Raw genomic sequence first — 57,671 nt, 5'->3', positions numbered from 1 at the left:
TGAGGGCAAGCTGAGACCTATCATTGATGAGACATACCCCTTGAGTGAACAAGGACTGCGTGAAGCGCACGAAAAAAGCGAAACCCATCATACACGCGGGAAACTGGTCATTCGAGTAGAATAGTTGAGGATTAACCGCTGAATATTTCAAATTTAAAAACTTTACTGACGGAAGATGTCAGTAAAGTTTTTTTATACTAGGGGTATCGACTAGAAGGGAAGTGCACTATGCATACAAAAAAAGCATATCTTTATGTATTTGATACGATGTCAGACTGGGAGGTAGGTTATTTAATTGCTGAACTAAACTCGGGAAGGTATTTTAAGAAAGAGTTGGAGCCGATAGAGGTGATTGCTGTTGGCGTAGATAAAAGTCCGGTGACTACCATGGGGGGATTGGAAATATTACCTCGCATTTCAGTTGATGAGTGTAAGTTGGAAAGTACGGATGTGTTGATTCTTCCAGGCGGAAATACTTGGATGGAATCCATTCACGAGCCTATATTAAAAGAAGCTTCAATATCTTTGGAAAAAGGTCATGTTGTTGCGGCAATATGTGGTGCAACCGTTGGACTTGCGAGGGTGGGATTGCTAGACTCCAGAAGGCATACAAGCAACGATCTGGAATATTTGAAAATGATTTGTCCTCATTACATTGGAGAAAAATACTATGAAATGGTACCGGCCGTAACGGATGGCAATTTAGTTACTGCATCGGGCATAGCTCCGTTGGAATTTGCGATGCATGTATTGAAGGTGCTCGATGTATTTACACAGGAGACTTTAGATTCATGGTTCAATCTATATCAGACTCATGAAACAAAATACTTCTTCGAGTTAATGAATTCTATCAAATAGCTAACATTTCGATATGTTCGCATGGAGTGGAATAAGATATAATAGTAACAATTTATTCCATTCTATGTATGAGGTGATTCGGATGTCCAATGAGCTCATTCAAGCGATTCAATTATTAAAAGAAAAGAAGTGGGTGGATCTGACCCATACGTTTGGACCGGAATCTCCGCATTTCTCAGCTTTTGATGCTGCAGCATTCGATACGTTGTTTAATCACGATCAAGGTTTCTTTGCCCAGAGTTTCAGGTTTCCCGGTCAATATGGTACGCATCTGGATGCGCCAATTCACTTTGTGCGGGATACCCGGTATCTCGATGAACTGGGGTTGAAGGAGCTTGTGCTACCGCTGGTGGTCATTGATCAATCTGTGGCTGTAGAGAGCAATCCGGATTTCACGCTGGATGTTGAGCATATTCTTGAGTTTGAAAAAGAACATGGCGTTATTGAAGCTGGCAGCTTTGTAGCACTGCGTACCGATTGGAGCAAACGCTGGCCCAGTCATGAAGCATTCGACAACAAAGATGCTGAGGGACACAGTCATGCACCCGGATGGTCAGTCAGTGCGCTAATGTTTTTATTCGAGGAAAGAAAAATACAGGCGATCGGCCATGAGACCTTCGACACTGATTCAGCTGTAGACTATCAAAAGAACGGGGCACTTCTAGCAGAATATTATGTACTTGCCCAGGATACATATCAGGTAGAGCTGTTAACGAATCTGGATCAGGTACCAGCCAAAGGTGCGGTGATCTTCAATATCGTACCTAAGGCCGAAAAGGCGTCCGGCTTTCCAGTGCGCTCGTTTGCTATTTTACCGTAAAGCAAAGTTGAACATAGGTATATTGCAAAGGACTCACCACACAGTTCTTTCCGAATGATTCGCATAAGTAAATAACTAGGGAGGTGTATTCCTCCTCTAATTGTTGAGAAACCCAGGTCATTTCTACGACCTTGGGTTTTTCTTCTGTTCAGCTAGAACTGCTGATATGGAATACTCCTATGGGCATTTGGATCAATCTTGTGTTAACATGTGCACTAACTAACCCAATAGCTTGATTAAGAAGGGGATACCATGTCCATTCGAATAAAAATGTTGCTGTCCTTCACGGGTATGCTCGTCATAAGTCTGCTGTTCATCCTGCTTACAGCTAGTCTGTATACGATTGCTGCAACAGGCGATTTGCAGGGTTTTCGCGATATTTACAAAGTACATTATCAGGTGAATCCACTCACGCAACAGGGAGAATCGATCTTTCAAGAGATGAAGTTTCTGGCCAAAAATGATCCAGACGAGCTGCAGAACAAGGTTTTGCTGCGCGAGTACGACATGAAGCTTCGAGCCGAGAAGTCTGGGCTATACGTCAGACGGGAGAATAACCAGATTTTCGAATCGTTGACCTTCAATCAGCCAGAACTGAAGCAAGCACTGCCTGCCTATGATCTCAACAATTATCAGATTCGCAGCACCTTTAATATCAGTGAGCGATTCTATGCATATGCGAAATTTGATTTTCAATATTCAGATGGAGAAAGAGGAAGTATCTTCGTTATTCGTGAGAGAAGCCCATTTGCAGAGCTTACTCGCAAGCTGCTACCTGTGATGTCACTCCTGCTCATCGGCGTTCTCATTATCGCGAACCTGCTCTTATTCCGCTGGATCACTCGCAGCTTTATTAAGCCATTGAATCAACTGCGGAGCTCAGCCGAACATATTAAAGATGGGAATCTGTCCTTCAAGCTCCAACTTAGCTCCAATGATGAAGTTGGACAACTCAGCGAAGCGTTCGAGAGCATGCGGACTCAATTGCAGCGCTCCAATGAGTTGCGACAGCAAGACGAAGCGAATCGCAGAGAGCTCATCTCCAATATTTCGCATGACCTTCGCACACCGATCACCAATATTAAAGGTTATATTGAGGGGATTCGTGACGGAGTGGCCAACACTCCGGAAAAAATGGAATCATACGTTAATATCATTCACTCCAAAGCAGTTAGCATGGATAAGCTGGTGGATGAACTGTTTCTGTATTCAAAGCTCGACTTGAATCAGGAACCTTTTCTGTTTAAAGTGGTAGACCTTGTCGATTTCCTGGAAGACAGCATTGAAGAGCTCAGATACGATCTGGAGGACAAAGGGGTGGCCTTGGATTGGGATAATCGGGCATCTGGATCGGTCATGGCATCTGTTGATCTGGATAAATTAAAACGCACCGTTGTCAATGTAGTGGATAATGCCCTCAAATATATGGAGAATGAACAAAAACGATTCGGGATTACACTTCAAGCAGATGACGAATGGACTACGATAGCCTTTAAGGATAATGGCAGAGGAATACCGGAAGAGGCGCTGCCTTATATATTTGAACGCTTTTATCGGGCAGAGCAATCTCGCAATTCCTCAACAGGCGGAAGTGGATTGGGGCTGGCGATTGCCCGCCAAATCATTGATGAACACGGAGGCTTCATCTGGGCGAAAAGCAAACCCAATGACGGCACGGTCATTTATATCAAACTAAAACGGTTGAATGAAGAGGAGGAGATTAACGGTAATGACAAACATTTTGATTATTGAGGACGAAACAACGATTGCAGAATTGGAACGGGACTATTTCGAACTCAACGGATTTTCTGTAGAGCTCTGCCATAACGGAGATGAAGGGCTTAAACTGGCTCTGGAGGGAAGTTACAATCTAATTATTGTTGATCTGATGCTTCCTGGCCTGGATGGCTTCGAATGTTGCAGGCGCATTCGTGAGGTGAAAGAGGTGCCGATCCTTGTCGTCTCCGCGAAGAAGGAGGAGATCGATAAGATTAGAACGTTCAATTTGGGTGTTGATGATTTTATTACGAAGCCGTTCAGCCCAAGTGAGTTGGTTGCAAGAGCGAAAGCTCATTTGACCCGATATGAGAGACTACTTGGCAAAAGCAAACCAGCCGAACAAGATGAAATCCACATTCGTGGGCTTCATATCGATAAGGGAGCGCGCCGCGTTTTTGCTAATGGCGAAGAGGTAGCAATTACAACCAAGGAATTCGATCTACTCGTATTTCTTGCGAGTCATCCGAACCGTGTATTCAGCAAATCCGATCTGTTCGAGCGGATCTGGAGCATGGATTCCAGCGGAGATATTGCGACGGTTACCGTCCATATTCGCAAACTGCGTGGGAAGCTGGAGGCAGATCCCAAAAATCCGGAATATATTGAGACCGTCTGGGGTGCAGGCTACCGGTTCACCGTATAAGTTTCGAGAAAAATTAGATTCAGTTTATAGTTTGTTAATATTTTTGTCCTTGGGAGTTTCTTTTTGTCCTCTATTCTATAGATACAGGCAACTTCAACCTATAGAGGAGGAATTCAAATATGAATCCTATAACCCGAAAAATGGCTACATTTTTAACGATAACTGCATTAGGCACAGCAGTATTCCCGCTAACTACCAATTACGTACATGCAGCTACATACGTTACTAACGTTGCAGCTACAGCGACACAGCTTACCAACCAGCAGATTGAGGTCGCCATTAAGGAACTGAACAGCTTGGGGATCATGAACGGTTACGCCGATCAATCCATGGGTGAACATAGAGCTATTACCCGCGCGGAATTAGCATCACTGGTATTCAAAACGTTTAATCTAAAGGAGAAGAAAGGAGAAAGCGTTGAATTAACGGACGTTAATCCTGACGCGTGGTATGCACCGTATGCATCAAAGCTCGTTGAACTTGGCATCATGCAGGCGAATAACGGACAATTCAATCCACACAGTCAAGTGACGGATGCAGAACTCGAACAGGTCGTATCCAAAGCGATGCAGCGTGACGTGAAATCCGTTCACCATTGGATGAGCACGTTCTATTCCGAGAACGGTTCGACCACACGCGGGGAAGCAGCGGTACTGTTGCAAACGGCCCACCAGGCTATTCCTTCGGGGCAGGCTCAAATCCAGAGCGTTAGATCGCTCAATGCCATTACGTTAATTGTGACGTTCGACAAGCCTCTGACAGCAGCGGATGAAGTATTTGCCAAGGCACAAACCGATTTTGCGCTCAGTGGTGGGTTGACATTGACCAACATGCCTCGTCTAAAAACAGGGTCCATCGCAACCTACATCGTTCCAACGTCCGTTCAACATGCAGGTGAAGTATACAGTCTCACTTATAAAGGCCACGATGCTGGTTCCTTTGAAGGCAGTGGCACGAAACTAAACATGACGACGGCTAATCAAATAACGAATGATACGTTCGAGATTGAAGCACTGCAAGAGAACGGTGTAGTGGATTATGGCTATATCATTTCAGCATACAGCGGTGGTCGAGGGGCTAATGCGTTTGTGTTGAATGACCAAGAACAAGCAGGAGGCAAAACGTATCAAATTATCTCCTCCATGCAGGCAAGACAAGTCGTGATTACGCCAGAAGGTGGCGAGCCAATCGTTGCCAAATATGTTCCGTTCACGCAATCGACAGATGGCAAACAAGAACCGAAGTTCCGTTTGCCTGAAGGACAAACATTGCAATCCGGTGTGACATATACGGTTTCTTCTGACTGGGCGAACATCAATAACGCTTCATTCACCGCAAGGTCGTTTGATTCGTTGGAGGTTGCGAGTGCCCAAGCTGTGAGTGAAACTTCAGTTGAAGTTACGCTGGCGCAAGATCCTGGAGATGAACTGTTCTCAGGTCGAAGTGTAACATTAACATCACCTAACGGTGACGTTCTGACAGCGACATATAAATATTCAAGTCGGAAAGGCGCCACGGGCGTATTCGACCTTGTTAATGATGGCACGTTAATCTCAGGCACGACCTATACAATAAGTCCAGTTGGGGATTGGAGTGTCGCTTCTTCGGTAACAGTGACACTGTAGTAAGGGAGGCAGTATGAATAAGTCGCTGATGATAATTATCCTAATAAGCAGTATGTTCGTCGTTCAGGGCTGCGTGCCTGAAGTGAGAAACGACTCGAAGGTGGAGGAGAAGTTATCAACTTCCCCGGATGAGCTGTTGTTGAAGGCAGCAGAGGGAAGAGACACCGAAAGTATTGAAAAATGGATTCAAGAGGGCGCCAATATCAATGCTCAGGATCAGAGCGGAAGAACAGCTGTTATGATTGCAACGTACAACAATGATCTGGCATCAGCCACAATGTTAATTGAAGCGGGTGCAGATGTTAATGTACAGGATGATATGAAGAATAACCCGTTTTTGTACGCTGGCGCTGAAGGGTACTTGGATATTTTGAAGCTGACGATTGAGGCGGGAGCCGATCCAGCGATAACGAATCGATATGGAGGAACTGCACTGATTCCGGCTTCGGAGCATGGATACGTGGATGTGGTACGAGAACTGCTGACCCAAACGTCAGTGAATGTGGACCATATTAATCAATTGGGATGGACTGCACTGCTGGAAGCGATCATTCTGAACGATGGCAATAAAATACAGCAGCAGACGATTCAATTACTCATTGATCATGGAGCAGACGTAAACCTTTCGGATCATGATGGAGTGTCCCCACTCATTCATGCTAAGAATAAAGGCTTCAAGGAAATCGAAGCGATTTTGGTCCGGGCTGGTGCGAAATAAAGCATCGTTTTTATTTTGCATAATTCAACTTTCTTGCTCCAGGGTATAGAATGTGGACAAGAAGAAGTATCCTGATCTATACAACGTCTAGACGAATAGGCATTCATATAAATAATAAAGGAGGCGTAGTACGCCTCCTTTTTATGTGGTTACTTTTGATCCGAAGAGGGATCTTGATTGAATCGTTGTGAAATTTTCTTCTCTGTCTTCTTACGCCGAACCCAGCGCTTGAAGATACTTTCTTCTTTTCTTCCCTGAAGTGTTTCCTTCATGCCTTGGATCATAAATTCGGATCTTCGTCTGTCGTCCCGACTAATCTCGCGTAGTTCCTTAATAAATTTGTCGTCCATATCTGCCTCTCGCTCATTAAGTATATCTCTATTATACCGAACGTACGTTCTTTTATCAAGTTTTACCATAATCGAATTTTTTGGGATGATTTTAGTGAGAAAGAGCACAGGATTCAGCCCTCTCCATATGTGAAAATGGAGTAGAACGTTCAGTAAAATCTGTTTCATGTCTGGAGGGTGAGGGATGAGAACTAGTGATGATGGAATGAAGCGTGAATGTGTACCTGAAAGATCGTGGGCGCTCATTATGATGCAGGGGTTTCTGGCCATTGGTGCGATCATTGGAGGGGGAGCACTCATTATCGATCCATCGGGAGATCTTGTCAAAATGCCGGATTCATTGTTGGAACATTCCCCGTTTGGCAGTTTTCTGATCCCGGGGATTATACTATTGTTGGTTCTTGGTGTTATGCCAATGATCATTGCCATTTCACTCCTTCGTCGCATTCACTGGGAAATAGGTGAAAAGCTGAATCTCTACTCCAATCAATACTGGGGATGGACGTTCTCTTTATATACGGGATTTGCTCTGATCATCTGGATTATGATACAGGTATACTGGATCCAGCATGTATCCGTCATCCATCTGGTCTATTTTGCCTGGGGAGTGGTGATCCAGATCGTCACTCTGTTGCCTGACGTACAACGAAGGTATCAGGCAGACTGCTCATCATAATATATTCTTTCTATAAAACAAAACGGCTGTCATCCGGATCTTGGAGTGATCCAGTTGACAGCCGTTTATCTTTGTTGTTACTTGGAAGCCTGGTAGGCGCTCAAAAATTCTTTCACTTTTGCCGGATCGGACTTCAATTCATTCCCGGTCTGCACGAGTGGACTTACTGTAGAGTATGCCTTAAGTTTGTTGTTTTTGTAGAACTGCAAAATGTCATCCTGATTGATGGAGTAGAGCACGGATTTTCTCAGATCACTGCTCTTGGCAACTTCCCGATTGGCTGTGTTGAACAACAGATAGGAAACCGCATTGCTCGGAATGCTCTGCAATTGCAATTTGCTGTCATTTTTGATGATGTCATACTTTGTTTCGGATACTCCGTAGTACAGGTGGATTTCACTGCTGCGAAGAGCAGACAACGCACTGTCAGCATCGGCGATGAAACGAACATTCACCTGAGAGATTTTGGGTGCATATTCGGAGCCTTTACGGTAGCCGGGATTCTGATAGAATACACCTTCGTAATCATTTTTATATGCCAAGATATATGGGCCGCTGGCATACAGGGTGTTGTTGTACGCAGCACCTTCAGTCACGGTATTCTGATCGCCGTAAGGAATGTCTTTATTCACGTCAAACGAAGCTACATCATACGTATTGATGCTCTCAACCTGCTTTTTGGACACAATGCCAGCAGATTGGTGAGCCAGATAGTTCAATACTTGCGGGAAAGGTTCCGTGGTTGTAAGTTTCACAACTTGATATTTCCCGGCAGCGTTATCGGCTTTGTTTTTGTCCGCGACCAGTTCCGTAATTTTGGTGCCAAGCCCTTGTTCCAATGCTTCTTTAACCGTACCGCTGCCACTGGATTGCTGAATTGATTCCAAGGCGCCCAGATCGGTTACCAACTCGGCTTCCTTGATATGTTCGTGCAGGCTGTATGTCCGGTGATCCGGTACGGAATCTTTGTTTTTGGCGCGATCGAGAGAGAAGATGACGTCATCTGCACCGACACGTTCTCCCGTATCTACCGCTTTTTTATTATCAATCTTGGCAAAGTTGATATCGTCTCTGAGAATGAAGTAATACTCCGAGTTACCCTCAGCAATGCTGAAATTGTGGGAGAGGGAACCCTCTGGTGTAAGTTGATCGTCATCTGTCAGGTTAACGAGACGTACATACATGTTGGTGTTCAGTTGGTTGATGGAACCGTCATTTCCTTTGATCGGGTCAAGGGAAGTCAGGACGGAAGCAGTTTGTGTCAGAATTAATGGTTCTTTTGTATTTTTGGAGCTGTCTTTGAATTCAATCGGTTCCCATGCCATGGCGCGGGATTTGGACAAGCGAACGGTGTCTACATTGAGAATGTCTTTGTTCACAGCCTGACTTTTCAGGGAAATGTACAACGGAGCGATATAGGCCTGATCGGTTACCAAGCGATCCTCCAATTGTTTATACGTATCCTTGTATTCGTCCGGAGTCTGAGTAGCAGCCTGGTCAATAAGCTTATCGATTTCTTCATCAGCCAGAATGCTGTAGTCTCCGCCTGTTTTGAAAAGTGAACGAACTGCATAGTCCGGATTCCCGGTTACCGTTGTCCAGCTGGACAGCGCAATATCATAATTGCCTGCATCCTGCTGGGATTTGTAGCTGCCGTAATCCGGCTGCAGGTTCAGCTTAACATTGAAGCCATTCTTGGTGAGTTGGTCCCGGATAATGTTCACGTCATTTTCGGAAGAGCTCTGAGCCAGTAATTCGATGTCTACCGGTTTTTGGTTTTGCGTGTTTTCTGTTGTATCCGATGGTGAGGATTCTGACTGGGATTCCGTCTTGGTCTTCACACTGCAACCGGAGACCACAAGGACAAAAGTTAATAGTAGTGCTATCAGCATACGTTTTTTCATGAAAATACCTCCAGATAAGTTCATAATCATTGGAAATCAAATTGAGTTTGAGTTGAATATTGTAGCAGTGGTTAAGCCTTTTCGAGCTTCGGATCAAGCGCGTCGCGTAGTCCGTCACCCAGAAAGTTGAACGAGAGCACGAGCAGAATGATCGCAAGACCTGGATAGATGGCCAGATACGAATGGGTTTCCAGATACGTGCTGCCCAGCTTCAGAATATTGCCCCACTCGGGGATATGCGGCTCCACGCCGAGCCCCAAATAACTCAGACTGCTGGTGGCAATGACCGCTCCGCCAATCGTAAGTGTAGACTTGATAATCATGGGTGCGAGCGAGTTCGGAATAATATGTTTGAAAATAATGGAGCGATTGTTGTAACCCAGTGCACGTGCAGCTTCAACAAATTCAAAAGTAGATACATAGAGCACACTAGCCCTCATCGTTCGTGCATAAGTTGGGATCGAACCCAAGCTGAGTGCCAGAATAAGATTGACTGTGTTGGCCCCGAACGCCGCAATGATGGCGATAGCGAGCAGAATACCCGGAATAGCATAGAGAATATCCAGCAGTCGCATGATGATATTGTCTGTGTGTCTCCCATAGAATCCCGAGAAGGCTCCGAGAATACCGCCTATCAGTACTGGAATCAGGGTTGACATGAAGCCTACGATTAATGATATACGGGCGCCAAATACAATCCGGGAAAATAAACATCGTCCAAAGTCATCCGTTCCCAAGGGATAGGCGAGCGATGGGGACTGAAGCAAGGCCGAGTAGTTATTTTCTACAGCCATGCTGTAATCAAAAGTAAAGAAGCTGCAAATCGATATCGAGAACAGGAAAATGATAAAAAACAAACCGGACATTGCCGTGACATTCGGAGCAAGACGCTCCCACAGATCATTCCAGAAGTTGGATTTTTGTTTACCCTGTCTGCGGATTCGTCCAATGATGGAGATACCCAGCAGCAGTGCAAATACATTTCCTGTGACCGAAGTCAGAATCAGGATCACGCTCACGCCCAGCATCCAGCGTGGGATGGTCGAGGCTGACGTATACCGGGATACGATAAACAGCACCACCAGATCGATGACAAGCACAAGTACGAGCACAGCCATAGCTGGCAAAAACGTATCCGCAACATATGCTTTAAACATATTGAGTGCCGAGACCCCAATAACGAACAGCTGGGTCAGCAGCATATACACCGCAAATGTATACTCAATGCTTTTTGTTTTCTTGATCAGATGAAAAGCGGCCGTCACGATAAAGATATTGCCTGAAATGATACCCAACAGCTGGACCCAGGCGAGTCGGCGAGTCAGAACAGAGATTGTCCCCTTCTGAATCAGGTCTCTCCGAATCCGAAGCGTCAGTACACTCTGGACCAGCGTGAAGAATAGGTAGATTCCAAGCGCAGTCAGCAGAAATGGTCTGAACTCCTGAAGGCTCCAGTCATAACTGTTGAACAACAGTAACACTGACAAGAGAAGGGAAGTGACCCAGGCGAAGCTCGCCTGACTGTACTCCTGTGAAGACTTAAGCCGAAAACGTATTTCTTGTGTAAGTGAACCCGATTTTGTCATAGTGCACCTGCTTTAATATTGTTTCATCTTGGAACGAACCCTGGGATCGACAAAAGCGTACAACAGATCTACCACAACATTGATGATGGAGATTGTAATCGCTGTGTATATGACCCCGCCCATAATGCTCGGAATATCAGGGATAAACTGTTTATCCACAATGTAGCTGCCAAGTCCGCTGATATTAAATACTTTCTCCGTTACAGCCGCCCCGCCAAGCATGCCTCCGAATTGAAGACCTACAACGGTTACGATTGGAATTAGCGCATTGCGCACAGCATGTTTCAGCAGAACCTGTCGTTCACTTAATCCTTTGGCACGAGCAGTCATCACGTAATCCTCATGAATAACTTCCAGTGTGGAAGACCGAGTCATACGGGCCACCGCAGCGGTTAATCCCGTTCCCAGAACAATCGTTGGCATAATAATAGATAGCCAGTTCTGTGGATTGAAGGTAGCCGGAAGCCACTGAAGCTTGATCGAAAAATTCAGGATGAAAATCAGTCCTTGCCAGAAATTCGGAATCGATAATCCAATCAATGCAATAAACATGAATGTGTAATCAAACAGTGAATTAGGCTTGATCGCCGAGATGATGCCGATTGGCAATGCAATGACTAGGGCAAGCAGCAAGGAGATAACGGCCAGTGTTAACGTGATTGGAAACTTTCTGGCGATCGTAGCCGTGACATCTTCATTCCCTGAAAAAGACTTGCCGAGATCAAATAGCGCTATGCCCTTGATATTGTTCCAGAGCTGGACAAGATAGGGCTGATCGAGGCCATACACATGGTTAAAAGCTGCGATCTGTTCCTGTGTCGCTGTCTCTCCGAGAATGTTGGCCGCCGGATTGAATGGAGACAGGTACAAGATGGTGAATACAAGTGTTGCTACGCCCAAAATGACGAATACCGTCATCAGAATTCTTTCGAATATGTACTTTAGATAAGGATTGCCATACAAAAACATCATGGCGTACATCAGACAGCCCGGAATAACTGATATCGCAAGGAACCAAGGTTTATCAATCATCGATTGGAATGTATCAGCCATCGTCAGTCGCTGTTTTCCCTGTTCCTGAAGCTTGCTGAACGTTCGTTCCTTTAACTCCTTCTGAACGGATTCCTCCAGCCATTCCTCGGTCTGACGCTTAAACTCTGCCTCACTAACTTGCTGCCGAAAGAAACGGTGTTTACGCCTCAACTGTTCTTCAACGTCCATTCGAAGTTTATCCCGGTAAGAAGTGGAGAGCATATCGCGCTCAACAGCTTGTTGAACCACGGCCCAGTCATCCCTTTTTCGTCTTGATTGCCAGATCAGAAGCACAACCAAATTAACGGGCAGTCCAAGAATAAATAGAACATATCGATAGGAGGGATGAAGCAGCATTTTGCCATAATTAAATCCCAGTGTGTAAACAAGCTGTGACATTTTGCTGCCTTTTGCAAGATTCAAACCATGCGAGCCTCCTTTCATCTCATTTTAAATTGCATTATTCCGATTGATATAGTATATATTATTTAGAGTCTATTTAATTGTCAAGGTATGGAAGAGTATACATATGAGCACATGTGAAAATATGGATGAGGGCTGGTGATCACATGCAACCTTTGTTGAAAGTAAATGAGTTGTCCGTTTCTTTTCATTCCGGAGAAAGTGAATTTCAGGCGGTGAAAGAAGTCAGTTTTGAAGTGCGGAAAGGCGAAACGCTTGGCATTGTAGGGGAATCCGGCAGTGGGAAGAGTGTTACGGCACGTTCCATTATGCGGCTGCTTGCCTCGCCTCCTTCGCAGATGAAAAAGGGTGAGATTCTGTTTAAAGGGGTAGACCTTGTCCATAAAACGCAAAAAGAGATGGAGAGTATCCGTGGCCGTGACATCGGCATGATCTTTCAGGACCCTATGAGCTCGCTTAATCCGACTGTGAAAATCGGAAAACAGATCACCGAAAGTCTGATTAAACATCAGAAGCTTTCCAGAGGGGAAGCGAAGAAGCAGGCGATTGCCATGCTGGAGCTCGTTGGTATCACCCGGAGTGAAATACGTTTCAATCAGTACCCACATGAATTCTCCGGAGGTATGCGTCAGCGGGTGATGATCGCTATTGCTCTTGCTTGCCGTCCTGAATTGCTGATTGCGGATGAACCTACAACTGCGCTTGATGTTACTATCCAGGCCCAAATCTTAAATTTGATGAAAGATATGCAGGCACAGCTGGGAACTTCTATTATTCTGATTACCCATGATCTCGGAGTAGTGGCAGGCATGTGTGATCGGGTCGTGGTCATGAAAGACGGGCAGATTGTGGAATCCGGCACAACTACAGAGATTTTTGCAAATCCGAAGCATCCGTACACGTCCAGGCTGTTGAATGCATTACCTCGACTGGATGAGAAGAAAAAGCCGAAACTCGTCTCGTTGGTGCCACGCGATCTGGAAGATGATCAGCCTTTACTGGAAGTGAAGTCCCTCAAACAACATTTTAATTTGGGGAAAGGCAACACTTTAAAAGCTGTGAACGATATCAGTTTCGAGATTCGCCAAGGGGAGACGCTTGGGGTCGTAGGCGAATCGGGCAGCGGGAAATCGACTACAGGCAGAGCCATTCTACGACTGCATGAACCTACAGGTGGGGATGTGCTGTTTAAAGGAGTGCCGCTCAACCGCCTCTCTGCCTCAGAGATGAAAACGATGAGGCGGCATATGCAAATTATTTTCCAGGATCCGTATGCCTCGCTTAATCCGAAATTTAGAATTATGGACATTATTGGGGAAGCCTTGGATATTCACCATCTTGCCGGCAGCCCCGCTGAGCGGGAAAAACGTGTGGAGGAATTGCTGGAGATGGTGGGTCTCGATCCGGCTCATGCCCAGAGATACCCTCATGAATTTTCGGGTGGTCAGCGGCAGCGGATTGGAATCGCTCGTGCGCTGGCCGTGGAACCTGAATTTATTGTATGTGACGAGCCTTTGTCTGCGTTGGATGTGTCCATTCAGGCTCAGATCGTACAGCTGCTTGAAGAATTGCAGCAGCGACTCGGTCTGACATACCTGTTCATTGCACATGATTTGTCCATGGTTAAACATATCAGTGATCGTGTAGCTGTCATGTATAATGGGAAGATTGTGGAGTTAGCAGAAAGTGAAGAACTATATTCGAACCCTCAGCATGCGTACACAAAGGCCTTGTTATCGGCTATTCCGGTTCCGGACCCGGCTGTGGAAGCGAAGAAAAAACGTCATGCTGTAAACGAAGCCCCAAGAGAGACGGTAGAAGTGGAAGATCGCTATAATCTGGAGCAGTCCCGATGGGTGGAAGTCAAAGAGGGACATTGGGTGGCCATTTCCGGATAAGGTGAAACATTCATTTTTACTCGAAAAAGAACCCCGGCAATGATCTGTGGAAGGTCATTGCGCGGGGTTCTATTCATGCACATCAGGCACTGTGACAGTGAGTGTATTATTTGAACTGAACGGATTTCTTGATGTTGTCGATCTCGGCCTTTGTAGTATCATCCAAATAGGTGAAGATGAAGTTGAATGCATAACCTTCAATAATGGTGCTGTAGTAATCTTGCGTAATGGTTGAACCATTGCCCGCATCCATCGTAATTTGCATCAGATCCATCTCTTTGCCACCGATGGTTTCGGTTGTGAATTCCTTGTATTCATAAGGGAACTGGCTGTCCTCCATGAATTTCTTCGTTGCTTTCAGATAATCTTTACCGGTACGAATTCCTTGCAGCAGGCTTACTTTTTCAGCAATCGCCATGGCGGAAGGGCCAACTTGACTTCCGTCCAATGGATATTGTGAAGCCATCAACAGGTTCAGTGTTTTGGCCTGAGATAGCTCAATTTGTTTTTTCTTCGTTTCATCGTCTCCAGCAATAACTTCGGAGGAAGCGTTAGTCAGCTCGTTCATGCCTGCGGCATCCTGGAACTCCCAAGCTTCGGGGAATTTCAACGAAACACCGAAATAGTCATTGTTGTAAGAGCCTTTTTCCGTAGTTCCCAATTCAACGTCTTTGGAGTTATCTGTTTCCTTGGACTCGGAAGTGGATGCTTCGGAGCTCTCCGTGTTCTCCGTATCTTCTGTCTTGGCTGTGTCTGTATCTGTGCCGGCAGTGGTTTCTGTTGCAGTGGATTCTTTCGATTTGGCGTTGTTATCCGCTTTGTCGCCGCAGGCTGCAGCAACCAACAGAATCATAATTAACATGGCAAACAATGAAGCTTTTTTTGGATTAGACATATTACCCTCCTGAAAATGTGTGTGTGTTCTTGTTCTCTCTCTAATTCATGTGTACCTAAAAATCTTAGCACAGATGTTCGTGTTGACCACCTATAGGAATCTATAGGTGTACCTTTATAGATAAGACAGACGGCTGGCAATTGAAACAGCTTCCGTGCTGGATTGTACACCTAATTTGTTAAAAATCACTTTTTTATGGTGATTTACGGTGCATTCCTTTATTTTCAATTTCAAAGCAATGGCTTTAACTGTCAGTCCGTTAGAGATCATTTTCAGAATGGTTAACTGTCGCTTGGTGAATTCAATCGATGGCTGATCCGTTACCGACGAGGCAAGGTTAGATTGATACCGATTTTGCATATGGGCCGGGATCAGCTTGGCGATTGCAATCAGCTCACTCTGGATGTCTGCATTAATGGTGGAGACGTCTAGGTAGCCAACATGTTGAAGACCGACCGACAAAGGTGCAGCGTAGCAATGCCAGTTCTGAAAAAGTGGATTCTCATGCTGCTCAGGGGACAGCTGAACAGGCCCATGTTTATCCATAGATTTGGATATGGCATTGACGCCACAGCTTCTAGCTGTAAAGATCATACCCGGGCGGATGGGTGACTGTTTCACCACTTGTTCCAGATCGGGGCTATAATCCATGGCAAGCAGAACTCCATGCGCGTCGGTGAGCAGAAAGAGATATGTGTTGGACAGGTTTTCTTTGATATCCGAGAGACTCTGCTGGAAGGCGTTAATCAGAAAATGATTGATTTTGCGAATCCTGTCCAGATTGGTTTTCGTTAAATATTGAATATTTGCCATACCGGGAGTATAATTTTCGCTCTCGGACCAGCTCTTCCGTAAGGAAGATGTTCTTGACATATGGTTACCTCCTTGTGATCAACCGATGGTTTCGATCACATGACCATCCTGATCGGTAATTTCAGTGCGGGCAATTCGAAAGAGAACGCCGGGTAGTGAAGCAATTTCAAATGTTTGCTCGACTGGGCGAAGGTTTGCAACTAACTCCGATACGGTTTGTTCATGCACAACTACCTTAATCTGGTTGCCATCCTCAGAAAATGAAGGTGTCCCCCCGGCTTCGAACGTAATGTTCACTCCTGATCCGATTAGGGACAGTGGAGCGCCTTTTGAAAAGCGGCTACGTAGTATTTTTCCGATAATTTGGGCTTGTTTTGCTCCGATCTGGAGTTCAGCGGGTACACTTTTTTGCAGTATTCTCTTGCGTGGAGATATCCAGGCCAGTTGTTGTATGAATAAAAATGCTGTACTGGAACCTTCCTCTTCAATCCCGCGCTCAACAGCCTGTATCACTGAGGGGATATCCAAATATGAATTTCTCATGAGATCCGTAACGTATTTTGGCATGAATTCAACAAAGGCTGCTAACAATCCGCGAGTGTTCCATGTTTGCATCGTTTCGAGTTCCAGACCGGTGATTCCCACCATCTGAATGAATTTCACCGTTCCATTGGGTGTGGAGATCTCTGTCAGATCAGGATCTTCAATAAAAGAAAGTGCGGTTAGTAATGTATCTGAGCCGAGACAAATGGGGCCATTTGCATCCATGTAATCTCCTGCATGAAACACGTTCCCGCTAGTAAAAACATATCGTCCAACGTTCTGTAATAGATTCAGAGCCCAAGACGGGGGTATGGACTCACCCTCACTCCGGGTAAGCCGAAACGTCATTTCAAATCCATAACCGCTATGCTCGAGATCCTCCGATTCCTTCTCATACAGTTCTGAAAAACCATAGGTAATGAAATGCCAGTGAGGTATGGGGGCATCCACTTTGTATACGCTAATTCCATTTAGCGGATCAGGTCCACCGAGCATATAAGGAATGGCTGTACCATAGTGAAGTGGTTCCTGATCTCCATATAACTTACCAACTGCTATATCAATGGCATCCCAACCGGATGTGTTTGCTTCTTCAGTCATTGTTGTGTTCCTCCTTGGCTATTCATTTTCCCGAAAAACATTTAAAATTAAGTCTACCTTTTTCCAAATCGGTTTCAAGCGGCTTAAGGATGAATTGCTTATCGTAGGACTTGGGGGTTACGATGTCTATTTCAGGGAGGGAATTTACATGAGTATGAAAGAGTTATATCTGGCGGAATTTAATCAGGGCAGTTGGGACTCATTTGTGCAACTCTTTGAAAAATCATATTTACATGTGGACCCAAAATGGGCTGAATGTGCAGAGCAGCGGGGGATTCCGGCAGATATTAGCAAGGTTATATTAGTTGAAATGGGTGAATATGCGCTAAGATGGATAGACATGAAAGTTCCTGCATTGGGCGACGAAAGTCCTGCCAGCTATCTCGAATACGGGGATACAAATGCCCTAAGAGCAGCGATTATGCGAATGCCTCGATAACGTCCAAAGGTGGTCAGCGAGTGCATAAAACGGAAAGTTGATTTTGCAAAATAGATATGTTACGCTTACATTACAAGAGAAAACAACCGAATACGCAATAACATCTTTTGATGGATTGTAACTGTGCAGACAGGCAAAACCTAAACTGATGGTGAAATGAAGGCTCTTTTTTTGCGAGCTATTTTACCTTGAGTTTAGGTTTTTCTTGTTTTTTGGCCTGAAATACAGCCGCTGTATTCGGGAAAAACCCAAATAAAATTCGAAAAGAGGTTGTTCGTTATGACCACGGCAAAAAAAGGATTCCCCGAAAACTTCCTGTGGGGAGGCGCTACAGCTGCCAACCAATTAGAAGGTGCATTCGATAAGGACGGCAAAGGTCTCTCTACTGCGGATATGATTGCGCATGTTCCCAAAGAGAAGCGTACAGGCGGACATGCCATGGAAATCTCCTCTACACGAATTGAAGAGATCCTCTCCGGCAAAATTGAAGAACGTTTCCCTAAACGTTTTGGTATTGATTTCTATCATCATTATAAAGAAGATATCGCATTATTTGCTGAAATGGGCTTCAAAGTGTTCCGTTTGTCCATTCACTGGGCACGTATTTTCCCGAATGGTTATGACCAAGAGCCGAACGAAGCTGGTTTGAAATTCTATGACGACGTCTTCGACGAACTATTGAAATACGGCATTGAACCGCTGGTAACCTTGTCTCACTATGAAACTCCGCTGGGTCTGACACAGAAATACAATGGTTGGGCAGGTCGTGAAGTGATTGGACACTATGTGAGATATGCAGAGACTGTGTTCAACCGTTATAAAAATAAAGTGAAATACTGGTTGACGTTTAACGAAATCAACGTGATGCTGTTTAGCCCATACACAGGCGGCGGTATCCTGATCGATAAAGTGGACAACCAACTGCAAACGACATATCAAGCGCTGCATCACCAATTTGTAGCTAGTGCACTGGTAACCAAGCTTGCCCATGAGATTATTCCTAGTTCCCAAGTGGGCTGTATGCTCGCTCGGATGGAAACGTACCCGGCGACTTGTAATCCGGTAGATGTTCGTCTGGCGCAACATGAGAATCAGATTAACCTCTTCTTCACGGATATGCATGCTCGTGGTCAATACCCGAACTACATGGCTCGTTATTTTGAAGAAAATAACATCGTAATTCAGAAAGAAGCAGGCGATGATGAGATCTTGCTCAATAATACCGTTGATTTCATTTCCTTCAGTTACTACATGTCCGTAACCAAATCTGCATCCGCAGACAAAGAAGAAACAACAGGTAACCTGACTGGCGGTGTGAAAAACCCTTATCTGGAAGCTTCCGACTGGGGCTGGGAGATCGATCCGATCGGTCTGCGCGTAACGTTGAATAACTTCTGGGATCGCTACCAGAAACCATTGTTCATCGTAGAAAATGGCCTGGGTGCATATGACCGTGTTGAAGAAGACGGTTCAATCCATGACTCCTATCGTGTGGATTACCTGAAGAAACACATCGAACAAATGAAAGAAGCGATCAAAGACGGTGTGGATCTGATTGGATTTACAGCATGGGGCCCGATTGACCTCGTGAGCATGTCCACGTCTGAAATGTCCAAACGTTATGGTTTCATCTACGTGGATTTGGACGACGAAGGTAATGGAACACTCAAACGTTCGAAGAAAGATTCATTTGACTGGTACAAAAACGTAATTGCCAGCAATGGTGAGCAACTATAATTTGATCTGATTCCTGTATCTTAAACCCGGATCGCTGTAAGTAATTAGGTTATTCGAGGATTGTTACCGCATAAAGCGGGCAAAACCCAACAGAAAGCAGGCTGATTTGAAGCCCTTTTAGTTGCGCATTGTCCGCTTTTTGATGTGTTCACGGGCATAGGGTCAACCGTTTTAACAAAGAATGAGTACAACGTAACCAGAGAGGAATGACAGATATGACGACACCATTTCCGAAGGATTTTCTATGGGGCGGCGCAGTCGCAGCCAATCAGCTCGAAGGAGCCTACAATACAGATGGCAAAGGCCTGTCTGTTCAGGATGTAATGCCCCATGGGATTACGACGCCAAGAACGGAAGGACCGACAGAGGATAACCTGAAATTGATCGGTATCGATTTCTACAACCGTTACAAAGAGGATGTTAAGTTGTTTGCTGAAATGGGCTTCAAAGTATTCCGTACATCCATTGCCTGGTCCCGTATTTTCCCTAAAGGTGATGAATTGGAGCCAAATGAAAAAGGTCTGCAGTTCTATGATGACCTGTTTGACGAGTGCCACAAATACGGGATTGAACCCCTCGTAACGATTTCTCATTATGAGACACCGCTGCATTTGTCCAAAACGTATGACGGCTGGGTTAACCGGAAAATGATTGATTTCTACGAGCGTTATGTAACCGTCTTGTTTAACCGTTTCAAAGGCAAAGTAAAATACTGGCTGACGTTTAATGAAATTAACTCCATTCTGGAAGAACCATTCATGAGTGGCGGCATCTTTACACCAAAAGCGGAACTGTCCAAACAGGATCTGTACCAAGCAATCCACCATGAGCTGGTGGCAAGTGCGCTGGCAGTAAAACTGGGTCATGAGATTATGCCTGAAGCGAAAATTGGCTGTATGGTACTCAGTATGCCAACCTATCCATTGACACCAAATCCGGATGATGTGGTAGCTGCAATGCATGCAGAACAGCGGAATGACATCTTTGCCGATATTCATGCACGTGGCTATTATCCGAAATACATCAATCGTTACTTCAAAGCGAATAATATCAACATCAAGTTTGAAGATGGCGATGCTGAAATTCTGAAACATACGGTGGACTTCATCTCGTTCAGTTACTATGTAAGTATTTGTGAGACAGGTGACCCACAGAAACGTGTTGAAGGCAAAGGGAATCTGTTTGCAGGTGTACAGAACCCTTACCTCAAAGCAAGTGAATGGGGCTGGCAGATTGACCCGCAAGGCCTGCGCGTAACGCTCAATAAATACTGGGATCGTTATCAAAAACCATTGTTTATTGTCGAAAATGGTTTGGGTGCAGCCGATGAGCTAGTCACTGACGAAAATGGCAATAAAACGGTGAATGATGATTACCGGATTCAGTACCTGAATGATCACTTGGTACAAGTAGGCGAAGCGATTGAAGACGGCGTTGAAGTCATGGGTTATACCTCATGGGGCTGCATCGATCTGGTGAGTGCATCCACAGCAGAGATGAAGAAACGCTATGGCTTCATCTATGTGGATCGTAACAATGACGGATCAGGTACCCTGGATCGTTACAAGAAAAAATCATTCCATTGGTACAAAGAAGTTATTGGTACAAACGGCGCAAGTCTAAAATCCGACAACCATTAATTTCTAGTTCCAAAGACATATGTGGGCAGCATCTTCTTGTGTCATATTCAAGCACATTAACCGCTTTCACAAAAACATTGTCAGATGGATAATTATATGGTAAGATAGGCCTAAGGCTAATGAATACTGGATTGTTACTGTTCAATCAGGCAAAACCAGAAGCGGGGCATGTGTTTCATGACCAGCTTTGGTTTTGCCTTTTACTACTTTGACGGTGCAAGGTGATGTGAAGAAATGAAAATTGAGAAGGTGCTGAACAACAATGTAGTTACTGTGATTGATCCAGGAGGAAACGAACTGGTCGTCATGGGACGGGGCATAGCCTTCAAAAAGCATACTGGTGAAACGATAGACGACAGTCTGGTCGAAAAAATATTCTCATTGGAAAGCAAGGAAGTATCGCAGAAACTGAAAACGCTTCTGTCAGATATTCCAGTTGAATATGTCGAATGCTCGGATGAAATTATCCGTTATGCAGAGACCGTATTAGGTGAGAAGTTGCATGAGAGCATCTACATTTCACTGACGGATCATATTCATTTTGCCATTGACCGGCATCGTCAAGGCTTGCAGATTCGTAACGCATTGTTCTGGGAGATCAAGCGCATGTACCGCAAGGAATATGCCATTGGGCTCAAGGCACTTCAGATTATTGAAGAAACATTGGGTGTCCTGCTTCCTGAAGACGAATGCGCATTCATCGCAATGCATCTGGTCAATGCCCAGATGAACGGTGAGATGAGAGAAACCATCAGCATTACGAATATCGTAAAAGATATACTCAACATTGTACGACGCAGCTTTGTCATTGAGCTGGATGAGGATTCGCTGAGTTATTATCGATTCCTGACACATTTGAAGTTCTTTGCTCAGCGCGTACTACACGGTACAGCAATTGAAGATAAGGAAGCAGATAATCCGCTTCATGACCTGGTGAGCAAACAATATCCTGAGGCACATGCTTGTGCTTGTAAGATTAACGACTATACTCGCAAGATCTATAGCCGGGTCTTATCCAAGGAAGAAATCCTATATCTGACCATTCATATTGAACGAGTTGTCAGAACTGAACAAACAATTGAATAATTGGGATTGTTACTGCAAAAAAGGCAAAACCTAAACGTTGAATAATGATAAGCTGAAACTGCTTTGTCATTATTCAGTGTTTAGGTTTTTTTTTACCTTCATTACACATAAAAGGAGCAAAACACAATGGATAAACAACAATTGTCCAAGGATATTCTGAAGCTTGTTGGTGGCGAAGAGAACATCGATCAAGTCACACACTGTATGACAAGACTCCGGTTTAACCTGAATGACAACAAAAAAGCGGACAAAGCGACGCTGAAAAATACACCTGGCGTTATGGGCGTTATGGAGAATGGCGGACAATTCCAGGTCATTATCGGGAACGATGTGCCTGTTGTGTATAATGCACTTGTAGGCAACATGTCCAAATCCCCGAATGCAGACGCTGGATCAACCAGTGCTTCGACTGGGGAGAAGAAAAAGAGAAATCCAGTAAGTGCATTGTTCGACTTTATTTCTGGAATATTCACGCCGATTCTGCCAGCGATTACGGGTGCCGGTATGATCAAAGGGATCGTGGCAATCCTAGTAGCTGTAGGTTGGTTGTCTGATACCAGTTCAACTTATATCATCTTATCTGCTATCGGTGATGGTGCATTCTACTTCCTGCCGATCATTCTGGCGATCAGTGCCGCACGCAAGCTCGGTAGCAATATGTATATTGCTGCAGCGCTGGCAGCGGGGATTATGCATCCGACGATTACAGCCTTGCTTGCCAATGGTGACACCACATTTGTAGGCATTAAGGTTATAGCAGCAACCTATTCTTCTACGGTTATTCCGATTATTCTCGCAATCTGGATTGCTTCCTATGTAGAGAAAGCGGTTGATCGTGTTACACATGCTTCGCTTAAGCTTCTGATTGTTCCAACGGTTACCCTGTTAATTATGGTTCCTTTGACCTTGATGACGGTTGGACCATTGGGTACAGTGCTCGGTAATGGTTTGTCAGGTGGTATTTCATGGTTGTTCGACAATATGTCAATATTCGCAAGTATCCTAATTGGTGGTACGATGTCACTTCTGATCATTACGGGTATGCACTATGCACTGTTGCCGATCATTGTTGGTTCGATGACATCACTTGGTTACGATTTTATTATTCCACTGATGTTTGCTGCTAACTTGGCACAAGGTGGTGCAGCATTTGGTGTTGGTCTTAGATCGAAAAATGGTAAAACGAAATCGCTTGCTTATTCCACAGGTCTTACTGCTATCATGGGGATTACGGAACCAGCGATGTACGGGATCAATATGAAGTTCAAAAAACCATTTATTGCAGCTCTGATCGGTGGAGCTGTTGCAGGTGGATTCATGGGGATCGTCAATGTTAAAGCTTATGTACTTACAGGTCTAGTGGGCCTGCCAAGTATTGCAGCATTTATCAGTCCGGCAATTAGCACGTTACTCTACGCTCTGGCTGGTGGTTTGATTGCCATCGTAGCAGCGGCAGTACTGACGTACATCCTTGGTTTCCAAGAAGACAATGCTCCACAATCGGCTGAAGCAACGCCAGCTGCTGAGCCTACAACACCAGCAGCAACGACTTCTGCTTCCGCAGTAACTGCTGTTGAAGAAACTAAAGCACTGGATCAAGACGTATTTAGCCCAATTACTGGTGAAGTTAAATCACTGAGTGAAGTTCCAGATCCTGCATTCTCGGAAGAGATTATGGGTAAAGGTTTTGCCATCCAGCCGTCGGAAGGCCGTGTGGTTTCTCCAATTAACGGTACAGTATTCTCGTTGTCGAAGAGTGGACATGCCATTGGTCTCGTTAGTGATGACGGCGCTGAAATGCTGATTCACATCGGGATTGATACCGTGAAACTGAAAGGTCAATTCTTCTCCCCTAAAGTTCAAGCAGGAGCGAAGGTTGCCGTTGGTGATGTACTGATGGAATTCGACAGAGAAGAAATCGAAAAAGCCGGTTACACAACGATTACGCCGGTTATCATTACGAACATGCATCAATATAATTCGATTGAGTCTGCCGGGCGTACAACGATTAAGGAAAAAGAATTGTTGTTCACGGCAAAAGCTTAACGAACATCAAAAAGCAGCAGTCTTGCCGGATGAAATTATTCCGGCAAGGCTGCTGCTTTTTAGTATATGGACGATATTATTGATGGTCGATGTCTGCTGGACACTATACCGAGCTTGAAGGCAGTAGCTCCTGAACCAATTGCACAAAGTGCTGCGCGGGCTTGGAAAGATGACGATTGCGATGCCACACAAGCGCAGAATCTACGGCAGATTGCGCATCTTGAATACGATAGATATGAAACGGATGCTCATGATAAAGCTGAAGAACCGTATGGGGCACGATGGAGCTTGCAAAACCGAGTCGCACAAGTTCCAACAACATGTTAATATCCGAGCATTCGCCCGCAATGGAAGGAATCACGTGATGCTCACGGAATTTCTGTAAAATCAGTTCGAACATCCCGAGTCCTTCAGTGCTAGGAAGCAAGAGAGGGATATCGGCCAACTTTTGAAAATAAATCCCACGCTCATCCGCTGACTTCAGCGGTGTGGAGGAAATATAGAAGAGAGCTTCCTGCGGTAGATGCAGCACTTCATATTGTTCTGTTTTGACAGGCATCCGCACACAGGCAAGCTCGATTTTGCCTTCACCCAAGAGCTGGCAGAGCTGTGCAGATTCATTTTGCTGAATTTTATAGGTCACCTGAGGGTGTGTTGTCCGAAACTGCTGGAGCGCCTGCGGGATCAAACGATCTGAAATGGTATTAATGCCAAGCGACAACTTGCCCCGAATACCATAGCGGAAGCTCTGCATCTCCATGACAGCTTCTTCCATGTATTTGGTCATCGTAACCGCATAATCATAGAAGCTTCGACCGGCCTGTGTCAGCTCCATGCTGCGTCCTTTGCGTTCAAATAAAGCTACGCCGAGTTCGTCTTCCATCAACTTGAGCTGCTGGCTTAAAGGAGGCTGAGCCATGTGTAGTCTGCGCGCTGCCGCCGTGATCTGTCTCTCCTCGGCAATCGCGATGAAATAGCGACATTGTTTGATATCCACGTGTGTTCTCCTTATATGCAGCGATATGTTTTTCATATGGGAAACCAACAAAACATGTATTTTTAATATACTATTATCCTATGTTAACATACATAAGGTTTAAACACTTCAAATCACACATGTAGATTATGATGTATTGAATATATGCCGTGAGGATGGCGACAAATTGGAGGGTGAAGGTGCGATGCTGAAAACAATACATGCAGCTGCTGAAGCTGGACATACGGATGATGTGCTGCGGTTTATCGCACAAGGGACTGGAGTGAATGACCGGGATGCTCGAGGACGGACACCTCTGATGGCCGCGGTACATGGGAACAAACCAGAGACGGCAAGTACACTTATTGAAGCGGGAGCGGATGTGAACATCCAGGATCAACGACTGGATAACATGCTGCTGTATGCCAGTGCGGAAGGTTTGCGAAAAATGGTCGAACTGGCTATAAAAGCAGGTGCTGATACCCGGATTACGAATCGGTTTGGGGGCACAGCTCTGATTCCTGCTTCAGATCGAGGTCATGTCGATATTGTGGAGATCCTTCTGAAATGCACGGATGTGGATGTGAACCATATCAACAATCTGGGCTGGACAGCTTTGCTGGAAGCGGTCATTCTGGGGGATGGCGGCACTCGTCATCAGCAGATCGTAGCATTGCTTTTGCAATATGGTGCTGATCCTTTCATTGCTGACCGGGACGGAGTTACAGCACTTGCGCATGCCCAGAGGCATCATTATAAAGAAATGGAGCGAATGTTAACTCAATCATGAACAGACATCAAGAGCAATCTTTGCAAAATAATATAAAGGGTGCGTCATCGCTTGCATTGGCAGGCATTCAGTGGTTCTTCTTCCTGTTTACCAACACTGTGGTGGTGCCGTTATCCATCGGACATAATTTTCAGCTTTCACCGGAGGCCATTGCTGCGTCGATGCAGCATGCCTTTTTGCTTACTGGGGCTGTGTGTATATTACAGGCGTTCTTTGGACATCGTTATGCCGTGATGGATGGTCCCTCGGGATTATGGTGGGGGCTGACACTAAGCTTAACGGCCTCGGCTTCATCAGCCGGCATGAGTTTCGAACGTATCGGGGGAGGATTGGCTGCGGGTTTTCTGTTAGCGGGTCTGACGATGATGATCCTGGGCGGACTTGGAGCAGCGCATGTGCTTCAGAAGCTGTTCACACCAATGGTCAAGAGTGCGATGTTATTTCTGATGACGATTCAATTGACCATGAATTTCTTCAAAGGCATGATAGGATATACCGAGTTCGGCAATTTTAACCTGCCTGTAGCGGCGTTGTCCGTTGCCATAGCGTTTCTAGTGGCCTTAATCCAGCTTAAGGGAAAAGGCAAGCTCGGTAACTACTCCATCCTGATTGGCATCGTGACGGGGTGGATTGCCTACAGTTTTGTATTCCCTGGACAGCATGCAGGAGCATCCGGTCATCAGAATTTAAACCTGTTTTCCTGGTTTCCGTGGGGGACGCCGAAGTGGGAACCGGGTATTGTCATCACAGCATTTTTTGTCGGGCTGGTGAATATGACAAACTCCATAACCACGTTAAGCTCTGTCGAAAAAATATATGGAGTGCAAACGTCCAGCCAACAATATAAACGATCATACATGCTTACGGGATTGTTCACCATGTTATCTGCGTGTGTAGGTGTGCTGCCGTTCGGATTATTTGCCTCTTCGATTGGTTTTCTGGAGAGCACCCGTATTCTGAAACGGGCTGCGTTTGTTGTTGGAGCAGGCATGTTATGTATATTAGGACTGACGCCTTCTGTGACAGCCTTTTTCGCACAAATTCCTCCCAGTGTAGGGAGTGCCGTGCTATTTGTTGCCTATTTGCAAATGTTTGGTACAGCTCTAAGAACACTTGAAGGCACCACTTTTAATTCCAAAACAATCTATCGTGTGGCACTGCCGGTTCTTACAGGTGTTGCTGTAATGAACATCCCTGCTGAAGCTTTTCAGGCTCTACCCATGTATCTCATTCCGATCATTAGCAATGGGCTTGTCATTGGAGTTGTGGTGTCACTTTTGCTTGAAACCACAGTGGATTGGTCCAAGATGGACAATACTACGACTGCGACCAAAGCAGCCTGAATATCTAAAATGTTGAAACAGTCCGGTTCACCGGGCTGTTTTTTTTTGTTAGGTTGGTGCTTGCCGGGTTACTTCACCATAATTTTGCCTTGCCCCGCAAGCATTCTCATTTCTCTGGATAGACGCTCATGATTACCTTGCTGGATCTCCAGCTGTACGCCGTAGTGCCATCGGTTATTCTCTTCTTTGCCCCAGCGCAGCGTTCCTTCCAAATACAAGGGGTCTTCAAAAAGCAACAAGTTCATGCCGATTCGGATGTTATTGGACTCCACATGCAGATTTAACGGAAATGAAAGCTGACAGCCCGATCGGCTGATATCGCATAATTCCGCTTGAATGGGTTTGGGTGGTGCTGAGGCGCCGTTAATGCTGAGAATAAAAATTTCGAACATTATTGGTTCCTTTAAAGTATAGCGAAAAGGTTCTCTTCTAAGGTTGATAGCCATGGTTTCCTCCACAAAATCAAAAAAAGTCAGTTATCATTATATCGTCAATTTTGCTAAAAAAATGAAGAGATTAACCTTGTTTGCTAACACCTTAATTCTTCACATGTATAACATGAATCTAGTTAACTCTTGAATGCCTTTAACCTGTGTGCCGGGCTTGATATAATGGTTGGATATGGTTCTGATTTTTCACCTGGATCAGAATGGGAAGGAGCGGATCAAATTGCGTCATTTTTCTTCAGAATTTCAGGAGAAATGAATCGATTGGGAACCGGATGTGTGCAACAAACGGTTGATCAACTGCGTGAATAGAGTTCAAAAATTGAACGATATCGTCCAAATACTGTGCGTCCATTAGTTTTCGTGGCGAGAACAAGGCGGTTGCATAGGTTTTTAACGTAGAATGCACCAGTGAAGAGGGCAGCATCGAATGATCAGCATCCGGTAGTTTGGTTACACTGAGCAGTGATTGTGGAATCATCTGACGATACACGCGCTCTGTCTCTTGAACATCGACATTTATATCTTGACCTCCAAGCACGAGATGAACAGGGCTTTGAAACGAAACGAGCCCATCTGTGGCATCCGATTCCACATTGTTGACGATAAACGTCCAACGCTCCTTGGAAATGAGTTGGTCTTTATTAGCCATGAGTTTATATTCATCATAGGTGGCCTTGTTTCGAATCAGCTGCAGAACCTGGTCATTATAGAGCTGCCTTGCAGTGATCTCTTCCTCGGTATATCCCTTCTGGAGCATTTCCTGCTGCGTGTTGTATCTGTTCTGTGTAATCCAGTTGATGGCGGGGGAAACCAAAATGCTAAATGCAATATCCGGATCTTGTTTCACAACGTTTGGAATGACCCATCCAGCCTGGCTGGCACCCCACAAACCAATTCGATCTTGATCAATAGATGGTTCTTTTCTGGCCCATTCAATGGCGGTTAAGACATCCTGTGCACGATCCTCCATGGTCTGGTCAAGCCAGTTTCCCGAGGAACCGCCAACACCAGGTTTATCCAACGAGAGGGAGGCATACCCCGCCATGGCAAGCTTTTCCCACAAAGGTCGGTATCCACCGTCATAACTGGCATTAATCGGACCATCACCATGTACAAAAACGACAAGGCCAACCTTATCTGAATGCTGTTTGGGCAGTGTGAGTATACCCGTTAATTGTCCATATGAGGTTGGAATGGAGATGCGTGTTTCTTTCATGTTGAATGTGTTCTGAATGAGCAGCCAAGACACAATAGCCAGAATGATGATTGTTACACCGATCAGCCATTTGAAAACTGGGGTCGTAAATAATCTTAGTCTAGGGGGTTGTTGTTTAAACACTGAAATGCCTCCTGTATGTTAGAGATAGGGATCATCATGAAAATCCATTCAGGTTCACGGAACAGGAATTTTCGGGAAATGCTGTTGTGTGATGATTCCACTCTGAAGTTCAATTGTTGGTAAAGACGAATGGCTTGTGTGTTGCTGCTGGATACGTGCAAAGATATATATTTACAATGGAGATGTTGGTTTGCAAACTGCTGAGCTGTAATTAGCAACTGTCTGGCAATCCCACGCTTTCGGTGACTTGAAGCTACAGCCAAATGCTCAATATAACATTCGTGTGGTCTTGGCTTATATTCCAGGGCAATCATTCCGACCATAAACATGCAGACATTGCGTAGTCCATATTGCTTGCAAAGCTTACGGAGTGGAATGTGATGGATATCCTTTTTTATCTGTAGGGGGTTTTTGAGGCACCATTTCAGGGATAGAACCCCGACAACCTGGTTTCCATCCATAGCAATGAACTGCCTACCGGAGGGTGAGTTTCCCTGCTCAACCCATATAGCGCCAAGCAAGTCAACTATTTCCGTTGGGGCGAGCCGAACAAGAGCCTCAAACTTGGTTGCAAAAGAATGGACTATTAACTTTCGGACAGCCAGTTGATGTTGACTTTGATCATCATAGTCCACAATTTGAATTGGATTCGTGAGGTTCATAATGGGTTCCTTTCTTTCACTTTAGAAGGAGTGACCTCAATTCTGGCCTGAATCTCATAGTGTAATTGATCAGTTCCTAACATGGAAAGATAGGACTTTTCAATCAAAATTATAGGGTCTACCAGCACGTAAGTGGCTTGAAATGCATATTCCTTAAGGTGATGAATTTCCTGGGCAATATTTTCTTCGGATGTCACTGTGAATGATCTGGTTAGATACAACCCTTTTTCAACAAAAGAATCGCTGATAGAATTAGAAGACGGAACACAGACTGCAACCTGGCCTAAGGTATACAAGTAGTGTAAATCAATTTCAAACAATGCAGGTTGATCCGTACGATGCTGATAAAGTGCACGGGCATGCAAAGATTCGTTTGGTTGGATGGTGATCCAAGTGGTGAAATGCCGAACAGGAATTTCCTTTATCTCATATATGGGTATACACTGATCCTGCTGTGATTGGCTGATCCATTCCTGCTGTTCCTGCAATATGCCTTGAATGAATTGTTCCATATGCATTAACGAATCAATCTGTGATTGTACAGCTTGAAGTGAATCGGTTAATAATCGGTTATAGTCATCTGCGGAATAGGAGAGCATGCACTCTTTGATTTGCTGAACAGGGACATTCAACTTGCGCAATAAAAGAATGTGAGAAAGCTGGTAGATCTCATCCATTCCATACATACGGTAGTGGTTGGTATCCACATATGCCGGGAAAAGTATTTCTTTTTCCTCAAAGTATCGAATTTGATGGATTGAAACATGCATTAATTTGGATAATTCGCTAATCGTAATGTATTTGTTCATTATGCTGGCTCCTGTCTGCTTGAATGGAATAGTTCCACTATAAACCTTAGGTCTGACCTAGGGTCAAGGTGTTTATTTTGAATTAGAAAGGAGAGATGAAGAATGAATGGGAAGTTTCAGTTCTTCACGGATACGGCAGCATTGTGCCTGTATGATCTGGCGGCGCTAAAACATCGTGTTGAAGATACACCGGACTGGTGGTCTATTGCGGAAGATGAACTGATTGAGGTAAATGCAGGCAACTGTTTGTTTCTGAATCTGGGTGAAGATGGACAGTATGAGGTGACATGGAGTCTGGATGATGCGGGGAAGGAACTGGAGAATGCACAGGTATACCATCTACGTGTCCCTTCCGGTAACGTGTATCTGGGGGCGGCGGAGGATGTCACTGGGGGCGAGCTAGAACCCGATGAGTCTTGCGGTGGTGTGTTGCTCCAGATGAAGCCCGGAAATTATGCATGTGCGGTAACGAAGAAAGACAACCAAATTTCGATTACCATCAAACCCAGTCTGCAAAGCGAAAATAGTTTGAATGACTTGATTCGAATCTGACGTTATAGGTACAACGTGATGGAAGGAGGCTTACATACATGTACAAGGTACAGTTGGAACGCATACAGGGGAAGTTGAACAAACTCCAGACTCTGGACCCGAAGCGGAATCTGTTTGGGGCAGAGAATCATCAATATGAGATGGCTCCGGTATGGACATTGGACAAAATTAAAGCTTTTGAACAGAAATGGAAGATAGAGCTGCCCGAAGAGTATCAAGCTTTTTTGCTTGTGATTGGAAGTGGTGGGGCAGGTCCTTATTATGGGCTGGAAAAGCCGGAGAACGGCATATATTTGGTGATGGATTATGATGATGAGTTGAATGCAATTTCTGAGCCTTTTCCACATGTGGAATCCTGGAATTGGGATGTGGACTGGTACGACGACAGCAAAGAAGAGGACGAGTGGGCAGCGCTTGAACATGAGTATTATGATCCAAAATGGTCGGCAGGGATGCTGCGAATCAGCGATTTTGGATGTGGCGTGTCGCTCAATCTGATTGTCAAGGGATTGTCCTTCGGAGAGATCTGGACCGATGATCGAGCGAACAGTAATGGAATTTATCCAGATCATTATATGGGCAACACGGAGCGGCTGGGTTTTCTCGACTGGTATGAATTGTGGCTGGACCGCTCGATCAATGAATTGAATGAGCAAGAGTGGTAGCCTTTAGCTAACTTTTAGATTAAAGGAGGTACCATGTGGGCTGGGAATATGGCATCAGAACAACAAATCCTGTCATTTTACCTCGGATTGTGAAGCGACTGGCGGATTCCTTAACTTTCTCTGACTTGTATAAGCTGGAGCATTATGAAGATGGGTTTGCGTTAATTCAGGAGGGTTCATCCTGGCCTGAAGCTCTACAAGTCTCGATTGAAGTGGCATCGGGAATGGATGAGATTGTAGAGGGAGAGTTATACATCTATTGTCTGTTTCATGTAGGAGGTGAATTCGCGGCAAACTGGCTGAAACAGATGGGAGCGGCTACGAATCAGGATGATAATGAGCTGGACTGGTTTGATCTTTAAATAATGATGCGGAAATCAATACAAGAGCTTCCTCCTCAGGATTAGGCGGGGCTTTTTTGTGATGGAAAATAAATAAAAAACGGTTTGGCTTGTTCATCCGTCTTAAACCATAGAAAGAGAGGAGGAGGGGATTGCGGGGTGGAAACCAAAGCCGAGATGAAAAAGATGCTGTTTGTACAGAGCGAAGACGAGACGGCATTTGTCCAATCCATCATGGAACATCAGGACATGCTGATCTCCATAGCCTACAGTTACCTGCGTAATCGTCATGATGCGCTCGAAGCGGTACAGGAGATGACATGCCGGGCCTGGATCAAGCGTCGCTCTCTGAAAAATGAGAAGGCGTTCAAATCGTGGATTATTCGTATTCTGATCTATGTGTGCATTGATGAACAAAGGCGTCGCAAACGGGCCACACCTCTGCCGAGCGAAGGGTTGGAGGAGGCGATATCCGATTCTGCCATTGCAGGATGCAGTGACAACAGACTTGCGATGTGGTCCATGCTTGAGAAAATCAAACCTAAATACCGCCATGTATTACTGCTGAAATACTATAACGACATGACGTCAATTGAGATTGCCTCCATTCTTGGCAAACCGGAGGGCACCATCAAGACCTGGCAGCATAAAGGGTTGGAACTGTTACGGAAACAGATGAAGAACAGGGGGGATTGGCATGACAACTAGTCCGGAGGAACAGGCACTTTTCGCAGATGCTTCCCAGGTTAAGCTGGAGAGACAGCAATTGAATCCGGCGGACACGGCGTTTGCCATTCAGCGAGGTCTGGCAAAGGCAAGAACTCGGCGAATGACAGGTCATGTGCAATTAAAGTGGATTACTGCGATGCTTGTAACCGCTTTGGCAGCAGGTTGGCTGCTGCTGGGTCCGCTTGGCAGTTCCACACCACAACAGGCAACCTATAGCGCACCTACACAGTATTGGGGAGTACTTGAACCTTTTCGGGAGTTGGCTGAAAAGAATGTAGATGGAAATACGATTGCATCCGCAATTAACAATGGTTATGTGCAGCTCGTGGATCGTTCTGTGAAATCAGGAATATATCAGTTAACCGTCAATGCAGTGATGGCGGATGAAAACAAGATGATCATATTGTACACAGCCCAGACGGATGCTTCCCAGGAGATATATTCGGTGAACCGTTCCAGGGTAACTGACATGCTGACCAATCATAAATTTGATGATAGTAATGCGGGGGGAGTCCGAGTACCCAAAGGGAACCATATCATATACGGTCGAACTGCGATTAACCTCAATCGAACTGATGCATTTCCTGAAAAGTTAATGCTCGACTTTCAAATCGTCTCCCTCGATCCGGGGAAGCTAGCAGACCCAAAAACAGGGACAAAGCGACCCGAAATGCGATATTCAGAACTGATGAAGATTTCTTTTGACTTAGACCCCAAATTTTCGGTTCCCAAGACGGAAATTATAAAACTTAATCAGTTATTTACGATTGACGGCCATGAGGTGATGTTATCTCAAGTCGAGATTTCTCCACTTGTTATACAAGCCAAACTTGTCTATGAACCTAATAAAAAGTTTGATTTCCAAACCAAACAATCTATAAGTGAATCAGTACATCCTTACGAGATTGTTTCTATAACCAAGAATGGTAAGCAGACCAAGCTTCTAATGTATCGAGGTAGCGAAACAGAAGACGGGATGATTTTATACTACAGCAGCAATATGCTGGACGATCCTCAATCGCTTGTATTGAAAATACCAACTGAACCCGGCAAAGTTTACGATGACTTGCAGGAAGCGGAGAAACATAAGCTGGAACTGAAAATCAAATAGGATTTAGAAGAAGGCGATACAAAGTCATGGTTTTTGTAGATGACTTTGTGTCGTCTTTTCATTTTTCTTATACGGGGACTGCTGTTGCAAAAAAATAAAAATATTGGTTAAATTGCAATTTTTGTATTGTCACATCTGATGTTACACGATATAATCAACTTGTCTTTCAGGATAAAATTATAAAGGATGGTGAAATTTTGAAGAAATTTTCGATTCTTTTACTCGCTGTAACACTGTTATTGTTGACGGTCTCCACGGCACCCGCTACATATGGTGCGGCCAGTTATCCCAACACAGGCACGAATGGTTTAACGGGTTTTGCCGGTAACGCCAAAAATGAGAGTGGTGTATCCAAATCAGCCACGACAGGTGGTAAGAACGGTCAGGTCATCTACATCAGCAATCTGAACGATCTGCGAACACATATGGCAGGCACAACAGCTAAAATACTGGTCATTGAACAAAATATTTCTTCCTCTACGTTGCAGAAAGTCGAATTTGGATCGAACAAAACGTTGGTAGGCTCCTTTGATAAACACACACTGACGAACATTCATTTCAGATCGACGTCCAGCTCAAGCAATGTCATTTTTCAGAATCTGACTTTTGAACACGCTTCCAATATTAATGCTAACGACGATATCCAGATGTATATTACTTCAGGCTCCAACTACTGGATTGATCACGTGACGTTCTCCGGCCATAGCTACAGCTCGAGCGGAAGTGATCTGGACAAGCTCCTGTACATTGGGGATCGCGCAGATTATATTACGATCAGCAATTCCAAATTTGCAAACCACAAATACGGAATTATTCTTGGATATCCGAATGATGGCAACAGCAGCTATAATGGTGTACCTCATGTAACGATGGCAAATAACTATTTTGAAAACCTGTATGTACGTGGTCCTGGTCTCATGAGATACGGTTATTTCCATATCAAAAACAATTACGCCAACAATTTTAACCAGGCCATTACGATTGGCGAGAAAGCACGCATATATTCTGAAAACAATTATTTCGGTGCAGGCGCTGAAAAAGGCGGCATTCTGGATGATAAAGGAAACGGAGAATTTACGGATACAGGCAGTACACCTGCGTTGAGCAGCCCATCCTCTCCCCAAACAAGTTGGAGACCAAGTACCAACTACAGCTATGAAGTGCAGACAGCCAGTTATGCTCGCGAGTTTGTCACCAAGTATGCAGGTTCGTCTAACACCACACTTGTGTTCGGGAAATAAAAGGTAGCTGACCCCCTTAACATGAAAAAGCCCGTATCCCTGATACGGGCTTTTACTATGGAGAAAACCAAATAAAATTTCTGAAATATAAGTACATATTATATCCCTTCATATATTAAAAATTTATAATAAAATTCCGATATATAGTAAGTGTGTTTTCATGTTTATGAAGACCTAATGTACTATAACAAAGCCCTAGGATTTTGCGATTTATTCATAAGCAAGGACCATAGACTGATAAAAGATAGTACAGAAATGTTTCACCAGCGTATTTAATTGATAAAAAGGACGGGAAATTCATGAATCGTTATGATGAAATCATCTGGAAAAGGAACAAGCTAATCTGTATCATCCTGTGGGTTATTGTTGCCATCGGTTTTGGTATGGCCTTTCTGGAACCCAAGCTGCTTGTTTCGAGTGGGGTAGCTATTTTATTCACCGGTTGGGTAACGTACGCCAATATCAAAAAGAAGTATATTCATGTGATCCCGTGGCTTTGTACACTCCTGATTACAATCTGTGGCGTCTACGCAGGCTGGGGAAGTGTTAACATCACTTTAAGTCTGGTTATCACTTCAGTGTTATTGCTCTATCCTGACAAGAAACTGTTCACAACCGGATTTCTCGTGCTGCTTGTTATTAGTATTCTTCAGGTTGTTCTGGTGGAGACAAAGAGCTCCGAGGAGTTTATTGGCTATATTGTTGATGTAGGGTTGTTTGCACTTACTGGAGCCATTCTGATGATGGTTTCCCAGTTGAATCAAAGACTCTTTTGGGATAGCGAGGCCAGGTGGCAAGAGGTGGAGCATTCCAAAATGAGAGTGGAAACAATGCTTGTAAGGGTCAAAGAATCTGTAGATGGCCTATCTCGTTATACGGAACAACTGAAGCAAAAAGTAACCGACACTGGCTCCATTACCCATGAAGTAACGCTGGGATTCAGTGAAGTGGCCAAAGGCGTTGAATTCCAGGCTACTAGTGTAGCAGAAATTTCAGAGTCCTTGTCCTTGTCGGATCAGCATATTCGCGATGTTGCTTCCTACTCACTTCAGATGAAAGAACTGTCAGCCAGCATGGCAACCAGTACAGAAACAGGCAGCACACAAATGGATCAACTGAATGTTCAGATGCAGGAGCTGTATGAAACGATTAATACCACAGCCGATGATATGAGTAAGTTTAACGAGGAAAGTGAGTCCATGTCGCTAATGCTGAACAGTATTTCAGATATTGCAAATCAGACAAATCTGCTTGCGCTTAATGCAGCGATTGAAGCAGCCCGTGCAGGAGAACATGGACGCGGCTTTGCAGTCGTGTCGGAGGAAGTTCGCAAGCTGGCAGAGCACTCCGGCCAGTCGGCCAGTGATATTGCTGCTATTTTGTCCCGTTTGAGAGGACAGACACAGGCGTTGACGGATCGATTTGGGCGTATTCGACTCGCTTTGGAAGCAGGAAAAGACAGTGTGCAAACGGCAGAAGAAGTTTTCCGTACGATCAACAGCAATTCTCAGCAAGTATTGAATCAGGCCGCAGATATCGAGAGCAGTTCAGCCACGATGAGAGATTCCTCTACCAAAGTGGTTAATGAGGTTTCAGAAATTTCAAGTGTGACTCAGCAATCGAGTGCCGCTACGGAAGAAATTCTTGCTAGTATGGAGGAGCAGCGCAATCTGACCCAGAAGATGGTGGACAGCTTCGGAGAACTGGAGCAACTGATTGTGGACCTGAACGAGTTGGTATCGGATAAGAACGAAGTAGGTTCTGCAACGGGTACGCTGTAAAATACTTAGGCTGAAGCTAGCTTACTGCATCGGAGTCACCTGATTACTCCAATTTTATACTCGAAGTTCAGTCTATTTAGCCTGTCTCCAACCATGATGTGGGGGCAGGCTTGTTTGTTTTTTGATGGCCGTTCGCTCTGACTGTTTTCAATGAAACAATTGTGGGTGTTCATCCAGGCCCACTATAATGGAAGGAAGAAGAATTTGTAAAAAATAATTAATGGCAGGAAGTTTGGGCAATTGGGGGAGCAGAACGTGAAGAATGCAGTAATGGAACAAAGGACGGATAGCCGCGATCGTACAGATCCAGCGAAGAATGAAAGACGCGATAGTCGCGTTCGTTTCTATGATTGGAATTCGCTCGAAGATATGGACTGGCCTAACACCGAGGATGGTAGAGATGCAAGAGCGTATTTGGAACCCATGATGTTACAAGGGACACAGGACTTCATGATAAATGTAAACACAACCTTACTCATTGCTCGAATTGACGATCTAGTGCTTCCGTTGACGGTAAATGATACAGAGTATGAAAATTCTTACGTTTGTTCGCCTTATACACATTATGTACGGTATGCCAAGCAGGAGTTGATGCTGCTTCGGAAACCGTTGCTGGAAAAAGGGCTTTTCGCGCTGCTCAGTGTGGTGGGGTGGGGAATGCGGCAATCACAAATAAACAAAGTTGTACATATCAACAACTGGCTGTTATCAACAAACCTGTATCCTGCCATGTCAGGAGAGCAGGCGGTTTGTCTGCTCGCAGCAGTAAGGGAACGTTATCCTGAGTATGCCGTCGTATTTCGCTCCTTGTGTCCAGGGCTTCACTCAGATCTGACGGGAGAGCTGACGGAAGCAGGCTGTCAACTAATTCCGAGCCGGCAAATCTATCTGTACCGGGCGAATGATCCAAATTTCGGCAATGCGAAGTCGCGCTGGCTGCTGAAGCGGGATTACGAATTGTTGACAAAGCACGAATATGAATTCGTTTCCGGAGCGAATCTGACGGAGGAAGATATTCCACGAATCGCGGAGCTGTATAGGCTGCTATACCTCGAAAAATACTCTTATGATAATCCGCAATTCAGTGAACATTTCATTGCCACATCAAAAGCTTCTGGAGCACTGACGTTGTGTGGTCTGCGAAAGGAAGGGCGTATAGATGCGGTTATGGGATACTTCTGTCGAAATGGGGTGATGACAACGCCGTTGTTCGGTTACGATACGGCGCTACCCCAGTCCATCGGGCTGTACCGCATGCTATCAGCTTGCTTGATTGGACAGGCCCGTGAGAACGGTCATCTGCTGCATGAGAGTGCAGGTGCTGCGCAGTTCAAGCGCAACCGTGGCGCTGTATCGGATTTCGAGTATTCTGCCGTGTATGAGCGCCATCTGCCAATGAGCAGACGCTGGTGCTGGCTGCTGCTTGAACGGCTTTTGAATCGCGTGGGTGTACCGCTAATGCGTCGGATGAAGCTGTAAACTTGCACAAAAGCGCGCTGACGCCATCCTATGTGGGGTGCGCGTGCAGGTTTGGCTCCACACAAAACAGGTCGGTCATCGTGAAACGTACACTTATTTAGATTCGCCTCAAACAATATTACGCCTTAATTATGCATGTTCGGCCAACTGCACTTCGAAGCCATCTGGGTCGGCAATATAAATAAACCGCAGATGCGGATTGGGCTGAACGGGGCCTCGTACAATCGGGATACTTAATGCGGCGAGCTGCTCCATGGCTTCGTCCAGCGACCTTACCTCATAACCGATCGAAACACCGGCCTCTGGCTTGAGTGTGGTTTCGCTGCCCTCAATCAGTTCCAACTTCGTTTCATTTTCCAGTCCCAGCATGGCGATCTGCCGTCCCCGGCTTTCGAATCTGCGCTGAATCGGCAGCCCAAGCATGTCGTGGTAGAAACGGAGCGATGCTTCCAAGTCGCGTACCCGCAGTGTGATCCAGTTTAATCTGATCAACATCATGAGTCTCTCCTTTTTTACGTCATATTTATCAACGTTATGCTTATTATACGATAAGCTTGTGCGTGGGCCTACTATACTACGTTACCTTTGCATATAGAAGTTGGATTTAAAAGTGAATTCGAAAAACCGCCCAAGAATATTCTTGGGCAGTTTAGCTAAGAGTGCCGTTCAATGAGGGGGCGCTATTTTATTGAATCAGATCAATCGCATCCTGTGACACAAAGGCTTCTACGCCATTGTAGACAATTACGCCATCCAGGGTTGTCTTTTTGCCATTAACGAGCGCGATATTTTTGTAGATTTGCAGTTCAAGCTTGGTGCTACCTTTTGTTACGAGGATCTTCGGATTTTTGGCATCCGTCAGGTCCAGCTTGTACGTTGCACCTTTGGCAGTAAAAGCCTGTTTGGCGGGCACAAACAATTGTTTGCTAACGCTATCGAGGTCAAGGTCCAGCACACGTGCCATGTATTTGGCTACATCCGTGTTGTCGATAACACCGAAAGGTCGATCATTATTCGGAGCGTACGTATACAGCACAACATCTCCGCCCGTATGACCACCAGTGGTCCAGCCGATGCCGGAACGTTTGCTGATCATCGGTCCAACCGTATAATTGAGGCTGCCGGGACTGGCCGCTTTAATTGCAGCGATTTCCTCGGAAGTCAGGTCGGTAATGCCATAGTATTGCTTCATCACAGCTTTGATATTAGTGCGTTTGGCATCCAGCTTGGATTCCAAACCTTCGCCTGTTAGCTTGGCCTTTTTCAGAGGTCCGATAAATGTGGACAACGGCTCTTTATCATAGGTGCCTGTCGTTGAAGCATTACCGATGGTCAATCCACCGTTCTGGTGATCCGTGACAGCGACAACGACAGTTTCTTGATCTTTTTTGGCAAAATCCATGGCTACTTTGACGGCATCATCGAATGCCAGTACATCACTGATAATGCCGATTGGATCGTTGGCATGTGCTGCCCAGTCGACCTTGCTGCCTTCAACCATCAGGAAGAAGCCATCTTCATCTTTGGAAAGAACTTCGATCGCTTTAGTTGTCATCTCGGCGAGACTTGGCTGTTTAGCTGGATCACGATCCATATTATAAGCCATGCCTGCCGGGGCAAACATCCCCCACAGCTTGCCTGAAGTGGAAGCTTTCATTGCTGCCGGAGTAGTCACATAATCGTAGCCCAGTGCTTTGATGGATGAGACCAGATTTTCGCCATCTTTGCGTCCCGCAGGCTCCAAATAACTGCTTCCTCCACCGAGAACAACGTCCATACCGTTATAGACCTGCTGTTTGCTCAATGCATCATAGTTTTTGCGATCCGGATAGTGGGCGGAGAAGTCAGCTGGTGTGGCGTGCATAATTTCAGATGTCGCAATAATGCCAGTTGCTTTGCCTGCCAGTCTGGATGCTTCCAGGATAGAAGCGACCGGTTTTTTCGCATCTCCCGGTGCGATGGCTTTTTGTCCCGGCATCGTTGCTTTATCAGGCAGTACTCCGACATACCCTGTATGTGATTTGTGACCTGTAGCAAAGGCTGTTCCCGCAGGGGCCGAGTCCGCAATCGGCGCATCCGCAGAGTGTGTACGAACCATGCCACTAGCCATGGAGTCCAGTGTAAGAGAGGAACCTTTGTACCAGCGAGCCAAAGCTGTTGCGTCGTTCGCCATACCGTCCGGGATCAGGATGATTACATTTTTGATCGGTGAAGCAGATGAGGTGGTGTTTTCCACAGCCCAAGCTGCACTACTGCCTCCCAGCGTAGCTGTAACAATGGTCGTAACCGCGAGCATCATTTTGGCAGCACGGGTATTGAATCGATTTAACATGAACACATCCTCCTAATGATATGTATAGTTTGGTATCCAAAACCAGTGTATACAATCAATGATAAATGAGCGTATGTACTCGATTAACTAAATGTAAATTTTACGATTAGAGAAGCGCGGCTGGATAGGTTTTGGATATTCGTCATCTCATTATGGAAGGGATAAGGTGTTTCAATCAGCCGGCGCTTTTTTGTTGAAGGATAGAGGGGCAGCAGATATGCAGCAAGAAGCTTTCTCTCAGTAGGGGTGTGAAGTACTTGATTAGAAGAATCGCGAAACAGGATTAGCGAGCTAAGGTATAGAATTCGTAGTGTAAAGGTGTATGCATGATGAAATAGAGAGCTTGATGAGAGAGGTGAGTGACCATGATTGATATTATTGCGCTTCGACGAGACCTTCACAAATATCCCGAGCTGGGATTCACCGAATTTCGTACGGCTGCAAAAGTCGTGCAGATGTTAACGGAACTGGGTTACCGTGTGACTTATGGAAAAGATGCCATTGATGACACATCGCGGCGAGGTCTGCCAAAGCCTGAAGTGTTGGAAGATGCATATCAGCGTGCCATCGATGAAGGGGCAGATCCAGCGATTGTGCAGCAGATGCGAGGGGGATTTACGGCAGTTGTCGCTGAGTTACAAGGAGAACAGGAAGGACCAACAACGGCGTTCCGCTTCGATATGGATGCACTTCCGATCCGTGAGAGCAAGTCAGATAAACATATACCACAAGCGGGGCAATTCCGCTCCAGTCATGAAGGCATTATGCACGCTTGCGCGCACGATGGACATACAGCCATTGGGCTTGCACTTGCAGAACGTTTGAGTAACCGAAAGTTCCCCGGGAAGATCCGTCTGCTGTTCCAGCCTGCTGAAGAAGGTGTGCGTGGTGCGTATGCCATGGTCGGAAAAGGCATGCTGGAACAGGTGGACCGTCTGTTCTGCATACATCTGGGTACAGGTGTGCCATCCGGTCATGTCAGAGGGGCGTCTGCTGGATTCCTGGCAACGACCAAGCTGGAAGCCCATTTTACAGGTGTGTCTTCTCATGCAGGAGCTACACCGGAGGAAGGACGGAATGCTTTGCTGGGAGCCTCTACAGCACTCCTTAATATTCATGCGTTGCCTCGGTTTAGCACGGCAGATACACGCATTAATGTGGGTATTCTTGAAGGCGGAACAGGGGCCAATATTATTCCCGAGCACGCACGGATGGTGATTGAAACCCGTTCAACGACAGAAGAAACGAATCGTGAGCTGGAGCGACGGGTGCGTCAGATCATCGAGCACAGCGCAGCGATGCATGAGTTGAGCTCTATGGTTGAAGTCATTGGCGGTGCAGTCCCTATTCACTGTGATATGGAGCTTGCAGAGCTTGTTGTGCAGCAAACTGAAGGCATCGCAGGATTTACCCATGCGGAGGCTATTTCGGATGGTGCTTCACTTGGAAGTGAGGATGCCAGCTACATGATTCGGCGCGTACAGGAACAAGGTGGGAAAGCAACGTATATGATTATTGGCAGCGAGCTGCCTGCTCCGCATCACCATCCGGAATTCGATATTGATGAAGCAGTGTTGGCTCCTGCGGTAGAACTGCTGGAGAGATTGGCTCGGACGCGCTAGAAAGATATAACTACAACCAAGGAGAGGCTTTCACTTACATATCAGTTAAGGAGGTGAACGCGCTTCAAGGCAGGAGTATGAGCGAACGTACTGAGGAGACTGCATAAGCTTCACAGGCACAGCTCAAAAATGGCGTTGGAACCTTGGAGCAGAGTTGGATGAAACATAAACAAGATCAGGGGTTAAAACCTCAAACATTGCAGCAGACAAAATATGGAGCCATTGACGGAAAAATCTATGAACAATACGGTACGCTCGGCTGGTTAGGCGTTCCTTATGCAGCACCTCCGGTAGGTGCATTACGCTGGAAAGCGCCGTGTGAACCGGATGCATGGACCGGGACTCGAACAGCCAAGGAATTTGCTGCGTGCAGCTTGCAGTTATCCGGCGAAACGATAGCCGGAAGTGAAGACTCACTGTATCTCAATATTTGGCGTCCGAATACAACCAGTTCCAAGCTTCCGGTAATGGTGTTTCTGCACGGCGGCGGGAATATGACCGGATCAGGCAAGGATTTTCAGGGTGAACAGCTTGCGCGTAACACGAACAGCATTATCATATCGGTGAACTATCGTTTGGGAGCTCTTGGGTTCTTTCAAAATGCTGCATTGAAAACCGGAAATCCTCTTGATGATTCGGGCAACTATGGCTTGCTTGATGCATTCCGTGCACTCCAGTGGGTACAGGATAATATCGAGGGATTTGGCGGAGATACAGGCAATGTTACGTTGGCCGGGCAGTCGGCAGGAGCACGTAATGTTCTGGCAGCATTAATCTCTCCGCTAAGCAAAGGGTTATTTCAGAAAGCAGCTGCGTTCAGTGGTGGCCTGACCACGGCTGCACCGGAGGAAGGAGAGCAAAAATCCGAGCATGCACTTGTGAAATTGCTCGTGCAAGAGGGTACAATGACCTCTATTGAACATGCGAGAACATGGATCGGCATGCAGTCTCAGGCACAACTGGCGAGTTATTTGCGTGAGTTGCCTGCGGACAAGTTGGTCACTGTATATGGTTCAACGGCGATTCGTATGCAGCCATTCCCACAACTGTTCCGTGACGGTACAGTTATTCCGAAAGAGGGATTCGATGCCATCAACAGCGGTAATTATGCACAAGTGCCTGTTCTGCTGGGCAGTTTGGAAACCGAGTTTTCCAGCTTTGCTTTCGGTGATCCATACTTTGTACCCTCATTTCATGATGAAACTCTGTTTACAGATGAGACCAAGGCGAAACAGTATGCCGCAGCTCTGAATTACGGCAGTGAGGTTTATGCAGGCTTTAATACAGAGCGGGTAGCTGAACGCCTTACGAGTGAAGCAGGACAGCCACCCGTATACGCCTATCGTTTTGCATGGGGAACACAGGCTGGGGTCATTTCCGAAAGACTGCAAACATTGCTGGGCGCACCACATGGCGCGGATATGGACTTTTACACAGGACACGCAGACGGCGTCGTCGCCCTTTTCCCTGAAGGTTATTTTAGTGAACAGAACAAACCTGGCCGTGAGGCATTGTCTGGCGCGATGGCAGCATATTTGAAGCAGTTCCTTTACACAGGTAACCCGGGTCGTGGTGGATCCTCGGAGTTGGCAGAATGGACACCTTGGTCAAAAGACGCCGAAGCACCAATTATGCGCTTGGACGCAAGCATTCCCACAGCTGAGATCGGCATGTCTACGCAATATAATGGAGGCAAGGATGTCGTAATGGCGAAAATGAAAAAAGAATTGCCAGACGAGACATACAAGTTGCTGACGGAGAAGGTATTTGCCGGACGTTTTTTCTGGGAGTAAGTCATGTGAAAGGACACGAGAGAATGCTCTCTCGTGTTCTTTTTTAGTTGCAGGCGTATCTCCTCATTCTTCAATGTGAAAATACCATATCTATAGGTGGTTTCTGGTTTTTTTTCGTATGTAGAATAGTGATCTCGTCATGGGGCTGGTCTAAAAGCAGAAATTGAGGTAGAATTATTGAGAATTATTCTCAATTAAACAAATCTCTATCTGAGAGTCATGATCAAGTTATAGACGAGGTGAGAACACATGGGTTTCGATTCGTTAGCTGTCGTATACCAGCATTACTTAACGCAGGAACCATTCAGTCAGCAAGATGAAAATACGTACCTGCTCTCTGCTAAAGCGGGCAGTGGAAATATAAAAAGAGTAACCACGTATAGTGGTATCGAAATTGTGTATTCTCAGATTAAATATAGTGAACCATGCTCTACGTTCTTTGCGTCGAATATTCCTATCATTGAGCTGCAATTTGCCTTGTCAGGTGCACGTTACGTAGATATATCTGGTCAGGAATATACGCTGGCCACTGGGCAGGGAGCACTCATTATGTTGCGTGATTTTGAAGCCTGGTTCCATCCGCCTGTGCAGGAGAACTATACTTCTTTTGCCATCGGAATTCCGATCTCGTTGTTCAATTATGCGGGCGCACAATTGGCAACGAGCCAGTCCATTCGGTTTCAGGACATTTTAGGACATTGTGTGTTCAAACCGATTATATTTCAGCTGGATCACAGAATTCGAACGATGATTGACAGTCTGATTGTGGAATTGAACAATCCCTATAGATCTTCCTTAATGATGGAAGCGACCGCATTGGAGATATTGAATCGGTTTATGATTCAGCTGTTTGATCTGGCGCCTATCCCTTCAGGATTCTCCAGAGAGGATATACGGAAGTTGCATACCGCCCGGGAGATTATGGAGGCATGCATGGTAGACCCTCCATCCCTTCTGGCGTTGTCCAAACAGGTGGGTCTGAACGATTTCAAATTGAAAAAAGGCTTCAAAGCGCTGTTTGGCACTACCGTATTTGAATATTTACGCCAGATTCGTCTCGACAACGCTATGAAATTGCTGCGTAGTCAAGAAAACAACGTCACTGAGGCAGCGATAGCAGTTGGTTACAGCAATATCAGTGCCTTTTCTCAGCAATTCTATCGTAAATTCGGCGTGAAGCCATCGGAAATGAAAAAAATATATTAATAATCCGTCTAACCGTTAATTGTTCCGTATGGAGGCAGTCGAGATTCTCTCAGCCTTATATACTCCAGGTACAGTGGATACTGTACTGAAAAATAAAGGAGTGTATGAGCGTGAACAGAATCAGAGGAAGTATCTTTTTTAGCGTATTTGCAGCGATGTTGGGTCTTATGCTTATTGCTCCCATTATGCCGCCGCTTATTCGGGAACTGGGGATGAAAGAAAGTCATTCCGGACTCATTATTTCACTCGGGTCCATTGCCATGGCTGTGATGGGTCCGGTATGGGGCAGGTTCAGTGATCTGAAAGGCAGAAAACCCATCATATTGATTGGATTCATAGGTATGTCCATAAGCTGTGCGTTGTTTGCATTGGCGATGTACAGTGGATTAAATGCGTGGATCGGAGGGGGACTTCTGTTAACCGTTCTAATTGTAACGCGGAGCTTGATCGGTATGTTCATTCCGGCAGTGTTATCCTCTTCTCAGGCATATATGGGAGATGTGACGGAAGGAGAAGAGCGGGGAAGCGGGATGGCGATTATTAGTGCCGCCAATGGGCTGGGGCTTGTATTTGGCCCTGCGATTGCAGGCGCTTTTACCATTATCGGTCTCCTGTGGCCGCTTTATTTTGGTATTTTTATTGCGGTAGCGGCGTTTATCATTGCGTTGTTGCTCATTCCTGCTGCCAAGCCGGTCATTCAGGAGAAAGCGCCCAAGGTTAACCCGCTCCAACGCGGTTTGCGTATGTATCTTGCTGCCGGGTTAGTTACGATGATTGGCATTATGACGGTACAGGTTGTCGGTGGATTTTATTTTCAGGATCAACTCGCATTATCTCCAGGGGCTACAGCCCGAATGGTTTCGTTCGGACTGATGTTCTCCGGGGCTGCGATGCTGATCATGCAGGTAATCCAGATGAAGTGGTTGAAATGGCAGCCGCGGCCGATGATTTTACTCGGGTCCCTTTTTCTGCTCGCAAGTATGGTTTTGTTTCTGATCTCCAGTCAATTGGTTGTCTATTATCTCTCATTCTTCCTATTCGGCATGGGCTCGGGTCTGATGATGCCTGGTTTCATGGCGGGAGCTTCTCTTTCGGTTAGCAAAGAACAGCAGGGCGGCGCAGCCGGATTGGTTGCAGCGATTCAGGGCATATCTGCCGTAATTACCCCTTTACTCACAACAACGTTGTATCAGGTGGATAAACATATTCCATTCATGCTGGTAGCTCTGTTGGTTGTCATCATGGGTATTATTATGCTGGGCATTAAAAAAGATCAATCTGGTCCAGTGCAGGCAAAGGAGACTACACGTTCTGCATCATAGTCAGATAAAGCCAGAAGGTCAAAAAAGGTCAAAATTAAAGAAAGCAGAATCTATTTTAAGGGAATGAGTCGTGGCTTGGAAAAATCGTTCTTTTTGAGCTTTAACGGATTTTGAGCAATTTAGGGATCGATTTTATAATTAGACGTGTAAGCAACAACTAAACCAACCACACATAAGGAGCTGATTTTGATGTTTGATCTGATTCCGTTTCGCAAACGAAATGAAGACTTGTTCGGACACATGCTGAAATCCTTCAATGACATGGTTGAGTCTCCATTCCTCTCTCCATTCGGAACCGGTGTACAGTCATTTCGGACCGATATTCGCGAAGAAGAAAACAAATACGTGGTAAAAGCCGAGCTTCCCGGCATCGCCAAAGAGGATATAGACATTCAGGTTGAAGGTAATGAACTGATCATCCGTGCCAAACGGAATGAAATGACTGAGCAGAAGGATGATACGAATCGAATCATTCGGCAGGAGCGACGTTCAGGTGAATTTATCCGACGTTTCTATGTGGAGCATATTGATGAGGAAAACATCAAAGCCAGATTGGAAAATGGATTGCTGGAGCTCGACATTCCGAAACTGCCGGGTGAAGATCACAGCCGAAAAAGCATTCAGATTGACTGACACATATAAATACAGGAGCGTTATCCATCCTTCATGGCAGGCAGCAAGCAGGAAGCGTTCTTGATGATATTCCCCGGGCCCTCTCCTGGGGAATTTTCACATCTTTATTTAACCAGTCTGATTGAACATTTACAGTCTATTTCTGGGTCATTGGGAGAGCTCAATATCAGCTGATTCACGTTACTTCTCAGCCGCAACCTGCATCAGCTTGTAAATCTGGCGGGTCGTGTTCACGTTCCGAACCGTCATATATTTGTAGACCTTGGAGCCTATGAGCTTGTTCATACCACTTTTGGTAACAAGTTCTTTACTGACGGAATATAAAATGGCTCCGGGAACATATAGCAATGTGCCGATCTCCGGTTTGATGGGCAGTTTGTCCAGAACGGATGCATCATCCACTTCATCCCAGAGGAACATGACATCACTTTTGGCCGTGGCATCATTTTTCCAGTCCTCCGGTAGTGCCTGAATAACAGTTCGGACTTCATCCAAATTACGTACCATCACTTTGATCTGTAAGCCAAAATCGACAGCTATGGCTTGTTCAAGAATCTGGGATAATTCTGTATTCGCATCCACGCGTTCCTGATGATCGGCAAAGATAATATTTCCTGAGTTGATATATGTCACCACATCCAGCAAGCCGGCTTGCTCAAACGTTTCTTTTAACTGCTTCATATTGATTTTGTTATTCCCGCCCACATTAATGCCCCGCAGCAAAGCAACATAAATCATGATTCAACCCTCCGTATCTTGTGATCCTTTACTTTTAACGAAATGACAAATACTCGAATAAATGTGCAGTATGCTCTTCTCCCAGTAAATCATTCAATATAGGTTCGACATGCTCCAGATATTCGGGTATGGTTTCATAAGTTTCCTCGTCCTTCAATTCCCCGGTATGGGTCCGTGCAGCTTCAATCAGGATGGCCAGTGCATTGAAAAAGTCTGTTAATGAATCGGCAATAAGCTGAGGTTCTTCACCTGCAAAAGCAGCATATACCGGTGAGTCCGGTGCAGCTGTATCAACGATTATTGGATCATCGTTAAAATTTGCGATGACAACATGATTTTTTTGCCAAGAGTCTGACTCCTCATAAGGTTCGTTCATTCCGATCCAGCGGTGCCCCAGTTGTTGACGATAGAGATGTTCAGGTGCAACAAAGAAGATTAGAGCTGCATCACCGATCTCGACAGCTGCATTTTTCATTTTGAGTGTGCCGTTGGCCTGTTCATCCATCATCTCGTAGTGGCTGTACAGATATTGCAGCTCTGGAGAGAGCGGGATTCGTTCGTCCACTTCCGGCTGGCGGTGTTGTTCACGAGGACGCAGATCATGATTTTTGAAAAGTCCATATGCTTCATTATATAAATCTTGCTGCTCAACAAAACGGATTAGGGCGGCATTCAGCTGTTCCATCGGTGTCTGATCCCTCCTGGTGTTAGGATTATTTTTAAGCAGTTACATTCACTCATAGTCATAAGCATAATCATAAGCATTATCATATATCAAAATGGGAAAAGCTTACACCCTGGTTATACAAATTCAACTAAACATTTTAATTGATAATGGGGAGCATCAGTTGAAGCATTATCAACGTGTGATTCTCACTGTAAAATAGCCAAGAATAAAAAATAAGTACAAAGAGCCCTTTCGTGATGAGAGGGCCTTTTGGCATACAAAGTGGATTGTTCTTTATGTATCCAAAGTAATGAATATTAATATTTCTTATCCATAACCCAACAATTTCCGATATAATAACCAGATAGGTCATAGCAAAAGATACTACCTCAGAGAGGTGATTTGGATGACGATTGACGTCCTCGTACGTAACAATGTGAAAGTGCTGGGAAAAGGCAGCCAAACGATTATCTTTGCACATGGGTTTGGGTGTGATCAGGATATGTGGCGCTATATTGTTCCGAGTTTTACGGAGAACTACCGAGTTGTTTTATTCGATTATGTAGGCTCAGGTGAATCTCAAATTAACTATTATGATCCAAACAAATACAGTGATCTTCAAGGATATGCCCAGGATGTGCTAGAGATTATGGAAGCGCTCGACTTGAGTGATGTCATATTTGTTGGACACTCGGTCAGCAGCATGATTGGCATGCTTGCTTCCATTCATGAACCTAAATATTTCAAGCAAATCGTCATGTTGGGGCCTTCCCCGCGTTATGTAAACGATCTTCCGGGTTATTATGGCGGATTTGATCGGCGTGACATTGATGAGCTGCTGGAAATGATGCAGATGAACTTTATTGGTTGGGCCAGCTATCTCGCTCCGATTGTTATGCAGAATCCGGAACGGAAAGAGCTGACGGACGAGTTGGAAAAAAGCTTCTGTTCGAGAGATCCGCATATTGCTAGACAATTTGCGGAGGTGACGTTTTTCTCGGATTGTCGGAATGAATTGGAGCGGGCCTCGGTACCTACGCTCATTCTTCAATGCTCGGATGACAGCATCGCTCCCGTTGAAGTGGGGGATTACTTGCATGCGCATCTGAAGAACAGTAGACTTCAACAGATGACGGCGAAGGGGCATTATCCACATTTAAGTCAGCCTGAAGAGACAAGCCGCTTCATTAAAGAGTATTTGCAGAGCGTGTAAAGTAAAATGAGAGGAAAGGCAATTATTTCAATGGATATTCAATTAGATATGGCTCCATGTGGCTATTTCTCAATCGCTGATTCAGGAATTATTCAATCCATCAATCAAACCCTGCTGACTCTGCTGGGATATGAACGCAACGAACTGCTGGGACGGCATATCGAGTCAACCATGTCGGTGACCAACAAACTTTTTTTTCATACGTATTTCTATCCCTACATTCAGTTATATGGACATGTGGATGAGATGTACTTCTCGTTTCGGACCAGCGACCAACAGGATGTTCCGGTTCTTCTGAACGGGGTTCGCCGGACACGCAATGGAGAGAGCGTAATCGACTGTGTTGTAGTTGTCATGCGCAAGCGAATTGAACATGAGAAGGATATAATGAACACCAAAACAAAGCTTCAGGAACTATATCAAGCCACAAATGAGGCGAACCAGGAGCTTGAACGATTGCACGAAGAATATAAAGTGAAGCAGCAGGCATTGATTAAAGTAAATGATCAGCTGGAGACGATGGCCTCGACGGATCTGCTTACGGGACTCAAGAACCGCAGATTTTTTCAGGATAAAATGCTGGGAAGTTTGGCTCGCTTCCAGGAAACTCAGTGTGTTTTCTCCCTTCTGGTCGTTGATATTGACCATTTTAAGCATATCAACGATACGTATGGACATCCGATTGGAGATCTGGTTCTGGGTAACCTGGCAGGCTTGTTGCAATCGGTGTCACGGAGCACGGACGTGGTGGCGCGTTATGGCGGAGAAGAATTTGTCATTATTCTTGCGGATTGTGATCGACAGCAAGCTGTGACTATAGCAGAGAGATACCGTTCACAGGTCGCTTCTGCCGATTGGGGCGAGTATAACATTACAGTGAGTATTGGCGCGGCTACGGTTTCGCAGGAAGATACAGAACAGTCTTTGTTTCAAAAAGCGGACCAGGCGCTTTATGCCTCCAAAACAGGTGGGCGAAATCGGGTGACCCATGCAGCCGAAGCAGCGAGTAATGGTAGTAAACCTTCATAATTGATTAATAACTGTCGATATAATATTCAGCACTACTATCTCTATTAGAGGAAGTGAATATATTATTATGAATCAGGTTGAGGCTGTTTTGGCTGCAATACCATTTATTCGCGAAGCTACACGTCAGGATGTCTCCATATCGGTCATGGACCGGGAAAAGTTCCTGTTTTTCGAATCCGGCAACGCTTTGAAATATGATTTCAAGGCAGGAGACCCAATTGCAGATATACACAGAGACTTTAAAATGTTAAAGAATGAATCCAAGACAAGGGAGCATTATCCGGCTGAGGTTTTTGGTATCGCCACGGATTCTTATTTCCTTCCGATTAAGAATGAACAGAACGAGATAGAAGCAGTCCTTTGCATTACATATAGTATGGATACCCAGGATCAATTGAAAAAACTGATGAATCAGGCAGGAGAAGTTACAAGCAGACTGATTGAGGGTATCCAGCATGTAGCTGCTCATTCGGAAGAGTTGAGTGCAACCTCGGAAGAAATTTTGAGCAATACGAAACGTGCGGTTGAAGATTCCAGTAATGTGAACGAAGTGGTTAGTTACATAAAAGAAATTTCAGAACAGACCAATCTGCTAGGTTTAAATGCTGCAATTGAAGCGGCGCGGGTGGGTGAAGCCGGCGCAGGCTTTGGAGTAGTAGCCACAGAAATCCGTAAAATGTCCACAGGTACCAAAGAAGCCACGGGACGGATTGAGCAGTCTCTTGACGCTGTGAAAAAGTCCGTACTGAATATGGAGCAGGAGATTGCCCAGATTTCAGTTTCTTCACAAGAACAGGCCAAACTGGTCACAGAGTTTATGAATGTAATTGATCAATTGAACGAAACCAATCATGGCTTGCGGAAACTGGTCGAAAAAATAACCGACGACGCTGAATAATAATTTGCTTCGTTAAGCCCGTACTTCAAATTCTAAAGACGAAAAACGCTCAACCACCATCATGGCTGAGCGTTTTTTCGTCTTGCTTAGAGTTTCACCAATTGGAATCATATCAATCTATTCATGGCTCATAAATCCATTTTCCTTGGCAGGTGAATTGGCTTGGAGAGTGAAATCTTCGTTGGCCTCATCTACAAATTGGGGGTTCACATACAATGAATGTACGTCATTTCCTGATCCCACCGTGTAGGAGGTAAAGCCGGAATACTCCGTGTTTTTCCAGACCCACAGGGCCTCTTCTTGTGGTGCAGGGGAGTAGTACACATTATAATCAAACACATTCCCCGAATTACTGGTGTATTCATTGTAAATGAGCACGTCAGAGCTGCCCGATACGAGAATGTTTCGTTTGAACGTATTGTTCTTCGTTTGGGCTTGCAGGAATAACTGCCCATTGCCTGCATCCAGCAGGTCGTTATCCACTAATGTATTGTACATAATCGTACTGTCCTCGGTAGAGCCGCGCTGCTCATCATAGCCGCCCATGGCGATGCCTGTAAGTCTGTTATGAAAAATCAGATTATCCTGCAACGTAATGTTGCTGGTCGAACGTCCGGCATGCTCCGAAGCAATCTCGATCCCGATATCGTTGCGATATACCCGATTGTGGTCGATGATATGATTTTTGCCTCCATCCACGTAGATTCCTCCTGCTGAATTGCTATCATTAGGGAGTGTTGTTCCATAGGACGGATTAAGATTGGAAGAGATATTATAGACCTCATTGCCCCGTACGATCCCGTTTCGCGCCAGATCATAAGTATCGTCCTCCGAAGTTCCCTCATACCCAATCAGATCAATGCCGATGTTGTCCGTATCATGGATCGTATTGTCCAGTATGGCAAACGTATCCACATTTCCGTTGACTGCGAGTGACTCACTTGAGCCTAGCACGAGATTATACAATTCATTATCCTTGATAATGATGTCCCGCAATGCTTGGGGATGCTCCGTACCATATATCGCGATTCCATGGGCATCTCTACCTTGTAAATTGGGTCCTGAAGGTTTAGCCTCATTTGCAATGGAATGAATGGTGTTGCCCAGCAGTTGAATGTGTTCTCCTGCCCCGTGAATATATATTCCAGTAGGCACTTGTCCCCGAAGTGAGGTTGTAAAGTTGCGGATTTCGAGATTTTGAATCGTAATATAGCTGGCATTTTCGACTTCAATCAGACCCTCTATGCCGCGTACCGACAGACCTTCACCATCAATGATGGCCTTCTCCTGTGGATAGCTGGAAAACAGGGTTGGATTGCCTGATGAATTACCGCTTCTGGTGATTTTAACTTTTTGGTGATAGAGACCTTCCCGCAAATAAACTGTGCTTCCCGGGGGAGCATGGTCGGCAGCATGCTGCAACGTTTTCCAAGGAGCTTGAATGGTTCCTTTGTTCAAATCGTTTCCTTGGGGTGATATGTAATACATCTTCTGGGTATCCGGTACCTGCACGGCCTCGGGAGAAGGGACGGATGAAGCCTCATCCTTCTGACAACCGGTTGCGAACAGGATCAGGGCCAGGAGTGCAATTGCAGCTATACGATACAAGTTGAATCCTCCTTAATAAATAGCTATGAAGTTCGATTATAACAGATTTAAAGGGTGAGATAAGGCGTAAGATGCTCATAGAATTCCACAATGGGGAGAGGTATTTAGAAACGAAACAGGTGGTGAGTGTGATCTCGCCACCTGTTTGTATATGTTGCTTGTTATTTTCGGTCCCAGAGCACACTGTAGCGGCAGCAGATAAAAATGATGACATTGGCTGCTGCGGCTATGCCGAACACCAACGCAGGATTGGACAGCTCGGAGATCCAGCCACTTCCCCATATAGCCAAGGGCATGCCGAGTTTGAACAGAGAGCCGGTAATCCCGCTGATCCGGCCTATCATGTGATGCGGCGTGGATTCCTGACGGAATGTCCAGATGCAGATCGTGCTGATGGTTTGGAAAATACCAGATAGAAACAGGCCCACTGCAAGTCCGTAGGTTGAGTGGAACAAACCAAGGATCAGAAAGGCGAAACCTTGAAGCAGTGTGGTCATCACAATCAGCACACCAGCAGAATATTTGCGGCGCAGGGAGCTTACCACCAGACTGCCGATTAAACCGCCTACTCCGGCAGCAGATAGTACAAGTCCAAGCTCCAGATTACGCAGTTTCAAAGTGTCTTTGGCATAAAAGATGACGGTTGCATCCACCATACCTGAGGTCGCATTAAGAAAAATGACCGTAATGCTGATAACCAGTAACATATGGTTGCGACGTAGCTCGATCCAGCCTTCTTTAAAGTCCACCCAGAAGCCCTGAGGAGATGTTCCTCTGGACACAGGTGCGGAGTGCAGTGGTAATAGAATCATACAGGATATCGCAAGCAGAATGGCGGTAATTAACAGACCCGTATACAAGTTGGATAACATCAACAGCATTCCTGATAGGGCGGCACCCATGATGGTAATTAACGTCGTGGTGAAACCCAAAGCCGCGTTGGCTGAGGTTAGTAGTGGCGTAGGCACCGATTGTTTGATCATGCCAGCTGATGCATTGCGAAAAACATAACTCAGTGTCATCAGCATAAAACCGCATCCGTAGAGTACATAAATGGAAGGTTGACCATATTGAAAAGACAGAAACAGCGCGAGCAGAAGAATAACCTGTAACACGATGGAGCCAATAGACCACCATTTCTTATGCACCCGGTCCATCAGTACACCGATAAACATGGCGAGAAACAGGTTCGGCAGAAATTCAATGCCACGCATGGTGGACATCGCTACAGGAGACTTTGTGAGTTCATATAAAATAAGAGGCAGAGCCAATTCATAGATTTGATTGCCAAGAGCAATGATGCCGCTGGCAGCAAACAGAATGATGAAGCTTGGATTTCTCCATACGGATGTGGCGAGTGTGGTGGTAGGTGTGGCGTGTACGTTGATTTCAGACATGGATAACAATCTCCTCTTTACGTGTGGTAATGAGGTCCATTATACTTTTGCAAAAGAGGAAGAAAAAGCGAAGCATTCACCAAGTCGACTTCGCCTTTTAGGAGGGGGAAGATGGACGCAGAAGAGCATTATCTGATCTTGCGCACTCACTTTGAGGGTGTGCCTGAGCAGGAAATGATAGAAGTCACGATGGAACAGGTCACTGAACTGCTGGATTGTTCGAGGCGTAATGCACAGCTTGTGCTGAACAAATTGACGGAATCCGGTTATTTGACATGGATACCCGGTCGAGGAAGAGGCAATGTATCCCGAATGTCTTTTAACGTATCGGTGTCGGATCTGCTTGCAGCCAAAGCGAAGCAGCTTGTGGAGAATGAGCAGCTTAATGAAGCATGGCGTTTAATTGATTCTTCCGGTACGCAGCGAATAAAGGATGACTTCACCGATTGGCTGGAACGACAGCTGGGCATCTTGCGCACCGATGGGGAGGAACGGGAGGTACTGCGTTTTCCCTTTTACCGGCCGGTCCCTCATCTGGACCCTGCGTGGGTTCAGCGGCGTACTGAATCTCATTGGGTAAGGCAGATCTTCGATACACTCCTCATATTCGATCCGGAGGAAAAACGTATTCTTCCTGGACTAGCTCATCATTGGGAATGGGACGACTCATCATCCCGGTGGCGGTTTTACTTACGTAAGGGAGTACGGTTCCACCACGGTCAGGAAATGACTGCACAGGATGTGAGATTTACATTTGAACGCATGTCAGGAAGGACATCCTCGGAGTGGATTTTTTCTTTAATCAAAGCTATAGAGACTCCCGGGAGATATTGCATTGATTTTTATTTTGCCCAGCCCAATGCGGTATTTCCAGCTTTTCTCTGTACGGATCGCTGTTCGATCGTGCCTGAAGATTTGGGAGGTCCCGATAAAGCTGAATGTTTCTCAGCACTGCCGATTGGCACGGGTCCTTTCCGCATGATCAAAAATAATGAATCCCTGCTTGTTCTGGAAGCGAATGGCCATTACTTTGAAGGGCGTCCTCATCTGGATCGGATTGAGATGTGGGTGTGGCCGGACTATGAAGGACAGCCTGGGTCACACAGGACAAGCAGGGATATGCAGCTGTTATATTCGGGTGCGAGTAGAGAATCAACGAGTGAACCCTCTCTCCGCCAGTTGGAGAATGGCAGCACCTACCTGACCTTTAACCTGAACAAAGCAGGGATTCAGCAGAATATTTTATTTCGTCAGGCCATGGATCTGGGATTGGATCGGGAACGAATGATTAAGGAACTGGGTGGTCTCAGGCAGTGTGCATCGGAGGGGTTTGTGCTCAGTGGAGCGCAGCAGGATTACGCAGGGAGTTCTGATCTGGATGAAGCAAAAAAACGGATTCAGGGATCCGAATATGGCGGTCAGCCTCTGAACCTGTACACGTATGAATGGTTGGAGAATGAAAAAACGGCTGTGTGGATTAGCAGACGATGCAAGGAGATGGGGGTACAACTGAATGTGGTGAAGCTCCCGATTGAGCATCTGGCTGACCCCCAAGTGCTGGCACAGGCCGATCTGGTCATGGCTGGAGAAGTGCTTGGTGAGCAGGCAGACCTTACCCTGCTGGAGCTGTATCAATCCCGTTTCAGTTTTCTGCGTAATCACCTCAGCCCGGAATTGACCGCATATGTGGATGACAAGTTAACAGTATGCATGAGAGAACCGAGCCCGGACGAGCGAATGAAGCAGCTTTTGGACATTCAGGAAAAGCTCAAAAGTTCATCGAATGTCATCTTTCTGTATCACAGTCTTCAGAGAGCCCAGCATCACCCCATGCTTGAAGGCATTGCCTTAAATGCATGGGGAAAAATTGACTACAAGCATATCTGGGTGAAGCTTGCAACATAAAAGGAATAGTGTGAACGTATGGAGCAACTACGGCCTTATTGGATTTAAAGTAGATCGAAGGGAGAAATGATCATGCATAAATTATCCGTAAGCGAATTAGTGGATCGGGAACATCACGCTTGGGAGGAACTCAAGGAGCTATTGGACCATGGACAAAATAAGTACACCTATGTTCCTGCACAGCGGGAGGCCGGAGAGGATACGCTCTATCGCCTCCAAGTAAGCACCAAATCCTATTTGGGAGCCGTTGCCTATGAGACAGAGGGAATCGTGTTGGATGATGGCTGGATTACGTTACTTGGATCGGGTGGTGACCGCATTTTTGGGAGTCTGACCCGTTGGAATGGTTTGGGTGACAAGCTGTGTGTACCCGCATTGGAAGGCATGATGATCGTCGCCTACGATGCCGCCGGTGGGTTTTTCGGAATGGATATGGGCAAGTATGGCCGTACAGGACATGTATACTATTTTGCCCCTGACACGCTGGAATGGGAATCGACAGAACTGGCTTACTCGGGCTTCATCAACTGGTTGGCTAATGGTGATCTGGAGCAGTACTATCAGACCTTTCGTTGGAAGGGTTGGCAGAACGACATGAGACAGCTTCAGACAGGACAAGTATTTGCGTATTATCCACCGCTTTGGACGGAGGAGGGCGGCGGCGAGAGCAGCAGCAAAGCTCCTGTTGCAGTGGAGGAAGCCTGGAAAGCAGCATTGGTTGGGAAATGATGTGCTATGACAGGGCTGTAGGGGAGGGAGAGTATGAATAACTTGAATATCAATAACATTCAGAAGCATTACAGCATTGTGTTTCCGCACGAATATCTGGAGTTCCAACGGAAGACCGACGGTCAAGCATTTGATATGATTGAAAATGGAGAGGTCATCGATTGGGAAATTCGTTTCTCTGCTCTCGATGATCAGTTCATT

At 45.6% G+C, this 57,671-nt stretch carries 53 protein-coding genes (2 of these 53 cut by a window edge); 35 read left to right on the top strand and 18 right to left on the bottom strand.

What is annotated here, in order from left to right:
- From HP548_RS26355 to HP548_RS26325, 7 genes are all read left to right on the top strand, one after another.
- On the top strand, positions 1-124 hold the final stretch of the coding sequence (locus tag HP548_RS26355; protein WP_175383264.1) for an NADP-dependent oxidoreductase. It extends 803 nt beyond the left edge of the window; the window shows 124 of its 927 coding nt (coding positions 804-927); its start codon lies off the left edge, out of view; it ends in the stop codon at positions 122-124.
- A 104-nt stretch (positions 125-228) separates the two neighbouring features.
- Entirely contained in the window at positions 229-858 is a 630-nt protein-coding gene (locus HP548_RS26350; RefSeq protein WP_175383263.1) for a type 1 glutamine amidotransferase family protein, read from the top strand.
- 82 nt (positions 859-940) lie between these two features.
- Complete coding sequence (locus tag HP548_RS26345) at positions 941-1,678, top strand: cyclase family protein (RefSeq protein WP_163761375.1); 738 nt, start codon at positions 941-943, stop codon at positions 1,676-1,678.
- Between the two features lie 252 nt (positions 1,679-1,930).
- Complete coding sequence (locus HP548_RS26340) at positions 1,931-3,430, top strand: sensor histidine kinase (protein WP_175383262.1); 1,500 nt, start codon at positions 1,931-1,933, stop codon at positions 3,428-3,430.
- Complete coding sequence (locus HP548_RS26335) at positions 3,408-4,100, top strand: response regulator transcription factor (RefSeq protein ID WP_090903764.1); 693 nt, start codon at positions 3,408-3,410, stop codon at positions 4,098-4,100. Before HP548_RS26340 ends, HP548_RS26335 begins: the two co-directional genes overlap by 23 nt.
- A gap of 119 nt (positions 4,101-4,219) precedes the next feature.
- Positions 4,220-5,725, top strand: coding sequence for an S-layer homology domain-containing protein (locus tag HP548_RS26330; RefSeq protein WP_175383261.1), 1,506 nt, complete (start codon positions 4,220-4,222; stop codon positions 5,723-5,725).
- A 13-nt stretch (positions 5,726-5,738) separates the two neighbouring features.
- The gene (locus HP548_RS26325; RefSeq protein ID WP_175383260.1) at positions 5,739-6,443 is read left to right on the top strand and encodes an ankyrin repeat domain-containing protein; all 705 of its coding nucleotides are present in this window, start codon (positions 5,739-5,741) and stop codon (positions 6,441-6,443) included.
- Between the two features lie 149 nt (positions 6,444-6,592).
- On the opposite strand, the gene HP548_RS26320 is transcribed toward HP548_RS26325, so the two are convergent.
- Positions 6,593-6,793, bottom strand: coding sequence for a hypothetical protein (locus HP548_RS26320; protein ID WP_063565515.1), 201 nt, complete (start codon positions 6,791-6,793; stop codon positions 6,593-6,595).
- A 184-nt stretch (positions 6,794-6,977) separates the two neighbouring features.
- Here HP548_RS26320 and HP548_RS26315 point away from each other — a divergent pair, with 184 nt between their 5' ends.
- Positions 6,978-7,469: a hypothetical protein gene (locus HP548_RS26315; RefSeq protein ID WP_246318215.1), complete on the top strand. Its 492-nt coding sequence runs from the start codon at positions 6,978-6,980 to the stop codon at positions 7,467-7,469.
- Between the two features lie 77 nt (positions 7,470-7,546).
- Here the strand turns inward: HP548_RS26315 and HP548_RS26310 are convergent, their stop codons facing one another.
- The 3 genes from HP548_RS26310 to HP548_RS26300 all read right to left on the bottom strand — a co-directional run bounded on the left by HP548_RS26310 (position 7,547) and on the right by HP548_RS26300 (position 12,414).
- Entirely contained in the window at positions 7,547-9,373 is a 1,827-nt protein-coding gene (locus HP548_RS26310; protein ID WP_175383259.1) for an ABC transporter substrate-binding protein, read from the bottom strand.
- A 71-nt stretch (positions 9,374-9,444) separates the two neighbouring features.
- Entirely contained in the window at positions 9,445-10,959 is a 1,515-nt protein-coding gene (locus HP548_RS26305; protein ID WP_175383258.1) for an ABC transporter permease, read from the bottom strand.
- 12 nt (positions 10,960-10,971) lie between these two features.
- Positions 10,972-12,414: an ABC transporter permease gene (locus tag HP548_RS26300; RefSeq protein ID WP_175383257.1), complete on the bottom strand. Its 1,443-nt coding sequence runs from the start codon at positions 12,412-12,414 to the stop codon at positions 10,972-10,974.
- Between the two features lie 146 nt (positions 12,415-12,560).
- On the opposite strand from HP548_RS26300, the gene HP548_RS33780 reads away from it, so the two are divergent.
- A complete protein-coding gene (locus HP548_RS33780) occupies positions 12,561-14,312 on the top strand; it encodes an ABC transporter ATP-binding protein (protein ID WP_099857098.1) in 1,752 nt (583 codons plus the stop codon).
- Positions 14,313-14,418: 106 nt separating this feature from the next.
- Here the strand turns inward: HP548_RS33780 and HP548_RS26290 are convergent, their stop codons facing one another.
- The 3 genes from HP548_RS26290 to HP548_RS26280 form a co-directional block, all read right to left on the bottom strand.
- On the bottom strand, positions 14,419-15,207 hold the full coding sequence (locus HP548_RS26290; protein WP_063565378.1) for a hypothetical protein: 789 nt from the start codon (positions 15,205-15,207) through the stop codon (positions 14,419-14,421).
- Between the two features lie 114 nt (positions 15,208-15,321).
- Positions 15,322-16,080: a LuxR C-terminal-related transcriptional regulator gene (locus HP548_RS26285; protein WP_175383256.1), complete on the bottom strand. Its 759-nt coding sequence runs from the start codon at positions 16,078-16,080 to the stop codon at positions 15,322-15,324.
- Positions 16,081-16,098: 18 nt separating this feature from the next.
- Positions 16,099-17,163, bottom strand: coding sequence for a suppressor of fused domain protein (locus HP548_RS26280; RefSeq protein ID WP_175383255.1), 1,065 nt, complete (start codon positions 17,161-17,163; stop codon positions 16,099-16,101).
- A gap of 148 nt (positions 17,164-17,311) precedes the next feature.
- Between HP548_RS26280 and HP548_RS26275 the strand changes: the two genes are divergently transcribed.
- From HP548_RS26275 to HP548_RS26255, 5 genes are all read left to right on the top strand, one after another.
- Entirely contained in the window at positions 17,312-17,602 is a 291-nt protein-coding gene (locus HP548_RS26275) for a hypothetical protein (RefSeq protein WP_099857106.1), read from the top strand.
- Positions 17,603-17,881: 279 nt separating this feature from the next.
- Positions 17,882-19,339, top strand: a complete 1,458-nt coding sequence (locus HP548_RS26270) for a glycoside hydrolase family 1 protein (protein ID WP_175383254.1) — start codon at positions 17,882-17,884, stop codon at positions 19,337-19,339.
- Positions 19,340-19,554: 215 nt separating this feature from the next.
- Entirely contained in the window at positions 19,555-20,979 is a 1,425-nt protein-coding gene (locus HP548_RS26265; RefSeq protein WP_099857108.1) for a glycoside hydrolase family 1 protein, read from the top strand.
- A 234-nt stretch (positions 20,980-21,213) separates the two neighbouring features.
- Complete coding sequence (gene licT / locus HP548_RS26260; protein ID WP_053781440.1) at positions 21,214-22,065, top strand: BglG family transcription antiterminator LicT; 852 nt, start codon at positions 21,214-21,216, stop codon at positions 22,063-22,065.
- Between the two features lie 126 nt (positions 22,066-22,191).
- Positions 22,192-24,111, top strand: coding sequence for a beta-glucoside-specific PTS transporter subunit IIABC (locus tag HP548_RS26255; RefSeq protein ID WP_099857110.1), 1,920 nt, complete (start codon positions 22,192-22,194; stop codon positions 24,109-24,111).
- Between the two features lie 103 nt (positions 24,112-24,214).
- Here the strand turns inward: HP548_RS26255 and HP548_RS26250 are convergent, their stop codons facing one another.
- Entirely contained in the window at positions 24,215-25,108 is an 894-nt protein-coding gene (locus HP548_RS26250; RefSeq protein ID WP_099857111.1) for a LysR family transcriptional regulator, read from the bottom strand.
- Between the two features lie 184 nt (positions 25,109-25,292).
- Between HP548_RS26250 and HP548_RS26245 the strand changes: the two genes are divergently transcribed.
- Positions 25,293-25,877 carry an ankyrin repeat domain-containing protein gene (locus HP548_RS26245; RefSeq protein ID WP_099857239.1) on the top strand — a complete coding sequence of 195 codons (585 nt, stop codon included), beginning with the start codon at positions 25,293-25,295 and terminating at the stop codon, positions 25,875-25,877.
- A complete protein-coding gene (locus HP548_RS26240; RefSeq protein ID WP_099857113.1) occupies positions 25,874-27,220 on the top strand; it encodes a uracil/xanthine transporter in 1,347 nt (448 codons plus the stop codon). The genes HP548_RS26245 and HP548_RS26240 overlap by 4 nt, the downstream gene beginning before the upstream one ends.
- Before the next feature lie 68 nt (positions 27,221-27,288).
- Here HP548_RS26240 and HP548_RS26235 read toward each other — a convergent pair whose 3' ends face one another.
- The 4 genes from HP548_RS26235 to HP548_RS26220 all read right to left on the bottom strand — a co-directional run bounded on the left by HP548_RS26235 (position 27,289) and on the right by HP548_RS26220 (position 30,479).
- Entirely contained in the window at positions 27,289-27,612 is a 324-nt protein-coding gene (locus tag HP548_RS26235) for a PilZ domain-containing protein (RefSeq protein ID WP_246318214.1), read from the bottom strand.
- 292 nt (positions 27,613-27,904) lie between these two features.
- Entirely contained in the window at positions 27,905-29,008 is a 1,104-nt protein-coding gene (locus HP548_RS26230) for an alpha/beta hydrolase family protein (protein ID WP_257219508.1), read from the bottom strand.
- Complete coding sequence (locus tag HP548_RS34155) at positions 28,981-29,322, bottom strand: GNAT family N-acetyltransferase (RefSeq protein WP_409347680.1); 342 nt, start codon at positions 29,320-29,322, stop codon at positions 28,981-28,983. The genes HP548_RS26230 and HP548_RS34155 overlap by 28 nt, the downstream gene beginning before the upstream one ends.
- A gap of 344 nt (positions 29,323-29,666) precedes the next feature.
- The gene (locus HP548_RS26220; RefSeq protein ID WP_099857119.1) at positions 29,667-30,479 is read right to left on the bottom strand and encodes a MerR family transcriptional regulator; all 813 of its coding nucleotides are present in this window, start codon (positions 30,477-30,479) and stop codon (positions 29,667-29,669) included.
- 102 nt (positions 30,480-30,581) lie between these two features.
- On the opposite strand from HP548_RS26220, the gene HP548_RS26215 reads away from it, so the two are divergent.
- The 8 genes from HP548_RS26215 to HP548_RS26180 all read left to right on the top strand — a co-directional run bounded on the left by HP548_RS26215 (position 30,582) and on the right by HP548_RS26180 (position 38,378).
- The gene (locus tag HP548_RS26215) at positions 30,582-31,031 is read left to right on the top strand and encodes a DUF6386 family protein (RefSeq protein ID WP_099857121.1); all 450 of its coding nucleotides are present in this window, start codon (positions 30,582-30,584) and stop codon (positions 31,029-31,031) included.
- A gap of 38 nt (positions 31,032-31,069) precedes the next feature.
- A complete protein-coding gene (locus HP548_RS26210) occupies positions 31,070-31,696 on the top strand; it encodes an SMI1/KNR4 family protein (protein ID WP_175383252.1) in 627 nt (208 codons plus the stop codon).
- A gap of 35 nt (positions 31,697-31,731) precedes the next feature.
- The gene (locus HP548_RS26205) at positions 31,732-32,058 is read left to right on the top strand and encodes a hypothetical protein (RefSeq protein ID WP_076287953.1); all 327 of its coding nucleotides are present in this window, start codon (positions 31,732-31,734) and stop codon (positions 32,056-32,058) included.
- A 138-nt stretch (positions 32,059-32,196) separates the two neighbouring features.
- On the top strand, positions 32,197-32,745 hold the full coding sequence (locus tag HP548_RS26200; RefSeq protein ID WP_256716740.1) for an RNA polymerase sigma factor: 549 nt from the start codon (positions 32,197-32,199) through the stop codon (positions 32,743-32,745).
- The gene (locus tag HP548_RS26195) at positions 32,735-33,877 is read left to right on the top strand and encodes a DUF4179 domain-containing protein (RefSeq protein WP_175383251.1); all 1,143 of its coding nucleotides are present in this window, start codon (positions 32,735-32,737) and stop codon (positions 33,875-33,877) included. Before HP548_RS26200 ends, HP548_RS26195 begins: the two co-directional genes overlap by 11 nt.
- 197 nt (positions 33,878-34,074) lie before the next feature.
- Positions 34,075-35,118 (top strand): pectate lyase family protein, encoded by a 1,044-nt coding sequence (locus tag HP548_RS26190; protein ID WP_175383250.1) that lies wholly within the window; start codon positions 34,075-34,077, stop codon positions 35,116-35,118.
- A 299-nt stretch (positions 35,119-35,417) separates the two neighbouring features.
- A complete protein-coding gene (locus tag HP548_RS26185) occupies positions 35,418-36,899 on the top strand; it encodes a methyl-accepting chemotaxis protein (protein ID WP_175383249.1) in 1,482 nt (493 codons plus the stop codon).
- A 255-nt stretch (positions 36,900-37,154) separates the two neighbouring features.
- On the top strand, positions 37,155-38,378 hold the full coding sequence (locus tag HP548_RS26180) for a GNAT family N-acetyltransferase (RefSeq protein WP_343054935.1): 1,224 nt from the start codon (positions 37,155-37,157) through the stop codon (positions 38,376-38,378).
- A 129-nt stretch (positions 38,379-38,507) separates the two neighbouring features.
- On the opposite strand, the gene HP548_RS26175 is transcribed toward HP548_RS26180, so the two are convergent.
- Together HP548_RS26175 and HP548_RS26170 are read right to left on the bottom strand one after the other, a co-directional pair.
- Positions 38,508-38,873, bottom strand: a complete 366-nt coding sequence (locus HP548_RS26175; protein ID WP_076287957.1) for a VOC family protein — start codon at positions 38,871-38,873, stop codon at positions 38,508-38,510.
- Between the two features lie 190 nt (positions 38,874-39,063).
- Positions 39,064-40,677 (bottom strand): alkaline phosphatase, encoded by a 1,614-nt coding sequence (locus tag HP548_RS26170; RefSeq protein WP_343054941.1) that lies wholly within the window; start codon positions 40,675-40,677, stop codon positions 39,064-39,066.
- A gap of 398 nt (positions 40,678-41,075) precedes the next feature.
- On the opposite strand from HP548_RS26170, the gene HP548_RS26165 reads away from it, so the two are divergent.
- The 5 genes from HP548_RS26165 (at position 41,076) to HP548_RS26145 (ending at position 47,286) form a co-directional block, all read left to right on the top strand.
- A complete protein-coding gene (locus HP548_RS26165) occupies positions 41,076-42,332 on the top strand; it encodes an amidohydrolase (protein ID WP_175383427.1) in 1,257 nt (418 codons plus the stop codon).
- A gap of 158 nt (positions 42,333-42,490) precedes the next feature.
- On the top strand, positions 42,491-44,125 hold the full coding sequence (locus HP548_RS26160) for a carboxylesterase/lipase family protein (RefSeq protein WP_175383247.1): 1,635 nt from the start codon (positions 42,491-42,493) through the stop codon (positions 44,123-44,125).
- Between the two features lie 249 nt (positions 44,126-44,374).
- Complete coding sequence (locus tag HP548_RS26155) at positions 44,375-45,331, top strand: helix-turn-helix transcriptional regulator (RefSeq protein ID WP_175383246.1); 957 nt, start codon at positions 44,375-44,377, stop codon at positions 45,329-45,331.
- A 110-nt stretch (positions 45,332-45,441) separates the two neighbouring features.
- Entirely contained in the window at positions 45,442-46,653 is a 1,212-nt protein-coding gene (locus tag HP548_RS26150) for an MFS transporter (RefSeq protein ID WP_175383245.1), read from the top strand.
- Between the two features lie 189 nt (positions 46,654-46,842).
- Positions 46,843-47,286, top strand: coding sequence for an Hsp20/alpha crystallin family protein (locus HP548_RS26145; protein WP_099857144.1), 444 nt, complete (start codon positions 46,843-46,845; stop codon positions 47,284-47,286).
- A 180-nt stretch (positions 47,287-47,466) separates the two neighbouring features.
- Here HP548_RS26145 and HP548_RS26140 read toward each other — a convergent pair whose 3' ends face one another.
- Both HP548_RS26140 and HP548_RS26135 read right to left on the bottom strand, forming a co-directional pair.
- Entirely contained in the window at positions 47,467-48,024 is a 558-nt protein-coding gene (locus tag HP548_RS26140; RefSeq protein ID WP_175383244.1) for a DUF1697 domain-containing protein, read from the bottom strand.
- A gap of 34 nt (positions 48,025-48,058) precedes the next feature.
- Positions 48,059-48,709, bottom strand: coding sequence for a hypothetical protein (locus HP548_RS26135; protein WP_076287964.1), 651 nt, complete (start codon positions 48,707-48,709; stop codon positions 48,059-48,061).
- 388 nt (positions 48,710-49,097) lie between these two features.
- Here HP548_RS26135 and HP548_RS26130 point away from each other — a divergent pair, with 388 nt between their 5' ends.
- From HP548_RS26130 to HP548_RS26120, 3 genes are all read left to right on the top strand, one after another.
- Positions 49,098-49,904, top strand: coding sequence for an alpha/beta fold hydrolase (locus HP548_RS26130; RefSeq protein ID WP_076287965.1), 807 nt, complete (start codon positions 49,098-49,100; stop codon positions 49,902-49,904).
- Positions 49,905-49,934: 30 nt separating this feature from the next.
- Positions 49,935-50,933, top strand: coding sequence for a sensor domain-containing diguanylate cyclase (locus tag HP548_RS26125; RefSeq protein WP_076287966.1), 999 nt, complete (start codon positions 49,935-49,937; stop codon positions 50,931-50,933).
- Positions 50,934-51,000: 67 nt separating this feature from the next.
- Positions 51,001-51,831: a methyl-accepting chemotaxis protein gene (locus tag HP548_RS26120; RefSeq protein WP_099857154.1), complete on the top strand. Its 831-nt coding sequence runs from the start codon at positions 51,001-51,003 to the stop codon at positions 51,829-51,831.
- A 117-nt stretch (positions 51,832-51,948) separates the two neighbouring features.
- Here the strand turns inward: HP548_RS26120 and HP548_RS26115 are convergent, their stop codons facing one another.
- Together HP548_RS26115 and HP548_RS26110 are read right to left on the bottom strand one after the other, a co-directional pair.
- The gene (locus tag HP548_RS26115) at positions 51,949-53,439 is read right to left on the bottom strand and encodes a right-handed parallel beta-helix repeat-containing protein (protein ID WP_175383243.1); all 1,491 of its coding nucleotides are present in this window, start codon (positions 53,437-53,439) and stop codon (positions 51,949-51,951) included.
- A gap of 161 nt (positions 53,440-53,600) precedes the next feature.
- Positions 53,601-54,836, bottom strand: coding sequence for an MFS transporter (locus HP548_RS26110; RefSeq protein ID WP_175383242.1), 1,236 nt, complete (start codon positions 54,834-54,836; stop codon positions 53,601-53,603).
- Positions 54,837-54,947: 111 nt separating this feature from the next.
- Here HP548_RS26110 and HP548_RS26105 point away from each other — a divergent pair, with 111 nt between their 5' ends.
- The 3 genes from HP548_RS26105 to HP548_RS26095 all read left to right on the top strand — a co-directional run.
- The gene (locus HP548_RS26105; protein ID WP_175383241.1) at positions 54,948-56,741 is read left to right on the top strand and encodes an SgrR family transcriptional regulator; all 1,794 of its coding nucleotides are present in this window, start codon (positions 54,948-54,950) and stop codon (positions 56,739-56,741) included.
- A 72-nt stretch (positions 56,742-56,813) separates the two neighbouring features.
- Positions 56,814-57,470: a DUF2625 family protein gene (locus HP548_RS26100; RefSeq protein WP_175383240.1), complete on the top strand. Its 657-nt coding sequence runs from the start codon at positions 56,814-56,816 to the stop codon at positions 57,468-57,470.
- A gap of 33 nt (positions 57,471-57,503) precedes the next feature.
- On the top strand, positions 57,504-57,671 hold the 5' end (the start) of the coding sequence (locus tag HP548_RS26095; RefSeq protein WP_099857163.1) for an SMI1/KNR4 family protein. 297 nt of this gene lie beyond the right edge of the window; 168 of the gene's 465 nt are visible here — the first part of the coding sequence; the start codon lies at positions 57,504-57,506; the stop codon falls past the right edge of the window.

This window comes from Paenibacillus taichungensis, assembly GCF_013359905.1.
In the GTDB taxonomy this organism is placed as follows: Bacteria; Bacillota; Bacilli; order Paenibacillales; family Paenibacillaceae; genus Paenibacillus; species Paenibacillus taichungensis.
This window is presented reverse-complemented; position numbering and strand designations above follow the sequence as displayed.

What these genes read in the sequence shown, in the direction of transcription:
- HP548_RS26350 (WP_175383263.1), top strand. Translation starts at nt 229, where the DNA reads ATGCATACAAAAAAAGCATATCTTTATGTATTTGATACGATGTCAGAC.
- HP548_RS26345 (WP_163761375.1), top strand. Translation starts at nt 941, where the DNA reads ATGTCCAATGAGCTCATTCAAGCGATTCAATTATTAAAAGAAAAGAAG.
- HP548_RS26340 (WP_175383262.1), top strand. Translation starts at nt 1,931, where the DNA reads ATGTCCATTCGAATAAAAATGTTGCTGTCCTTCACGGGTATGCTCGTC.
- HP548_RS26335 (WP_090903764.1), top strand. Translation starts at nt 3,408, where the DNA reads ATGACAAACATTTTGATTATTGAGGACGAAACAACGATTGCAGAATTG.
- HP548_RS26330 (WP_175383261.1), top strand. Translation starts at nt 4,220, where the DNA reads ATGAATCCTATAACCCGAAAAATGGCTACATTTTTAACGATAACTGCA.
- HP548_RS26325 (WP_175383260.1), top strand. Translation starts at nt 5,739, where the DNA reads ATGAATAAGTCGCTGATGATAATTATCCTAATAAGCAGTATGTTCGTC.
- HP548_RS26320 (WP_063565515.1), bottom strand. Translation starts at nt 6,793, where the DNA reads ATGGACGACAAATTTATTAAGGAACTACGCGAGATTAGTCGGGACGAC.
- HP548_RS26315 (WP_246318215.1), top strand. Translation starts at nt 6,978, where the DNA reads ATGAGAACTAGTGATGATGGAATGAAGCGTGAATGTGTACCTGAAAGA.
- HP548_RS26310 (WP_175383259.1), bottom strand. Translation starts at nt 9,373, where the DNA reads ATGAAAAAACGTATGCTGATAGCACTACTATTAACTTTTGTCCTTGTG.
- HP548_RS26305 (WP_175383258.1), bottom strand. Translation starts at nt 10,959, where the DNA reads ATGACAAAATCGGGTTCACTTACACAAGAAATACGTTTTCGGCTTAAG.
- HP548_RS33780 (WP_099857098.1), top strand. Translation starts at nt 12,561, where the DNA reads ATGCAACCTTTGTTGAAAGTAAATGAGTTGTCCGTTTCTTTTCATTCC.
- HP548_RS26290 (WP_063565378.1), bottom strand. Translation starts at nt 15,207, where the DNA reads ATGTCTAATCCAAAAAAAGCTTCATTGTTTGCCATGTTAATTATGATT.
- HP548_RS26285 (WP_175383256.1), bottom strand. Translation starts at nt 16,080, where the DNA reads ATGTCAAGAACATCTTCCTTACGGAAGAGCTGGTCCGAGAGCGAAAAT.
- HP548_RS26280 (WP_175383255.1), bottom strand. Translation starts at nt 17,163, where the DNA reads ATGACTGAAGAAGCAAACACATCCGGTTGGGATGCCATTGATATAGCA.
- HP548_RS26275 (WP_099857106.1), top strand. Translation starts at nt 17,312, where the DNA reads ATGAGTATGAAAGAGTTATATCTGGCGGAATTTAATCAGGGCAGTTGG.
- HP548_RS26270 (WP_175383254.1), top strand. Translation starts at nt 17,882, where the DNA reads ATGACCACGGCAAAAAAAGGATTCCCCGAAAACTTCCTGTGGGGAGGC.
- HP548_RS26265 (WP_099857108.1), top strand. Translation starts at nt 19,555, where the DNA reads ATGACGACACCATTTCCGAAGGATTTTCTATGGGGCGGCGCAGTCGCA.
- licT (WP_053781440.1), top strand. Translation starts at nt 21,214, where the DNA reads ATGAAAATTGAGAAGGTGCTGAACAACAATGTAGTTACTGTGATTGAT.
- HP548_RS26255 (WP_099857110.1), top strand. Translation starts at nt 22,192, where the DNA reads ATGGATAAACAACAATTGTCCAAGGATATTCTGAAGCTTGTTGGTGGC.
- HP548_RS26245 (WP_099857239.1), top strand. Translation starts at nt 25,293, where the DNA reads ATGCTGAAAACAATACATGCAGCTGCTGAAGCTGGACATACGGATGAT.
- HP548_RS26240 (WP_099857113.1), top strand. Translation starts at nt 25,874, where the DNA reads ATGAACAGACATCAAGAGCAATCTTTGCAAAATAATATAAAGGGTGCG.
- HP548_RS26235 (WP_246318214.1), bottom strand. Translation starts at nt 27,612, where the DNA reads ATGTTCGAAATTTTTATTCTCAGCATTAACGGCGCCTCAGCACCACCC.
- HP548_RS34155 (WP_409347680.1), bottom strand. Translation starts at nt 29,322, where the DNA reads ATGATTGCCCTGGAATATAAGCCAAGACCACACGAATGTTATATTGAG.
- HP548_RS26220 (WP_099857119.1), bottom strand. Translation starts at nt 30,479, where the DNA reads ATGAACAAATACATTACGATTAGCGAATTATCCAAATTAATGCATGTT.
- HP548_RS26215 (WP_099857121.1), top strand. Translation starts at nt 30,582, where the DNA reads ATGAATGGGAAGTTTCAGTTCTTCACGGATACGGCAGCATTGTGCCTG.
- HP548_RS26210 (WP_175383252.1), top strand. Translation starts at nt 31,070, where the DNA reads ATGTACAAGGTACAGTTGGAACGCATACAGGGGAAGTTGAACAAACTC.
- HP548_RS26195 (WP_175383251.1), top strand. Translation starts at nt 32,735, where the DNA reads ATGACAACTAGTCCGGAGGAACAGGCACTTTTCGCAGATGCTTCCCAG.
- HP548_RS26185 (WP_175383249.1), top strand. Translation starts at nt 35,418, where the DNA reads ATGAATCGTTATGATGAAATCATCTGGAAAAGGAACAAGCTAATCTGT.
- HP548_RS26175 (WP_076287957.1), bottom strand. Translation starts at nt 38,873, where the DNA reads ATGTTGATCAGATTAAACTGGATCACACTGCGGGTACGCGACTTGGAA.
- HP548_RS26170 (WP_343054941.1), bottom strand. Translation starts at nt 40,677, where the DNA reads ATGATGCTCGCGGTTACGACCATTGTTACAGCTACGCTGGGAGGCAGT.
- HP548_RS26165 (WP_175383427.1), top strand. Translation starts at nt 41,076, where the DNA reads ATGATTGATATTATTGCGCTTCGACGAGACCTTCACAAATATCCCGAG.
- HP548_RS26160 (WP_175383247.1), top strand. Translation starts at nt 42,491, where the DNA reads ATGAAACATAAACAAGATCAGGGGTTAAAACCTCAAACATTGCAGCAG.
- HP548_RS26155 (WP_175383246.1), top strand. Translation starts at nt 44,375, where the DNA reads ATGGGTTTCGATTCGTTAGCTGTCGTATACCAGCATTACTTAACGCAG.
- HP548_RS26145 (WP_099857144.1), top strand. Translation starts at nt 46,843, where the DNA reads ATGTTTGATCTGATTCCGTTTCGCAAACGAAATGAAGACTTGTTCGGA.
- HP548_RS26140 (WP_175383244.1), bottom strand. Translation starts at nt 48,024, where the DNA reads ATGATTTATGTTGCTTTGCTGCGGGGCATTAATGTGGGCGGGAATAAC.
- HP548_RS26135 (WP_076287964.1), bottom strand. Translation starts at nt 48,709, where the DNA reads ATGGAACAGCTGAATGCCGCCCTAATCCGTTTTGTTGAGCAGCAAGAT.
- HP548_RS26130 (WP_076287965.1), top strand. Translation starts at nt 49,098, where the DNA reads ATGACGATTGACGTCCTCGTACGTAACAATGTGAAAGTGCTGGGAAAA.
- HP548_RS26125 (WP_076287966.1), top strand. Translation starts at nt 49,935, where the DNA reads ATGGATATTCAATTAGATATGGCTCCATGTGGCTATTTCTCAATCGCT.
- HP548_RS26120 (WP_099857154.1), top strand. Translation starts at nt 51,001, where the DNA reads ATGAATCAGGTTGAGGCTGTTTTGGCTGCAATACCATTTATTCGCGAA.
- HP548_RS26110 (WP_175383242.1), bottom strand. Translation starts at nt 54,836, where the DNA reads ATGTCTGAAATCAACGTACACGCCACACCTACCACCACACTCGCCACA.
- HP548_RS26105 (WP_175383241.1), top strand. Translation starts at nt 54,948, where the DNA reads ATGGACGCAGAAGAGCATTATCTGATCTTGCGCACTCACTTTGAGGGT.
- HP548_RS26100 (WP_175383240.1), top strand. Translation starts at nt 56,814, where the DNA reads ATGCATAAATTATCCGTAAGCGAATTAGTGGATCGGGAACATCACGCT.